The organism is Microbacterium sp. (assembly GCF_047602155.1).
Classification (GTDB): domain Bacteria; phylum Actinomycetota; class Actinomycetes; order Actinomycetales; family Microbacteriaceae; genus Microbacterium.
This window is the reverse complement of the sequence record NZ_JASGHZ010000001.1, coordinates 2168585-2226255: the sequence shown is the minus strand read 5'-3', so window position 1 is coordinate 2226255 and position 57671 is coordinate 2168585. Positions and strand designations below refer to the sequence as shown.

Sequence of the window (57671 nt, the reverse complement as noted above, 5' to 3'; positions counted from 1 at the left end):
CGTCGGTGACCTTGCTGAGCGCGATCTCGGTGATGTCGAGCTCGTGCTTGCCGAGGAGGGTCAGCAGCAGATCGAACGGCCCGTCGAAGTTGCCGAGCGAGACGCGGAAGCCGCCGGCATCCGGTTCTTCTTCAGGCGACGGCGCCACGAGCGACCAGCTCCCGCGCGAGGCGCAGGTAGGCCTGGGCGGCCGCGTGCTCCGGCGCGAACGTCGTGATGGGCACCCCCGACACCGACGCGTCGGGGAACTTCACCGTACGGCCGATGACGGTCTCCAGCACGTCGTCGCCGAACGCCTCGACGACGCGCTCCAGCACCTCGCGGGAGTGCAGCGTGCGCGGGTCGTACATCGTGGCGAGCACGCCGTCGAGCTCGATCGACGGGTTCAGCCGGTCGCGCACCTTGTCGATCGTCTCGATGAGCAGGGCGACGCCGCGCAGGGCGAAGAACTCGCACTCCAGCGGGATCAGCACGCCGTGGCTCGCCGTGAGCGCGTTGACCGTCAAGAGGCCGAGCGAGGGCTGGCAGTCGACGAGGATGACGTCGTACTCCCCCGCGACCTTGCGCAGCACACGCGAGAGGATCGTCTCGCGGGCGACCTCGTTCACGAGGTGCACCTCGGCGGCCGACAGGTCGATGTTCGCCGGGATGACGTCGAGCCCGTCGATCGCGGTGTGCACGATGACCTCGTGCGGGTCGCGCTTGGTGTCCAGCAGCAGGTCGTACACGGTGGGCACGTCGTGGGTCGCGATGCCGAGTCCCGCCGACAGCGCACCCTGCGGGTCGAAGTCGACCGCGAGCACCTTGCGCCCATACTGCGCGAGGGATGCCGCCAGGTTGATCGTCGTCGTCGTCTTGCCGACGCCGCCCTTCTGGTTGCAGAGGGAGATGATGCGGGCGGGGCCGTGGCTGGTCAGGGGGGCCGGGGTCGGGAAGCCGTGATACGGACGACCCGTCGGGCCGATCGGGGTGTCGCCCGAGGCCTTCTTCGTCCCCCGCGTCTTGTCCGCCACCGGTGCTCCTGCTCTCTGACCCGGGCTGTCTCGCCCCGGCTCTCTCACCTGGGCGCCGCACGCACCCGGTTCGATCGATTCTCGCACAGGCGCCGCATCGGCACCCGCCGCCACGCGTCGATCGTCACCGGCCGCGGGCGCAGGGGATGCAGCATCCCCCGCCGTGAGAAACGGATATGTCGCGAGAAACGGATGCCCGGAGCACCATCCGTCCGTTTTTCGCGACATTTCCGTTTTTCGCGACGGCGCAGCGGGCGGGCGGCGGCGGCGGGGCGGCGGAGCGGCCGGGCGGCGGGGCGGCCGGCCGCCGGCCGCCGGGGGTCACCGGGCGCGGGGGTGGGAGGTGAGGTAGACGTCGCGGAGCGCGTCGACGGTGACGTGCGTGTAGATCTGGGTCGTCGCGACGGAGGCGTGGCCCAGCAGCTCCTGCACGACGCGTACGTCGGCGCCACCTTGCAGCAGATGCGTTGCGAACGAGTGCCGGAAGGTGTGCGGGGACACGTGCGCCGACAGCCCGGCGCGCTGCGCGGCGCCCTGGATCACGAGCCACGCGCTCTGCCGCGACAGCGGCGCCCCGCGCGCACCGAGGAACAGCCGCGGCGTCGCCCTCCCGCGCCGCGACAGCTCGGGCCGCGCCCGGGCGAGGTACGCGTCGACGGCGGCACGGGCATACGAGCCGACCGGCACGATCCGCTCCTTCGACCCCTTGCCGCGCACGCGCAACACATCGCCGTGCGCGAGGTCGTCGACGTCGAGCTGCATGACCTCCGACACCCGCGCGCCGGTCGCGTACAGCAACTCCAGCAGTGCCCGGTCGCGCAGGCGGATGATGTCGGTGTCGACGGCGTCGCCGGGCACCGGCCCGGCGGCGTCGAGCAGCGCTTCGATCTGCGCGATCGACAGGGCCTTCGGCAGCCGCTGCGGCGCCTTGGGCGGGCGCAGCCGGTCACTGGGGTCGGCATCGGCGACGCCCTCCCGCACGAGGAAGCGGTGCAGCCCGCGCACCGACGACTGCAGCCGCGCGAGCGACGTCGCCGCCGGCGGCGGCTGGGCCGACGCCCGCTCGGCCGCGAAGGCCGCCACGAGCGCCGGGGTGACGGCATCCGTGTCGGACGCGTCGTGCGCCGCGAGCCACGCGCAGTATCCGGCGAGGTCGCGCCGGTACGCCGCGACGGTGTGCGCCGACAGCCCGCGCTCGATCGTGATGTGCCTCAGGTAGGCGTCGACGGCGCGGTCGAGCTTCACGGGGCGGGCTCTCCCGCCTCCTCGACGGCCTCCCCCGCGGCGCCCGCACCCTCACCCATCCGGCGCGAATCGGCGTCATCCGGCGCGATAGCCCCGATTTGTGACGGATCAGCGGCTCCACCCGCACCCATCCGGCGCGAATCGTGGCCATCCGGCGCATTGGGCGTGATTCGCGACGGATGAAACTCGTGGCCCGCACCCATCCGGCACGAATCGTGGCCATCTGACGCGATGGGCGTGGTTCGCGACGGATGAGCACCGTCGTCGCTCTCGCCGTCTCCGATGGCGCGCGGTCGCCGCGGCCACGGGGCGTCGTCGGGTGCGAGCGTCGCCCAGCCGCGGGCGCGCGACGCGTGGGCGGCGAGCGCCCCGATCACGAGCGACGGGTTCTGCACCCGGCGGGCGAGCACGGCGTCGACGACCTCGTCGAGGGGCGCCCAGCGCACCTCGATGTCGGCCTCCTCGGCATCCCGCGCGAAGGCGGATGCCGTCGGCGCGAGCTCGCGCGCGAGATAGATGCGGATGGCCTCGTCGCTGCCGCCCGGGGTCGTCCAGAACTCCGCCAGCACGTCCCAGCGGCCGGCGGTCAGGTCGGCCTCCTCGGCCAGTTCCCGCTGCGCGGCGGCGAGTGCGTCTTCCTCGGCGATGTCGAGCAGGCCCGCCGGGATCTCCCAGTCACGCATGCGCACGGGATGGCGGTACTGCTTGATCAGCAGCATCCGCTCGTCGTCGTCGAGCGCGAGCACCGCGACGGCGCCGGTGTGGTCCATGTACTCGCGGACGATGGTCTCGTCGTTGTAGTCGAACTCGTCGCGGCGGATGTTCCACACCTTGCCGACGAACGGCGTCGATGTCCCGGTGACCCGGACCTCGAACGCGTCGTCCCGCAACGCCCCCGCGGCATCCGGGCCCGCGCCCGGCTCACTCATCCTCGACCTCGAACAGCTCGCTCGCGCGGTGCCGCTCGAGCGCCGCCGCGACGAGCCCGCGGAACAGCGGGTTGGCCTCGGTCGGCCGCGAGCGCAGCTCGGGGTGCGCCTGCGTCGCGATGTAGTACGGGTGCACCGCGCGCGGCAGCTCGACGTACTCGACGAGGCCCTGGTCGGGCGACAGGCCCGAGAACGAGAGGCCGGCCTCCGCGATCTGATCGCGGTAGCGGTTGTTGACCTCGTAGCGGTGACGGTGGCGCTCCGACGCGCGGGTCGCGCCGTAGACCTCCGCCGCGACCGACCCCTCGACGAGGTCGGCCGGGTACAGGCCGAGGCGCATCGTGCCGCCCAGGTCGCCGCTTTCGAGGATGTCGACCTGCTCGGCCATCGTCGCGATGACGGGGTGGGCCGTGTCGGGGTCGAACTCGCTCGACGACGCGCCCTCGATCCCGGCGACATTGCGCGCGTACTCGATGACCATGCACTGCAGGCCGAGGCAGATGCCGAGCGTCGGGATCCCCTGCTCGCGCGCGAACCTGAGCGCGCCGAGCTTGCCTTCGATGCCCCGGATGCCGAAACCCCCCGGAACGACGATGCCGTCCAGCGCCCCGAGGGCCTTCTCCGCGCCCTCCGGCGTCTCGCACAGGTCGGACGGGATCCACTGGACCGAGACCTTCGTCTCCTGCGCGAATCCGCCGGCCTTGAGCGCCTCGGTGACCGACAGGTACGCATCGGGCAGATCGATGTACTTGCCGACGAGACCGATCGTGACCTCGTGCTTGGGGTTGTGCACGGCCTGCAGCACCTTGCTCCACCGCGACCAATCGACCTCGGCGGCCTTTGTGAGCCCGAGCGCGTCGACGATGTACGCGTCCAGGCCCTGCTCGTGGAGCATCGTGGGGATGTCGTAGATCGACGGGACGTCGACGGCGTTGACGACGGCATCCTCGTCGACGTCGCACATGAGCGCGATCTTGCGCTTGTTCGACTCGGTGACGGGGCGGTCGCTGCGCAGCACGAGCGCATCGGGCTGGATGCCGATCGACCGCAGCGCCGCCACGGAGTGCTGCGTGGGCTTGGTCTTCTGCTCGCCCGAGGCGCCCATGAACGGCACGAGCGAGACGTGCACGAAGAAGACGTTCCCCCGGCCCAGTTCGTGGCGGATCTGGCGGGCCGACTCGATGAACGGCTGCGACTCGATGTCGCCGACCGTGCCGCCGATCTCGGTGATGATGACGTCGGGCTTGGGGCTCTCATCGGCCTGCAGGCGCATGCGGCGCTTGATCTCGTCGGTGATGTGCGGGATGACCTGAACGGTGTCGCCGAGGTATTCTCCGCGGCGTTCGCGCGCGATGACCTGCGAGTAGATCTGGCCCGTGGTGACGTTGGCGGCCTGGCTCAGCTCGATGTCGAGGAAGCGCTCGTAGTGCCCGATGTCGAGGTCGGTCTCGGCGCCGTCGTCGGTGACGAAGACCTCGCCGTGCTGGAACGGGTTCATCGTGCCGGGGTCGACGTTCAGATACGGATCGAGCTTCTGCATCACGACGCGCAGGCCCCGCGCGGTGAGCAGGTTGCCGAGACTCGCGGCGGTGAGACCCTTCCCCAACGACGAAACGACACCGCCCGTCACGAAGATGTGCTTGGTGGTGCCGTTCTGAATGTCCGCGTTCGAAGAAGTGTCCGTCACGGGCTTTCATCCTATCAGGCCGCGCCGAGGGCGAGCAGCTCGCGGGCGTGCTCCAGCGCCGTCGCCGAGTCGGACAGCCCCGACAGCAGGCGCGCCATCTCGGCCTCACGCTCGGCGCCGGCGAGGGCACGCACGCTGGAGGCGGTCACCGACCCGTCCGAGCCCTTCACGACCGACAGGTGGTTGCCGGCGAAGGCTGCGACCTGGGCGAGGTGGGTGACGACGATGACCTGGCTCGTCTCGGCCAGCCGGGCGAGGCGCCGCCCGACCTCGATCGCGGCGGCGCCCCCGATGCCGGCGTCGATCTCGTCGAACACGAACGTCGGCACGCTGTCGACGCCCGCGATGACGACCTCGATCGCGAGCATGACGCGGCTGAGCTCGCCGCCCGAGGCGCTCCGCGCGACCGGACGCGGCTCGGCTCCGGCGTGCGGCGCCAGCAGAATCGCGACGTCGTCGCGCCCCGCGGCGGTCGCGGCCCCCGGTTCCACGGCGACGACGACGCGCGCGTCGGGCAGGGCGAGCGCCCGCAGCTCGTCGGTGACGGCGGCGGACAGGCGGTCGGCGGCCGCCGTGCGCGCCCGGGTGAGCGCGTCGGCCGCGTCGTCGAGGGCGGATGCCGCGGCCTGGGCCTCGGCCTGCAGCCGCTCGACGCGGTCGCCGTCGTCGTCCAGCTCCGCCAGGCGCAGCGCGCCGTCGCTGCGCAGCGCGAGCGCGGCGTCGAGGCTGCCGTGCGTACGCACGAGCGCGCCGATGGCGGCCCGGCGCTCCTCGACGGCGGCCAGTTCGTGCGGACCGGACTCGTCGAGGTCGGCGAGGTAGCCGCTCAGCTCGGTCGCGAGGTCGGCGACGCGGTAGCCGAGGTCGTCGAGCGTCGCGACGTGGGCGGCGAGCGCCTCGTCGGAGCGCGCGACCCGCTCCAGTGCGCGGCGCGCCTCGGCCAGCAGGATGCCGGCATCCGGTCCATCGCCCTCGCCCGACAGCGCCCCGCCACCCGAGAGCGCGCTGTGCGCGAGCGTCGCGGCGTAGCGCAGCTCTTCGGCGTTCGCGAGCCGCTCGGCGCGCTGCGCGAGGTCGACGTCCTCCCCCGGCTGCGGGTCGAGCTGCTCCAGCTCGGCGAGGGCGGCGCGCAGCTGCGCCGCCTCCGCGGCGCGGGCGTCGCGGTGCGCGACGAGGTCGGCGAGTTCGGCCGACAGCGCCTTGGCGTGCGCGAACGCATCGCGGTACGTGGCGAGCGCCCCGTCGATGTCGGCCCCGCCGAACCGGTCGAGGGCGTCGCGCTGCGCGGCGGCCGACCGCAGCCTGAGCTGGTCGGACTGCCCGTGCACGACGACCAGCTGCTCGGCGAGGTCGGCGAGCACGCCCGCCGGCGCCGAGCGTCCGCCGACGCTGGCACGGCTGCGGCCCTCGGCGGTCACCGTGCGCGCGAGGTACAGCTCGCCCCGCCCCGCGCCGATCGGCTCGACCTCTCCGCCGGCGTCGGCGACGCGGTCGGCGACGGCGCCGGCATCCGGCACCACCCACACCCCCTCGGCGACGGCCTGCGCGGCGCCGGAGCGCACGACGCCGGAGTCGGCGCGCGCCCCCAGCAACAGGCCGAGGCCGGTCACGACCATCGTCTTGCCGGCGCCGGTCTCACCCGTGATGGCGGTGAACCCCGGACCGATCTCCAGCGTCGCCTGCGCGATGACGCCGAGATCGCGCAGGGTGATCTGCTCGATCACGCGCCCGACTCCGGTGCGCCGGCATCCATCGTCGAGATCGCGTCGGTCGCGAGCGCCACCGGCCCGCGCCACCCGGCGACCGGCAGCTGGAACTTGCGCACGAGCCGGTCGGTGAACGGCGCCGGATGCAGACGCGCGAGGCGCACCGGCTGCGGCGCGCGGCCGACGACGACGCGGGCGCCGGGCGGCAGGTCGTGCGAGCGGCGACCGTCGCACCACAGGATGCCGGTGCCGTCGGTGCGCGCCAGCACCTCGATCGCGACCGTCGCCTCGGGTCCGACGACGAGCGGCCGGGCGAACAGGGCGTGCGCCGACAGCGGCACGACGGCGATCGCCTCCACGGTGGGCCAGATGACGGGGCCTCCGGCGGAGAAGTTGTACGCCGTCGACCCGGTCGGGGTCGAGACGACGACGCCGTCGCAGCCGAAGCTCGACAGCGGGCGCCCGTCGACCTCGATGACGACCTCCATCATGCGCTCGCGCGAGGCCTTCTCGACGGTGGCTTCGTTCAGCGCCCAGGTGTCGTAGATCGTGGTGCCCGCGGCATCCTTCACGCGGACGGCGAGGGTCATGCGCTCTTCGACCTGGTAGTCGCGGTCGATGACGCGGCGCATCGCATCGTCGATGACGTCGGCCTCGATCTCGGCGAGGAATCCGACGTGACCCATGTTGATGCCGAGGATCGGCGCCGTCCCGTCGCGCACGAGCTCCGCGGCGCGCAGGATCGTGCCGTCGCCGCCCAGGACGATCGCGAGTTCGATCCGGTCGACGGGGACGTCGGCGCCGAGCACGGCGATCGACCCCAGGTCGGCGAGGGCAGCGACCAGGCCCTCCTCGTCGGCGGGCAGGACGGCGCGGGCTCCGGCCGCCGTGAGGTCGGCGATGACGCGCCGCGCGGCGGTGACCGTGTTCTCGCGCCCCGCGTGCGCGACGACGAGGATGTCGCGCTGCGTCGCCTCGCTCATCTCACTCCCGCCAGTCGGTCGATCGTCTGCATCCATTCTGTCGGATTGCCCGGCCGCTCTGGCCCCGCCACGGGGCGCAGCTGCACGAGGAACTCGCTGTTGCCGTGCGTGCCGACGATCGGCGAGGCGATGACGCCGAACGTGCCGAGGTTCGCGTCCCACGCCGCCCAGAGCACGCCGGCGACGGCGTCGGCACGGGCCGCGGGGTCGGTCACGAGCCCCTCACGCACCCCGGTGCGGCCGACCTCGAACTGCGGCTTGACGAGCAGCACGATCTCGGCATCCTGCGCCGCCACCTCCGCGATCGCCGGCAGCACCAGCGTGAGGGAGATGAACGAGAGGTCGCCGACCACGATGTCGGGCGGCGTGTCCACACCGGCGGCGTCGGCGAGGGACGCCGAGGTCATGTACCGCACGTTGAAGCCTTCGACGGCGACCACTCCCCCGTCGACCGCGACCTGCGGCGCGAGCTGGCCGTGGCCGACGTCGACCGCGACGACCTGCGCGGCGCCCCGTTCGCGCAGCACCTGCGTGAAGCCTCCCGTCGACGCACCAAGGTCGAGGCACGCGCGCCCGGCGACATCGAGGCCGAACGCGTCGAGCGCCGCGAGAAGCTTGTACGCGCCGCGGCTGACGTAGTGGTCCACCCCTGCGACGACGATCGCCGCGTCGTCGCCGACCTGCGCCGACGGCTTCACGACCCCGACGCCGTCGACCGTCACGAGGCCGGCCTCGATCTGCCGGGCGGCCTGCGTGCGCGAGCGGGCGAGGCCGCGCGCGGCGATCGCCGCGTCCAGTCGCATGCCGACGCCTACGCCGACGCGTCGCGCGGGCCCGACTCCAGCCGCCGGGTCAGTTCATCGTGCAGCGCGCCGTAGGCAGCGGCGCGCTCGGCGAGCGGCTGCGCCTCGATCACCTCGAGCACAGGGATGACCTCGAGCGCGGACAGCAGGTCGTCGCGGTTCCGGTCGTCGTGCAGCTCGTCCACTGCTCCAGGATAGGCGACGGCGCTCGGCCCGGCGCTGCAGTGGGCGCAACTCAGGCAGAATCGGCGTTTCGGGCCGGATCCGGGGCGCGAGCGCCCGTTCTGCCTGAGTTAGGCGCCCTGCCCGAGGTGCGCGCGGCGCGCTACGGCCGGTGGAAGGGGTCGGCGTAAAGGCGCTCGGGCACGCGGAAGCCGTAGATCGCACGGCCGGTCGCCCAGATCGCGGCACAGCCGGCGCGCACGAGGTCGATGGGGCGCGTGCCCGCCGAGACGATGTGGATGTCGGGGCCGTCGATGCGCACGGCGGCGTCGCGCACCGACGTGACGTCGCCCGCGACGACGGTGTCGGGGTACTCCTCGTGCAGCTCGCGCAGGTCGCCGAGGATGAACGTCGGGCGCGAGTTCGGCGGAGCCGCCAACAGGTGCTTCGGCCGATCGATGCCCGTCAGCACGAGCACCGAGTCGATCCCAGCGGCCTGTGCGCCGGCGATGTCGGTGTCGAGGCGATCGCCGATGAACAGCGGATGCCGCGCCTCGAACCGCGCCACCGCCTCGTCGAAGATCGGGCGCTCGGGCTTGCCGGCCACGACGGCGAGGCGGCCGATCGCGGTGTGCACCGCCGACACCAGGGTGCCGTTGCCCGGCGCGATCCCGCGCGCCTGCGGGATCGTCCAGTCGGTGTTGGTGGCGATCCACGGGATGCCGCCCTCGTCCTCCGGCGTCGCCAGTGCATAGGCGGCCTCGGCCAGCTGCGCCCAGCCGACCTCGGGCGCGAAGCCCTGCAGGACGGCGGCAGGCGCGTCGTCCGCGCTGCGGGTGACGGTGTAGCCCGCCTTCTCCAGCTCGTGCACGAGGCCGTCGCCGCCGACGACGAGGATCGTCGCGGGCGCTGCGACCCGGGCGCGCAGCAGGCGCATCGCTGCCTGCGGGCTCGTCACGATGTCGTCGGGCCGGGTCGCGATCAAACCCAGTTCACGAAGGTGTTCGGCCACCGCCGCGTCGCGGCGCGAGGCGTTGTTGGTGATGTAGCCCAGCCGCCGGCTCTCACCGGCGCGGTTGAGGCTCTCCACCGCGTACGGCAGTGCGCCCGGCCCGGCGTACACCACGCCGTCGAGGTCGGCGAGCACCACGTCCACGTCGTCGAGCGGGGTGCGACCAGCCGCCGCCGCGTCACGGCGCGCGAACAGCGCCATCAGGCGTCCGTCCGCGCGGGCGCCGCATCGCCTTCCGGCGCGTCGTCGTCGAGCACCAGCTCCTCGATCTCGTCGATCTCGAGCACTTCACGGTCGGCGTCGACGGCATCCAGCGCCTGCTCGGCGACCTCGGCGCGGTGCTGCCACTGCGCCGCCTCGTCGGTGCGTCCGAGCTCTTCGAGCACGGCGGCACGCGCCGCGAACAGGCCGGGGCTCCAGCTGAACGCGCGGTCGGGGTCGAGCTCGGGGATGTCGAGCTCCTGCAGCGCGCGCTCCGTCTCGCCGAGGTCGAGTCGGGCTCCCGACATCGCGATGGCGAGCTCGACGCGCACGTCGACCGGCAGGCTCGCGCGGTCGACCGCGCGACCCACCTCGAGGGCACGGTCGGGGCGTCCCACGCCGCGCTCGCTGTCGACGAGCAGCGCGATCTGGTCGTCGCGCCCGGAGATGCGGCGGTACGTGCGCAGTTCGCGCACGGCCAGGGCGAAGTCGCCGAGCGCGTAGGCGGTGATCGCGACCGTCTCGCGGACGATCGCGATGCGCCCCGCACTGCGCGAGGCCGCCAGGGCGTGCTGGTGCGCGAGCTCGGGGTCGTCGTCGATCAGGCGCGCGGCCATCGCGAGGTGGCGGGCGACCTGCTCGGCGTTCTCTTTGCTGAGCGTCTTCAGCTCATTGCGCGCCGCGCCGTTGAGGTCGCGCGGCGTGACGTCGTCGGGGACGACCGGGCCGGCCGGCAGCGCACGGCGATCGGAGCCCTGCGGCGGGCGCGAGGTGCGCGGCGGACGGCCCGCGGCCCCGGCATCCCGCTTCGCATAGGGCGTCTTGCCGTCGCCGTCGCGCTTCGCGTACGGCCGCTTGTCGCCGTCGCGCTTCGCGTAGGGCTTCTTCTCGCCGTCTGCCCTCGCGTACGGCCTCTTCTCGCCATCTCGCTTCGGGTACGGCTTGCTGTCGCCGTCGCGTTTTGGGTACGACTTGCTGTCGCCGTCGCGTTTCGGATACGGCCGCTTGGCCTCGCCGTCGCGCTTCGCGTAGGGCTTTCCTTCGCCGTCGCGCGGAGCGTACGGCTTCTTCTCGCCGTCGCGTTTCGAATAGGGCTTCCTGCCGCCCGGGGTCGACCCGCTCCGGAGGCGTCGCTCCTCAGCCATCGCCGCATCCTCTCCTGCACAGCGCGTGCGCGTTAACGAGAAATGGCCACCCAACTCTGGGTGGCCATTTCACGAAAGAAGTCCGGCGGTGTCCTACTCTCCCACAGGGTCCCCCCTGCAGTACCATCGGCGCTGTGAGGCTTAGCTTCCGGGTTCGGAATGTAACCGGGCGTTTCCCTCACGCTATGGCCGCCGAAACACTATTGATGTTTCAGTCTGCACAACGAATCAACGTTGTGCGGTTCTCGACCGTACATCGAGAACCACTCAGTGGACGCAAGCATCTTGTGATTCAAACAAGAAGTGTTATCAAGTCATCGGCTTATTAGTACCGGTCAGCTTCACGCGTTACCGCGCTTCCACATCCGGCCTATCAACCCAGTAGTCTGGCTGGGAGCCTCTCGCCCGAAGGCATGGAAATCTCATCTTGAGGCCGGCTTCCCGCTTAGATGCTTTCAGCGGTTATCCATCCCGAACGTAGCTAACCAGCGGTGCTCTTGGCAGAACAACTGGCACACCAGAGGTTCGTCCAACCCGGTCCTCTCGTACTAGGGTCAGATCCTCTCAAATTTCCTACGCGCGCAGCGGATAGGGACCGAACTGTCTCACGACGTTCTAAACCCAGCTCGCGTACCGCTTTAATGGGCGAACAGCCCAACCCTTGGGACCTACTCCAGCCCCAGGATGCGACGAGCCGACATCGAGGTGCCAAACCATGCCGTCGATATGGACTCTTGGGCAAGATCAGCCTGTTATCCCCGAGGTACCTTTTATCCGTTGAGCGACAGCGCTTCCACAAGCCACTGCCGGATCACTAGTCCCGACTTTCGTCCCTGCTCGACCTGTCAGTCTCACAGTCAAGCTCCCTTGTGCACTTACACTCGACATCTGATTGCCAACCAGATTGAGGGAACCTTTGGGCGCCTCCGTTACATTTTGGGAGGCAACCGCCCCAGTTAAACTACCCACCAGGCACTGTCCCTGAACCGGATTACGGTTCGAAGTTAGATATCCAGAGTGACCAGAGTGGTATTTCAACAATGACTCCACAAGAACTGGCGTCCCTGCTTCAAAGTCTCCCACCTATCCTACACAAGCCACACCGAACACCAATACCAAGCTGTAGTAAAGGTCACGGGGTCTTTCCGTCCTGCTGCGCGTAACGAGCATCTTTACTCGTAGTGCAATTTCGCCGAGTTCGCGGTTGAGACAGTTGGGAAGTCGTTACGCCATTCGTGCAGGTCGGAACTTACCCGACAAGGAATTTCGCTACCTTAGGATGGTTATAGTTACCACCGCCGTTTACTGGGGCTTAAATTCTGAGCTTCGCTTGCGCTAACCCGTCCTCTTAACCTTCCAGCACCGGGCAGGCGTCAGTCCGTATACATCGTCTTGCGACTTGGCACGGACCTGTGTTTTTAATAAACAGTCGCTACCCACTAGTCTCTGCGGCCTCCAAACGCTTTCGGAGCAAGTCCTAATACGTCGAAGGCCCCCCTTCTCCCGAAGTTACGGGGGCATTTTGCCGAGTTCCTTAACCACGATTCTCTCGATCTCCTTGGTATTCTCTACCTGACCACCTGAGTCGGTTTGGGGTACGGGCGGCTAGAACCTCGCGTCGATGCTTTTCTTGGCAGCATAGGATCACCCACTTTTTATCCGCATCGTGTCTCAGCCTGTATGAGAGACGGATTTGCCTATCTCTCGGCCTACGCACTTGCCCCGGGACAACCATCGCCCGGGTTGGGCTACCTTCCTGCGTCACACCTGTTAATACGCTAACCGCACCAGCATGGGGTCGTGCGCTAGCCCTTAAGCTCTCACCCCGAAGGGATCGATACGAAAGGATTCGGGCACTTAGCACCACTGGATTGATTGGGGCGGTTCTTCGCCGGTACGGGAATATCAACCCGTTGTCCATCGACTACGCCTGTCGGCCTCGCCTTAGGTCCCGACTTACCCAGGGAAGATTAGCTTGACCCTGGAACCCTTGGTCTTTCGGAGGACGTGTTTCTCACACGTCTTTCGCTACTCATGCCTGCATTCTCACTCGTGTAGCCTCCACGGCTGGTTTACACCGCCGCTTCGCTGGCCACACGACGCTCTCCTACCCATCAACACGGCTGGACCACGAAGGCCTACCAATAATGTCAATGCCACAACTTCGGTGGCGTGCTTGAGCCCCGTTACATTGTCGGCGCGGAATCACTTGACCAGTGAGCTATTACGCACTCTTTCAAGGGTGGCTGCTTCTAAGCCAACCTCCTGGTTGTCAGAGCAACTCCACATCCTTTCCCACTTAGCACGCGCTTTGGGACCTTAGTTGGTGGTCTGGGTTGTTTCCCTCTCGACTATGAAGCTTATCCCCCACAGTCTCACTGCTGCGCTCTCACTTACCGGCATTCGGAGTTTGGCTGACGTCAGTAACCTTGTAGGGCCCATCGGCCATCCAGTAGCTCTACCTCCGGCAAGAAACACGCAACGCTGCACCTAAATGCATTTCGGAGAGAACCAGCTATCACGAAGTTTGATTGGCCTTTCACCCCTATCCACAGCTCATCCCCTCAGTTTTCAACCTAAGTGGGTTCGGCCCTCCACAGGTTCTTACACCTGCTTCAGCCTGGCCATGGATAGATCACTTCGCTTCGGGTCTAGGACACGCGACTGAATCGCCCTATTCAGACTCGCTTTCGCTACGGCTACCCCTCTCGGGTTAACCTCGCCACGTATCGCTAACTCGCAGGCTCATTCTTCAAAAGGCACGCTGTCACAGCTGCTAGGGCTGCTCCAACGGTTTGTAAGCAAACGGTTTCAGGTACTATTTCACTCCCCTCCCGGGGTACTTTTCACCTTTCCCTCACGGTACTTGTCCGCTATCGGTCATCTGGGAGTATTTAGGCTTATCAGGTGGTCCTGACAGATTCACACGGGATTTCTCGGGCCCCGTGCTACTTGGGATACTCTTCGCGCCAAGGGAGGCATTTCGACTACGGGGTTGGCACCCTCTATGACCTGGCTTTCAATCCAGTTCGTCTATACCTTCTTGTAACGCCGACTGCTCGGCAGAACAGTCTGAAAAGTCCCACAACCCCGAATACGCAACTCCTGCCGGATATCACACGTACTCGGTTTAGCCTGTTCCGGTTTCGCTCGCCACTACTAACGGAATCGCGGTTGCTTTCTCTTCCTGTGGGTACTGAGATGTTTCACTTCCCCACGTTCCCTCTACCCGCCCTATATATTCAGGCGGGAGTCACTGGGTCGGCACGCCGCCCAGCGGGGTTTCCCCATTCGGAGATCCTCGGATCAAAGTGTGCTTATCGACTCCCCGAGGCTTATCGCAGATTGCTACGTCCTTCTTCGGCTCCAGATGCCAAGGCATCCACCGTTTGCTCTTAAAGACTTGATTACATGAGTTTGAATCGTCAATTGAAATTGACTAATGATCTTTAAGATCATCTAAACGAGATGATTGCTCATCTCGAAGATGCTCGCGTCCACTGTGTAGTTCTCAAAGTACGGGCGGTACCTTCCCCGCTGCCGGCTCCGCCGGCATCAGAAAAGGTCCTGAGGTTGGTTGCGCTTTCGCGCATCCGGTCCCTCAGGACCCAACAGCGTGCATGTGCCGTCTCTCTCCGCCCGAGCGTTCCAGACCCGAAGGCCGTACTGACTCGAGGTTCGATCCTCGGCACCTCGTCAAATGTTCCACCCATGAGCTCCCTGCAGAGACATTCGCTCTGATCAGGGTTCTGGAAGCCCGGAGGCTTCAGATGCTCCTTAGAAAGGAGGTGATCCAGCCGCACCTTCCGGTACGGCTACCTTGTTACGACTTAGTCCTAATTACCGATCCCACCTTCGACGGCTCCCTCCACAAGGGTTGGGCCACCGGCTTCAGGTGTTACCGACTTTCATGACTTGACGGGCGGTGTGTACAAGACCCGGGAACGTATTCACCGCAGCGTTGCTGATCTGCGATTACTAGCGACTCCGACTTCATGAGGTCGAGTTGCAGACCTCAATCCGAACTGGGACCGGCTTTTTGGGATTCGCTCCACCTTACGGTATTGCAGCCCTTTGTACCGGCCATTGTAGCATGCGTGAAGCCCAAGACATAAGGGGCATGATGATTTGACGTCATCCCCACCTTCCTCCGAGTTGACCCCGGCAGTATCCCATGAGTTCCCACCATTACGTGCTGGCAACATAGAACGAGGGTTGCGCTCGTTGCGGGACTTAACCCAACATCTCACGACACGAGCTGACGACAACCATGCACCACCTGTTTACGAGTGTCCAAAGAGTTCTACATTTCTGCAGCGTTCTCGTATATGTCAAGCCTTGGTAAGGTTCTTCGCGTTGCATCGAATTAATCCGCATGCTCCGCCGCTTGTGCGGGTCCCCGTCAATTCCTTTGAGTTTTAGCCTTGCGGCCGTACTCCCCAGGCGGGGAACTTAATGCGTTAGCTGCGTCACGGAATCCGTGGAATGGACCCCACAACTAGTTCCCAACGTTTACGGGGTGGACTACCAGGGTATCTAAGCCTGTTTGCTCCCCACCCTTTCGCTCCTCAGCGTCAGTTACGGCCCAGAGATCTGCCTTCGCCATCGGTGTTCCTCCTGATATCTGCGCATTCCACCGCTACACCAGGAATTCCAATCTCCCCTACCGCACTCTAGTCTGCCCGTACCCACTGCAGGCCCGAGGTTGAGCCTCGGGTTTTCACAGCAGACGCGACAAACCGCCTACGAGCTCTTTACGCCCAATAATTCCGGATAACGCTTGCACCCTACGTATTACCGCGGCTGCTGGCACGTAGTTAGCCGGTGCTTTTTCTGCAGGTACCGTCACTTTCGCTTCTTCCCTGCTAAAAGAGGTTTACAACCCGAAGGCCGTCGTCCCTCACGCGGCGTTGCTGCATCAGGCTTGCGCCCATTGTGCAATATTCCCCACTGCTGCCTCCCGTAGGAGTCTGGGCCGTGTCTCAGTCCCAGTGTGGCCGGTCACCCTCTCAGGCCGGCTACCCGTCGACGCCTTGGTGAGCCGTTACCTCACCAACAAGCTGATAGGCCGCGAGCTCATCCCTGACCGAAATTCTTTCCAGCTGCTGAAGATGCCTTCGCAGCTCGTATCCGGTATTAGACGCCGTTTCCAGCGCTTATCCCAGAGTCAGGGGCAGATTGCTCACGTGTTACTCACCCGTTCGCCACTGATCCAGAGAGCAAGCTCTCCTTCACCGTTCGACTTGCATGTGTTAAGCACGCCGCCAGCGTTCATCCTGAGCCAGGATCAAACTCTCCGTAAAGAAATGTTGCTGCGACCAGCCGGAAATTGACTGGAGCAGCGAGTTTGATCTGACCAAAGTGGATGTCATTGCTGACTTATCCGTTTGCCGACCCGAAGGCCGGACTTTGATCCAAAGGAATCTCACTCAGCCGAAGCTGAGTCGAGGTTTTTTGGCATTTGACAAGTGCACGCTGTTGAGTTCTCAAGGATCGGATGCTCCTGCTGCTCGGCCTCTCGACCTCACCCGCAGGGCAACTTCTCTATCTTAATCCCCCTCGTTTCGTCTGTCAAAATCGGCTGGCCGGGATCTTCAGATCCTCGGAAGCAGTCGATGACCGCGATCCACGAGGTGGATTTCCCATCCTAGACCAGAAGGCCTTGTTCTCTCTACCGAGAGGTTTGGGATGGAGGTGGTTCTCCGCTTGAGGGGGCGAGGCCTTTCAGGCCTTTCGCTCTTCCCTGTGGGGCGAACAGGTAATAACTTACGTGGGTTGCGACGGGTGGGCAAATCGGGCCTGCATCCCGGGCGTGTCGCACTTGCTCTCCGCGGATTTCTGCGGGCAAAGACGCCGATGGCCTCCGCGCAGACGCGGAGGCCATCGGCGTTGCGCGCCGTGCGTCAGGGCACCATCAGCGCCCCGCCGATGCCGGAGACGACCATATAGATGCCGGTGCCGGCGGCAAGCAGCCACACAGCGATGCGGGTGGCGCCGGGCCGGTTGGCAGGCTTGTCTGAACGCGTCACGACGTGTCAGTGTCCGGAACGGCGCTTGTTGTAGACGTCGAAGGCAACCGCCAGCAGCAGCACGAGTCCCTTAACGGCCTGCTGCCACTCGATGCCGATGCCCATGATCGACATGCCGTTGTTGAGCACACCGATGATGAGGCCACCGATGATCGCTCCGCCGATGGTGCCGACACCGCCCTGCACGGCTGCCCCGCCGATGAAAGCCGCCGAGATGGCCTCAAGCTCGAAGCCGTCGCCGGCCTTCGGGCCCGCAAGGTTCAGCCGCGCCGTGAAGATGAGGCCAGCAAGAGCTGCAAGAACCCCCATGTTGACGAAGAGCCAGAAGTCGACACGGCGCGTTTTGATGCCGGACAGCTCAGCGGCGTGGCGATTGCCGCCGATGGCATAGATGTGACGGCCGAACACCGTCCGGCTCATCACGATGCCGTAGATCAGTACCAGCGCCGCCAAGATGATCAGCGTCACCGGGATGCCCTTGTACGACGCCAGCGCCCAGGTGAACCATCCGATGACGAGGGCGACGAGGGCGAGCTTGACGTAGAACCAAGCGACCGGTTCGACCTGCTGGTCGTATTTCAGCCGCCCCGAACGCGTGCGCAGCTGCTGGGCGATGAGCGCGACGATCGCGCCGGCGCCGACCACGAGCGTGAACAGGTCGGGGTCTGATTCGCCGAAGACGCCGGAGAGGAATCCGTTTCCGATCGCACGATATTCCGTCGGGAAGGATCCAATGTTCGCGTTGCCGAGCACCACGAGGGCGAGCCCCCGAAAGATGAGCATTCCCGCGAGGGTCACGATGAAGGCGGGGATGCCGACGTAGGCAACCCAAAATCCCTGCCACGCACCCACCAGCGCACCGATCAGCAGCGAGAGCACGATGGACAACCACCACGGCACGCCCATCTTTACCGCCAGCACACCGGACACAGCCCCGATGAAGGCCGCGACGGACCCGACCGACAGGTCGATGTGCCCGGCGATGATGATCATCACCATGCCGATCGCGAGCACCAGGATGTACCCGTTCTGCACGACGAGGTTGGAGATGTTTTGCGGCCGCAGCAGGATGCCGTCCGTCAGAATCGCGAACAGCGCGACGACAGCGATCAGTGCCAGGAAGATGCCGTTCTTGCCGAGGTCGGACAGGACGTGGCTCAGCCACGAGGCAAAGCGGTTTTCGGGCGGGGTGAGACCTCCCGCGGGAACAGTCGGGGATGCGGTGGTGTCGTTTGACATGTCTGTGATCTCCTGCGCGGGCCCGTCAGCGGGCCTTTTCCATGGTCATGAGCTTGAGGACGCTTTCGGGTGTGGCATCCTCGATCGGCAGTTCTCCGGTGATCCGACCCTCGGAAAGGGCGTACACCCGGTCGGAGATGCCGAGCAGCTCCGGCAGTTCGGAGGAGATCACGATGATCCCCTTCCCTTGGGCTGCCAACCCGTTGATGATCGTGTAGATCTCATACTTCGCCCCGACGTCGATCCCGCGGGTCGGCTCATCCAGAATCAGCACATCCGGGTCGGCGTAGATCCATTTCGACAGCACCACCTTCTGCTGGTTTCCCCCGGACAGCTTGCCGACCGGAACGAGAACGCTGGGCGCCTTGATGTTCATGCTCTTGCGGTAGTCGTTGGCGACGCGATATTCCTCGTTGTCGTCGACGAGTCCGCGCTTCTGCAGGCGCCTGAGCGATGCCATCGAGATGTTCCGCTTGATGTCTTCGATCAGGTTCAGCCCGTACGTCTTGCGATCCTCGGTCGCGTAGGCGAGCCCGGCTCCGATGGCTTCGGCGACGGTGCGGGTCTTGACCTCCTTGCCGCGGAGGTAGACCTTGCCCGAAATGCGCGAGCCGTAACTGTGGCCGAACAGACTCATCGCGAACTCGGTGCGGCCCGCTCCCATCAGGCCGGCGATGCCGACGATCTCGCCGGCGCGGACGCTGATCGACACGCTGTCGACCACGACGCGCGACGGATCCTGGGGGTGATGGGCCGTCCAGTTCTCCACCCGCAACAGCTCTTCGCCGATGTTCGGCTCGTGGTCGGGGTACCGGTGCTCCAGATCGCGACCCACCATGTCCTTGATGATGCGGTCTTCGGTGACCTCGGCCTTCGCGATCGTCTCGATCGTCCGCCCGTCACGGATGACGGTGACGGTGTCGGCGACCTTCTTGATCTCGTTGAGCTTGTGGCTGATGATGATCGATGTGATGCCCTGCTCGCGCAGGCTCAGGATCAACTCCAGCAGGTGATCGGAGTCCTCATCGTTGAGCGCCGCGGTCGGCTCGTCGAGGATCAGCAGTTTCACCTCTTTCGACAGCGCCTTGGCAATCTCGACGAGCTGCTGCTTTCCGACGCCGATCTGATTGACCTTCGTCGTCGGGTTCTCTTTGAGTCCGACCCGCTGCAGCAGCTGCCCGGCTTCGAAGTTCGTCCGGTTCCAGTCGATCAGACCCCCGACGCCCCTGCGCTCATTGTTGAGGAAGATGTTCTCGGCGATCGAGAGGTGGGGGCTCAGGGCGAGTTCCTGATGAATGATGACGATCCCCCGCGCCTCGCTCTCGCGCAGGTTCTTGAACTCGACCACGTCGCCGGCGAAGTGGATGTCGCCCTCGTAGGTGCCGTGCGGATACACACCCGAGAGCACTTTCATGAGCGTCGACTTGCCCGCGCCGTTCTCGCCGCAGATCGCGTGAATCTCTCCGCGTTGCACCGCGAAATTGACGTTTGACAGCGCCTTCACACCGGGAAACGTCTTGGTGATGCCGCGCATCTCCAAGATATGTTCGGCCATCGTGACTCCTTGTTCGAGGGTGTGGCCGGACGCCGCAAGCGGCATCCGGCCACACCTGGTTCCTTCTCAGCCGTTGATTTCGTCCTCGGTCCAGTAGCCACTGTCGACGAGAACCTCGGTGATGTTGTCCTTGACGACGATCTGCGACTCCAGCAGGTACGAGGGGACGACCTTCACACCGTTGTCATAGTCCGTGGTGTTGTTCACCTCGGGCTCCTCGCCCTTCAACAGTGCGATGGCCATGTCCACCGCAACCGCCGCCAGCTGACGCGTGTCCTTGAAGATCGTCGAGAACTGCTCACCCCGGTTGATCGCCTTCACCGAGTCGAGCTCGGCATCCTGACCCGAGATGATCGGCCACTCGTCGCCCACGGTGTAGCCGGCGTCGGTCAGCGCCGAGATGATGCCACGCGAAAGCCCATCGTAGGGCGAGAGCACCGCGTTGACCTTCGAGCCGTCGGAGTAGTTCGCCGTGAGGATGTCCTCCATGCGGCTCTGCGCCACCTCGCCGTCCCAGCGCAGCGTCGCTGCCTGCTGGAAGTCCGTCTGACCGGACTTGACGACGAGAGTTCCCTCGTCGAGATAAGGCTGGAGCGTGTCGATCGCGCCGTTCCAGAAGAAGGTCGCGTTGTTGTCGTCGGGTGAACCGGCAAACAGCTCGATGTTGAACGGGCCAGCCGGAGCGTCGGAGGCGGCGACGCCCTCCAGGTCGGTCAGGCCGAGGCCGGCCAGCAGCGAGGTCGCCTGCTGCACGCCGACCTTGTAGTTGTCGAACGACGCGTAGTAATCGACGTTCTCGCTGTCGCGGATCAGGCGGTCGTAGGCGATGACGGGGATGTCGCTGTCGGCCGCCTGCTGCAGCACCTCCGACAGCGTCGTTCCGTCGATCGAAGCGATGATCAGCGCCTCGGCGCCCTTGGTGATCATGTTCTCGATCTGCGAGACCTGGGTGGGGATGTCGTCCTCGGCGTACTGCAGGTCGACGGTGTAGCCCTCGGCTTCGAGGGCCGCCTTGACGGCGTCACCGTCCTGGATCCAGCGCTCGGAGCTCTTGGTCGGCATCGCGACACCGATCAGGCCGCCGTCGCCCGAGTTCTCACTCGAGCCGCTGTCCGTGCCGCCGGAGCAGGCGGTCAGCAGCAGTGCCGCGGTCGCTACGCCCGCGACGAGAATCTTCTTGAACTTCACTGTGGTTCCTTCCAAATGGACATCGGTGTCTTGGTGGTCTGTGTTCAGTTTTCGTGGTGATCGCTTGCGCGCTGCGAAGGCAGCGTCACAACCGGCGACCGTCGGTGGCACGTGCGCAGACCTGTCGATCACGGTTGCCGCGGGAGCGAATCGCCAGCGCCTCGACGCCCCGTCGCGACGCGATACCCGCAAACATCACCACTGTGACCCCTTCGTCTGTGTAGTCGTCCGCCGCGTTGGCGGGGCTGCGATCGGTCAATGTGACCGTTCACATTGCGTCACTATAGCGAGACTTTCGACCCGCCTGTCAATCGCCACGCATCTCAGGTTGGTAACAACATCACCTGCGGCGCGTGCGGCCTCACACGCCCGGCACCGATGCGGTGGAACCGCGCACGATCAGTTCCGGATGGATCATCCCCGCGGCGCCCTGCTGCCGAGGAGCACCGAGCAGAACCTCGACGCAGCGACGACCCAATTCGGGAAAGTCCTGCCGCACCGTCGTCAGCGGCGGCCACAAGTGCGCCGCCGCCGGAATGTCGTCGAAGCCGACCACGCTCACATCACGCGGGCAATCCACCCCACTTTCACGAATCGCGTGCAGCACACCGAGAGCCATCTCATCGTTCGAGGCGAAAATCGCCGTGAAATCGCGCACCCGTAGCAGCTCTCGACCGGCGTAGTAGCCGAACTCGGCCGTCCAATCTCCGAGGATCGGGGCCGTCGTGGCGACGTCCCAGGCTCCCATTTCGTCGAGGAAGCCACGCATTCGGGCCTCGGCTTCGATCCAGTCCTGGGGGCCCGCCAGGTGGTAGATCGCGCGATGTCCACGCTCCAGCAGGTGACGGGTGGCCATCCGCGCGCCGGCGACCTGATCGACGGCGAGCGCGTGATCGCCGGCGATCTCGACGGACTGCAGCGTGACGTACGGGATATCGAGCCGCTGGGCGGCGATCGCCCGCACCACGCGCACCTGCGGGGCGATGACAATCAACCCCTCGATCGCCTGACCGATCAGATGAGACAGCGTGGCCGGGATCGATTCCGGATCCGCGGGATCGATGTTGGCCGTCGTGACGCCGTAACCGTGTTCGCGCGCGGCCACGCTGATCGCTGCGATCGAGGCGGCCGGGCCGTAGTGGCCGCTGGATTCGGCGAGGATGCCGATCATCTGCGAGCGGCTAGTGACGAGGGCTCGCGCGGCGCGATTGGGGCTGTAAGACAGATCGTGCATCACTCTGCGCACCCGCTCGCGCGTTTCGGGGCGGATGCTGGGATGGTCGTTGAGTACTCGCGACACCGTCTGGTGCGACACGCCGGCGAGCCTGGCGACATCGCGGATGCTGGGGCGACGGCGTGCGCCTGCGTCGTCCATAATCCCCCACCTGTCGATGTGCACGGTCACATCCGCGCCTCCATTATGTCCCTCCGTGTACGCATGCGACATCGGAATGTGACTGTCACACGCACCGACGACACGTCGATGTGACAGCCCCCCACCGTCACATCCGTCGGGGCGGGCGCCCCGCGCGGCGCCCAACGGCGGGCGGCTACGCTGTCGGCATGTCCGACATCGCACGCCACCTTCCGCTGAGCAACGGTCCGCGCCGCGACGAGGCAAGCATCACTTCCGACCGGCGCGAAGACCTCGCGATCGTATGCGAGCGGGCCGCGGCGCTGGCCCGTCCGGGCGATGCCGAAAGGTTCGCGGCGAGCGTGCGTATCGAAGTTCCGCCCAGCGGCAACGACACCGACCGGCTCCTGGCCGCAGCGGCCCTCGTGCGGGCCGGGCGGAAACGGGCCGTCCGCCAACTCGCGGCGGCCGTCCGCGCGCTGATCGACCTCGCCGGCTCCCGTCCGCTGGAGCTTCCCGACGCCCTCACCGGGCGCGTCGCCCTGTATGCCGCGACGCGCACCTCGTTCGATCGGCGCGCCGCTATCGCCGGTCACACGGTGCGTGCCGCCGACGCCGACTGGCAGTTCGGCCACGGCCCCGTGATAGAGGCGGATGCCGCGCAGATCGTCGCGTTCCTGCTCGGCACCTCCGATCTGCCGCCGCGATCGGTCGGCGCCTAGCGCGGCATGGACGCCATCCCTCCGCCGCCCCTGCTCGCGCACCGAACGGCGGCTGCGGCGCACCCCGCCGGGATGACGCGCCCTGTGCCCGGGTGAACGCCGGTTCCGCCTCGGGCGCGATCTCCTTGATCGCCTGAGGCACCGAGGCGACGGCGTGCGCGGCACCCCTCAGCGACCCGAACGGATGCGGCCGATGATGACCGCCAGGCACAGCAGCAGGGTCACGATGCCCCAGCCCCCGCACACCGGCGGCAGCACGGCGTACGCGAGGTGCTGCGCCGTCCAGGTCGCCGTGAGCGGCCCGTGCACGGCGAGCCCGACGAGCCAGGCCGCCGCGAGGGCGGCGGGCAGCGAGAGCCACCACGTCCACCGCATCCACCCCGGCAGCACGCGTTCGACGGATGCCGCGGGCACGCGCCGCGCGAGCCAGACGACGGCGTACACGGCAAGGATGCCGATGCCCACGAGACTCGACGCATGCTGCAGCCACTTGTAGCCGGGCAGCGGCCCCCACTCCTGCGCGAGTGCCGGAACGAGCAGCGTGCCCCACCGGGACTCGTGGGTGAAGGCATCCCACACAATGTGCGTGATCACGCCCAGCAGCAGCGACACGATGACCAGCAGCGCGCGCAGCCCGGCGTCACGGACTCGCAGGTGCAGCACGGACGGCAGGCGATCCCACTCGGGCGGGATTCTGCGGGCGACGGCATCCGGTGCCAACTCACGCACGGCCGGTCGCAGCAGCAGCCACCACACCAGCAGCAGTCCGAGCGCGATGGCCGTCGACAGCACGAGGTTCGTGTGCGTGGCCTGGTAGGTCACCGGGGTCGCGCGCAGGAACAGCGGCAGGTCGGGCGTCATCGCTCCGATGGCGATGGCCGCCGGCACGAGCGGCGTGCGCACGAACGGGAGCGCGACGACGGCGTGGGATGCGGTGAACGGCATGCGTGCGCCGGATCAGGCGACGATGACTCCGGCGAGGGTCTTCTTGCCCCGGCGCAGCACCGACACTCCCCCGGGCAGCGCGCCCGTGACGACCGCGTGCTCGTCGGCGACCTTGACACCGTCGAGCGACACCCCGCCCTGGGCGATCGCGCGGCGCGCGTCGCCCAGGCTCGCGCACAGCCCCGTGTCGACGAGCGCCTGCGCGACGGAGGTGCCGGCATCCATCGTCGCGTTCGGCAGCTCTTCGAGCGCCTGACGCAGCGTTCCCGCGTCGAGCGCCGCCATATCGCCCTGGCCGAACAGGGCCTCGGATGCCGCGATCACGGCACCCGTCGCCTCGGCACCGTGGACGAACGTCGTCACCTCGAGCGCGAGCCGGCGCTGCGCAGCACGGCGGAAGGGCTCCGCCGCGACGAGCGCCGCGTACTCCTCGATCTGCGCACGCGTGAGGAAGGTGAAGATCTTCAGGCGCTCGATGACATCGGCATCGTCGGTGTTGAGCCAGAACTGGTACATCCGGTAGGGGCTGCACATGGCGGCATCCAGCCAGATCGCGTTGCCCTCGCTCTTGCCGAACTTGGTGCCGTCGCTGTTGGTGATCAGCGGCGTGCCGATCGCGTGCACCGAGACGCCCTCGACGCGATGGATGAGGTCGGTGCCGCTCGTAAGGTTGCCCCACTGGTCGGACCCGCCGGTCTGCAGCACGCAGTCGTACTGCCGGAAGAGCTCCAGGTAGTCCAGGCCCTGCAGGATCTGGTAGCTGAACTCGGTGTAGCTGATTCCGGCTTCGGAGCCCAGGCGCGCCGCGACGGCGTCTTTTTTGAGCATCGTGCCGACGCGGTAGTGCTTGCCGATCTCGCGCAGGAAATCGATCGCGCTCAGCGGCGCGGTCCAGTCGAGATTGTTGACCATGCGCGCCGCATTCGCGCCGTCGAAGCTGAGGAACCGCTCGACCTGCGCGCGCAGGTATCCGACCCACTCCGCGACGGTGTCCTTCGTGTTCAGCGTGCGCTCTGCGCTCGGCCGCGGGTCGCCGATGAGCCCCGTCGAGCCGCCGACGAGGCCGAGCGGGCGGTGACCGGCCAGCTGCAACCGGCGCATGAGCAGCAACTGCACGAGGTTGCCCAGGTGCAGGCTCGGCGCGGTCGGGTCGAAGCCGCAGTAGTACGTGATCGGGTCGCCGGACAGCAGCGCGCGCAGCGCCTCTTGGTCGGTGGACACGTGCACCAGGCCGCGCCAGACGATCTCGTCCCACACGTTCTCGAACGTGGGGTCGTTGGCGGGCGCTGCGGCGCTCACGGCGGAATCAGACACGCGCTCCAGGCTATCAGCGGGGTGCGTTCGCCTTGCGCCGCCGTGGCGCCGCGCATGTCGGCGCTGCGTGCGAAACTGGCGGTATGGTGATCGACATTCCCGACGTGCTGCTGACGGCGGTGCTGTCGATCTTCCTGTTCCTCGCGCTGTGCGCGGCGCTCGTGCTGGTGACGGTGGCGCTGCGGCGACCGAGCGCCGCGGTGCTGGGCGTCGCGGGTGGCCTCGTCGTGCTCGCGCTGATCGTGGTGGCGGTGCTCCCGCGCAACGTGCCGTCGCTGTTCGGTGCCGTGCTCGCACTCCTCGGCGCGGCCCTGGCGGTGGCCGGCGGCAACCCCGTCGTGCGATGGGTGCTGTCGGCGGCCGACGGCGGGCGGACCGCCGAGGGGCCGCGTGGCGGCATCCTCGTGGAACTCATGACAAACCGCGGCACGACCGCCGCGGGCCCGCCCGCCCCGCAACAGGAGGAGATCCTGCGCGGCGGCACGACGATCGGCTACCTGGAGCGGCTCGCCGCGGCCCTCGCGATCTTCGCCGGCTTCCCCGCCGCGATCGCGGTGATCGTCGCGCTCAAGGGCATCGGCCGGTTCACCGAGTTGGCCACCCCGGCAGCACGCGAGCGGTTCATCGTCGGCACGCTCGCGAGCCTGCTCTGGGCGTGCGCGGTCGCCGGCGTGGTGTGGCTCGCGATCTGGTAGTTTGTTTAGCTTCAGGGCTTACTTTCTCTGAGTTAAGCATTTAGACTTATCTGGTGTTCGTGCTGACGATAGACCAGAAAGCGAGCCGGGATGGTGCCGACCTCGTTCCGGCCGCGCTGGCGCACCTCGCGCAGGGCTCGGCTGAACGCCTGCTCCTCGCACCCGAGCGCACCGTCGGCGACGAGATCCAGGTCGCGTGCCGCGACGCCGCGACCGCGCTCTCGATCGCGCTGGACTTCTCGCGTCGTCGGCACTGGAGCATCGGCATCGGCGTCGGAGCCGTGGACGCGCCGCTCCCCGACACCATCCGTGCGGCACGCGGCACCGCCTTCATCCGCGCACGGGATGCCGTCGAGCGCGCCAAGCGCACCCCCACACGCCTCGCCATCACAGGGAACCCGGGGCAGCCCGCCGAAGCGCTCGTGCGACTGCTCATCGAACTGCGCGACCGCCGTTCCGAGAAGGGCTGGCAGATCTACGATCTGCTCGAGTCGGGACTCACCCGGCAGCAGGCGGCGGATGCCCTGGGCATCAGCGCCGCCGCCGTCAGCCTGCGCGCCAAAGCAGCGGCTCTGGCCGCCGAGCAGGACGCGCTCCCGGCCCTCGCCGACGCGCTGGCGTCCGCCTAGACTCCGAGCATCTGCGCCGCCGCCTGCGCGCGCGCGATCAGTTCGCCACGCTGCTCGTCGACGCGCACCGGCGCCGTCCCGCCCGCGCCGGTCCGGCTGGCGACCGAACCCTGGATCGTGAGCACGTCGCGCACCGCGGGGGTCAGGTGCGGCGAGACCTGCGCGAGCAGCAGGTCGTCGGCATCCTCCAGTCCGATGCCGCGCTCCTCGCACGCGCGCACAAGCGCACCGGAGATCTCGTGCGCATCGCGGAACGGCACGCCCTGCTTCACGAGCCACTCCGCGACGTCGGTCGCGAGCGAGAACCCGGCGGGCGCGAGTGCCGCCATCCGCGCGGTGTCGAAGCGCATCGTCGCGACCATGCCCGCGAAGGCGGGGAGCACGACCTCGAGCGTGGCGACGGAGTCGAAGACCGGCTCCTTGTCCTCCTGCAGGTCGCGGTTGTACGCGAGCGGCAGAGCCTTGAGCGTCGCGAGCAGACCCGACAGGTTGCCGATGAGGCGCCCCGCCTTGCCGCGGGCGAGTTCGGCGATGTCGGGGTTCTTCTTCTGCGGCATGATGCTCGACCCGGTCGAGTAACCGTCGTCGAGCGTGACGAAGCCGAACTCGCGGGTGTTCCAGATGATGATGTCCTCGGCGAAGCGCGAGATGTCGACGGCGATCATCGCCGCGATGAACGCGAACTCGGCGACGACGTCGCGCGCGCTCGTGCCGTCGAGGGAGTTCTCCGCCGGCCGTGCGAGCCCGAGCCGGTCGGCGACGAGCTGCGGGTCGAGGCCGAGCGTCGCACCGGCGAGCGCTCCCCCGCCGTACGGGCTCACGCGGGCGCGCGCCGACCAGTCACGCAGGCGCTCCAGGTCGCGCACGAGGGGCCAGCCGTGGGCCTGCAGGTGGTGGGCGAGCAGGATCGGCTGGGCGTGCTGCAGGTGGGTGCGGCCCGGCATGATCGCCGTCTCGTGCGCCTCGGCCTGCGCGACGATCGCGTCGACGACGCGCAGCAGGTCGCGCGCGATGACGGCCGCGTGGTCGAGCAGGTACAGCCGCACGAGGGTGGCGATCTGGTCGTTGCGGCTGCGCCCGGCGCGCAGCTTGCCGCCGAGCTCGGGGCCGACCTCGGCGATCAGCGCCGCCTCGAGCGCGCCGTGGACGTCTTCGTCGCCGGGCTGGGCGACGAGCTTCCCCGCGCGGATGCCGGCATCCAGCGCATCCAGCCCCGCATGCATGCGCTGCTCTTCGTCCGCCGTGAGGTAGCCCGCGGCGGCGAGCGCCGCGGCGTGCGCGTGCGAGCCGGCGAGGTCGTACGGCGCGAGCACCCAGTCGAAATGCGTCGACCGGCTGAGGGCGGCCAACTCGGGCGAGGGTCCGGATGCGAAGCGCGCCCCCCAGAGGGCGCCCTCGTTCGTGCCGTGCGTTGCGGATTCCGTCACCGCACCAGCCTACCGACGCCGCCGGCGGGGCCGGTTCGGGCTGCGGCATCCATCCCGGTGCTGTCGCGTCATTCGCCTCGCCGCGTCCTTCATCCGGCGCACATCGCGGCTATTCCGCCGTTTCGGCGTGATGTGCGACGGATGAGAGGGATGCCGCCGTCGCCGCGTCCTTCATCCGGCACAAACCCTGGCCATCCCACCGTTTCGGCGCGATGTGCGACGGACGAGCGCGATGCCACCGTCTCCGATTCCTTCATCCGGCACAAACCCTGGCCATCCCGCCATTTCGACGCGATGTGCGACGGATGAGCGGGAGGCCGCCGTCGCCGCGTCCTTCATCCGGCACATATCACGGCTATTCCGCCGTTTCGACGCGATGTGCGACGGACGAGCGCGATGCCACCGTCGCCGCGTCCTTCATCCGTCGCAAACCCTGGCCATCCCACCGTTTCGACGCGATGTGCGACGGACGAGCGCGATGCCACCGTCGCCGCGTCCTTCATCCGGCACAAACCGTGGCCATCCCACCGTTTCGACGTGATGTGCGACGGATGAGAGGGAGGCCGCAGCCTTCATCCGTCGCATATCACGGCTATTCCACCGTTTCGACGCGATGTGCGACGGATGAGGCTGGGGCTCAAAACCTCCTCCCCAGGTGGCCGATGTCGCCGATCTCTCCACAGATTGCCCTGGCGGCCCCCACACCACCGCGCGAAGGGGGATGGTGGGGGGATGCCGCGACCACCTCACCCCCTCCCCACCACGCTCGGACCGATGTTCTCCGTCGCGCAGGCGCGCGAGGCGGGCGTGGGCGCTTCCCGATTGCTGCAACCGGACCTTCGCCGGCCGTTCCACGGTGTGCGGATGCGGGCCGCGCCGCCGAGCGACACCGGTCCGCGCGACGCGCTCTTCGACGAGAGCCCCGTCGCCGCTGAGGCACGCATCCTGCGCGCCGAGATCCAGCTCTTGGCACGGGCCCTTTCGACGGTGTGGGGCGACGGCTGGTTCCTCTCCCACACGACGGCCGCCGTGCTCTGGGAGTTGCCCCTGCCGATCCGTCTGTTGCGCCGGTGCGTCGAGAACCTCGATGTCGCCGTGCGCGGAGCACGGCGTGCGCCGCGAGGCCGCGGCATCCGTGGTCACCAACTCGCACCCGAACTCGTGAACGTGCGTGGCCGCGACGGCCTGGCGATGGCGAGCCCGGCATCGGTGTGGGCACAGCTGGCACCAGACCTCTCCATCGGGGAACTGATCGAGCTCGGTGACGCGATCGTCTACATCCCGCGTCGTCGTGGGATGGAACGCGGCGACGAGGGCGATGCGCTCGGCACCATCGACCAGCTGACGGCGGCGATGGATGCCGGTCGGCGCACCGGCGCGGCACGGCTGCGGGCGGCGCTGCCGCACATCTGCGTCGGTGCTGCGTCACCCGGCGAGACGCGCATCCGGCTCGGCGTCCTCGCCGCGGGGCTCCCCCGACCGGAACTCGACTATGACGTGGTCGCACGCGACGGCAGCGGCATCGGGTTCACGGAACTGGCTCATCCGAAGTTCCGGCTGCTGCACGAGTACGAGGGCGACCAGCATCGCCTGGACCGGCGCCAGTGGAACCGCGATATCGAGAAGCACGCGGCATGCGTCGCGGAGGGGTGGGACGTGACCCGGCTGACTGCCGCGCACGCGTATCCCACGACGGCGCCCGCGGTCGCGAAGATCCGCGGTGCCCTCGTGCGTGCGGGGTGGCGGCCCTGACGCACGGCCGCGGCACGCGACCGGCATCCACCCCGCGCCGCGGCGGCGCGGCGGCGCGGCGTCGCGTCGCGTCGCGTCGGCCACGAGGCATCCCTCATCCGGCGCAAATCACTGCTACCCCACCACTTCGACGCGGTTTACGACGGATGACGCGGATGCCGCTGCCCTCATCCGACGCGAATCACGGCGACCACGCCACTTCGGCGTGGTTTGCGACGGATGACACCGCCGCCGCGGCGTCGCGTCGCAGCATCGGCCACGAGGCATCCCTCATCCGACGCGAATCACGGCCACCACACCGTTTCGACACGGTTTGCGACGGATGAAGCGGATGCCGCTGCCCTCATCCGACACGAACCACGGCAACCACGCCACTTCGGCGTGGTTTGCGACGGATGACACCGCCGCCGCGGCGTCGCGTCGCAGCATCGGCCACGAGGCATCCCTCATCCGGCGCAAATCACGGCTACCGCACCACTTCGACGCGGTTTACGACGGATGAAGCGGATGCCGCTGCCCTCATCCGACGCGAATCACGGCTGCCGCGCCGTTTCGACGTGGTTTGCGACGGGCGGGGCGGGCAGGGCGGGCGGGCGGGGCGGGCGGGCAGTGCGGGCGGGGCGGGCGGGCAGGCCGGCCGGGAAGCCCGCACCCGCACCCGCACCGACGCTCATTGCTGCCGGAGCAGCCAGACCAGCAGCGCCTTCTGCGCGTGCAGACGGTTCTCGGCCTCGTCCCATACGACCGACTGCGGTCCGTCGATGACGTCGGCGTCGACCTCGTAGCCACGGTCGGCGGGCAGGCAGTGGATGAAGATCGCGTCGGGTTTGGCGAGCCCCATCGTCTCCTGCGTCACCTTGTAGCCGCCGAGGTCGCGCAGGCGTGCGGTCTTCTCCTCTTCCTTGCCCATCGACACCCAGGTGTCGGTGACGACGACGTCGGCGCCGGCCGCCGCCTCGACCGGGTCGGTGTACAGCGTCACGGATCCGCCAGTCGAAGCGGCGATGGCGTCGGCGTCGGCGACGATGTCCTCCCGGGGCGCGTAGGCCTCGGGCGAGGCGACGCGCACGTGCATGCCCGCCGTGACCCCGGCGAGCACGTACGAGTGGCCCATGTTCGACAGCCCGTCGCCGAAGAAGGCGAGCGTCAATCCCTGCAGGGAGCCCTTGTGCTCGCGGATCGTGAGCAGGTCGGCCAGCAGCTGGCACGGGTGGAAGTCGTCGCTCAGCGCGTTGACGACCGGCACGGTCGTGCCGCGCGCCATCTCCTCCAGCCCCGCCTGCGCGTAAGTGCGCCAGACGATGGCCGCGACCTGGCGCTCCAGCACGCGTGCCGTGTCGGACGGGGTCTCCTTGCCGCCGAGCTGACTGTTGGCGGTCGAGATGATCAGCGGCGACCCGCCGAGGTCGGCGATGCCGACCGCGAACGACACGCGCGTGCGGGTGGAGCTCTTGTCGAAGATCACCACGACCGTCTGCGGCCCCTCGAGGGGCTTGAGCTTCCAGCGGTCTTTCTTCAGCTCGATCGCGAGGTCGAGGATCTCGGCCTGCTCGGCCGGGCTCAGGTCGTCGTCGCGCAGCAGGTGGCGGGTCATGCGGAAACCTCCGGGGTGTCGATGGTGGCCGCCACCGTATGCAGGGCGCGGCCGAACAGGTCGGTGAACTCGTCGATCTCGACGTCGCCGATCGTCAGCGGCGGGGCGAGGCGGATGGTGGACGGATTGGCGGCGTTGACGACGAGGCCGAGCTCCTGCGCCGCCGCGACGACGTCGCCCGCGACCGGATGCCGCAGCGCCACGCCGACGAGCAGTCCCTGCCCCCGGCATCCGTCGACCAGCGGCGAGCCGATGCCCGCGATCGCCGCGCGCACCTGGGCGCCGCGCACGACGGCGTTCTCCAGGAGACCGGCCCGCTCGATCTCGGCGAGCACCGCCGACGACACGGCCGTCGCGAGGGCGTTGCCGCCGAAGGTCGAGCCGTGCGTGCCGGGGTAGAACAGCTCGGCCGCCGCGCCGAACGTGATGAGCGCCCCGATCGGGAAGCCGTTGCCGATGCCCTTGGCGACCGTGATCGCGTCGGGGGTGATGCCGGCGTGCTGGAACGCGAACCAGGCGCCGGTGCGCCCCGCGCCGGTCTGGATCTCGTCGATGATCAGCAGCGCCCCGTGGCGGGCGGTCAGCTCGCGCGCCGCCTGCAGGTAGCCGTCCGGCAGGTCGATGACGCCCGCCTCGCCCTTGATGGGCTCGACGAACAGCGCCGCGACCCGGTCGTCGAGCGCCGCCTCCAGCGCCTCGATCGTGGAGTCGAGGAACTCGACGCCCGGCACCATCGGCTCGAACGGCTGCTGCATGTACGGCTTGCCGGTGAGGGCGAGGGTGCCCATCGTGCGGCCGTGGAACGCGTCGTTCAGGGCGAGGATGCGCGGGCGCGCTGCACCCCCGTGCAGGCGCGCGAGCTTGAACGCGGCCTCGTTGGCCTCGGCGCCGGAGTTGCCGAAGTACACCCGGCCCGCCTCCCCCGCGCCGGCGAGCCGCTTCAGACGCGCCGCGAGCTCGAGCTGCGGCGGCGTCGCGAAGTAGTTCGACACGTGCGCGAGGGTGGCCGCCTGGCGGGCGGCCGCCTCGACGAACACCGGATGCGCGTGCCCGAGCGAGATGACCGCGATGCCGCCGAGGAAGTCGAGGTACCGGCGGCCGTCGCCGTCCCACAGGTACGCGCCCTCGCCACGGACGAACAGGGCGAACCGGTCGCCGACGTTGCGGGTGAGGTGGCGGCCGGCATCCGTCTGCCAGAGTGCTGCGTCGGTCATCCTGCCACCACTTCCGTTCCGATTCCCTGTTCCGTGAAGACCTCGACCAGCACCGAGTGCGGCTGACGTCCGTCGATGATCGCGGCCTTGTCCACGCCCCCGTCGACGGCGTCGAGGCACGCCTGCATCTTCGGGATCATGCCCGATTCGAGCCGCGGCAGCATGTCGCGCAGCTCGGATGCCGTCAGGTGCGAGACGAGCGAGTCGCGGTTCGGCCAGTCGGCGTACAGCCCCGGCACGTCGGTGAGCACGACGAGCTTGGTCGCCCCCAGCGCGATCGCGAGCGCCGCGGCGGCGGCATCCGCATTGACGTTGAGCGAATGGCCGGGGTTGTCGGCGTCGGGCGCGATCGACGAGACGACCGGGATGCGCCCGGACGCGAGCTGGTCGAGCACGGGCTGCGGGTCGACCTGCACGACGTCGCCGACGGCGCCCAGGTCGTGTTCGACGCCGTCGACGACGACGCCGCGGCGCCGGCCGGAGAACAGGCCCGCATCCTCCCCCGACAGGCCCGCGGCGAACGGGCCGTAGGCGTTGATGCGCGCGACGAGCTGCGGGTTGACCTGGCCGGTGAGCACCATGCGCACGACGCTCATCGCCTCGGTCGAGGTGACGCGATAGCCGCCCTTGAACTCGCTCGGGATCGACAGGCGGTCGAGCATCTGCGAGATCTGCGGGCCGCCGCCGTGCACGACGACGGGCTTGACGCCGACGAAGCGGAGGTAGGCGATGTCCTGCGCGAACGCGTCTTGGAGCTCTTCGGAGACCATCGCGTTGCCGCCGTACTTGACGACGACGATGCGGCCGCGGAACTCCTGCAGCCACGGCAGCGATTCGATGAGCACGGCGGCCTTCTCGGCCGCCTGCGCGGGGGTGGTGTGCTGGAGCTCGCTCATGACGCCTGGATCCTCATGATGAATATGCGCTGTTCTCGTGGACGTAGTCGTGCGTCAGATCGTTGGTGAGGATCGTCGCCTCGGCGTCGCCGGTCTTCAGGTCGATGAGGATGTGGGTCGCCCGCGGCGTGAGGTCCACCTCGTCGCGCGGCCGGTCGGGGCCGCCCGCCGTGCACACCCGCACGCCGTTGAACGACACGTCGACGTCGTACGGGTCGAACGACGCCCCGGTCGTGCCGATCGCCGCGAGCACGCGCCCCCAGTTGGGGTCACCTCCGAAGATCGCCGCCTTGAACAGGTTGTTGCGCGCCACCGAACGTCCGACCTCGACGGCCTCGTCGTCGCTTGCCGCGTGCACGACCTGGATCGCGATGTCGTGGCTGGCGCCCTCGGCATCGGCCTGCAGCTGCTGGGCGAGGTCGCCGCACACCTCGGTGAGCGCCATCGCGAACTCGTCGAGGTCGGGCGCGATGCCGGAGGCGCCGCTGGCGAGCAGCGTCACCTGGTCGTTGGTCGACATGCAGCCGTCGGAGTCGAGCCGGTCGAAGCTCAACCGGGTGGCGCGCCGCAGCGCGGTGTCGAGGCCTGCCGCATCGACGACGGCATCCGTCGTGATCACGACGAGCATCGTCGCCAGGCCCGGCGCGAGCATGCCCGCGCCCTTGGCCATGCCGCCGATCGTCCAGCCGTCGCGGGCGGCGACGGCGCGCTTGGCCTTCGAGTCGGTCGTCATGATCGCCTCGGATGCCGCCACCCCGCCGTCGGCGGACAGTGCCGCGACGCCCTGCACGACGCCGTCGAGCACCTTGGCGCGGAACTCCTCGCCGCCCTCGCCGATGAGCCCGGTGGAGCAGACGATGACGTCGCCCGCGCTCACGCCCAGCAGCTCGGCCGCCTTCTCGGCGGTCTGGTGCGTCGTCTGGAAGCCGAAGCCGCCGGTGAAGCAGTTCGCGCCGCCGGAGTTCAGCACGACGGCCTCGACCACCCCGTCGCCGATCGCCTGCTGCGACCACAGGATCGGGTTGGCCTTGGCGCGATTGGAGGTGAACACGGCGGCGCCGGCCTTCAACGGCCCGCGGTTGACGACGACGGCCACGTCCCTGTTCCCGGAGGACTTCAGCCCGACGGCGACGCCGGCCGCCTCGAATCCCGCCGCAGCCGTCACTCCCTGGTCACTCTTGCCGGCTGCGTTTCCCGACGCTGCGGCTGCGTTTCCCGACGCTGCGGCTGCGTTTCCCGACGCTGCGCTCATGGCGCGACTCCGTTCACGGTCAGGCCCGTGGCTTCGTCGAAGCCCAGGGCGATGTTCATCGACTGGATGGCGGCGCCCGCCGTGCCCTTGACGAGGTTGTCGACGGCGGTGACGACGACGACGCGGTTCGCCGCGCGGTCGATCGCGAGTCCCATGAGGGCCGTGTTGGCGCCGACGACGTCGGCCGTGCGCGGGAACGACCCCTCCGGCAGCACCCGCACGAACGTCTCGTCGCCGTAGGCGGCGTGCCAGGCGTCGCGGAGGTCGGAGTCGGTCGCGCCGGCGGCGATCGGTGCCGTGCTGGTCGCGAGGATCCCGCGGGCCATCGGCACGATGACGGGGGTGAACGAGACCCGCACGTCGGTGCCCCCGGCATCCGTCAGCGCCTGCTGGATCTCCGGGATGTGCCGATGGATGCCGCCGACGGAATATGGGTTGGCCGACCCGAGGATCTCCGCCGCGAGCAGGTTGGTCTTGAGGCTCTTGCCCGCTCCCGACGGCCCCACCGCGAGCACGCTCACGATGTCCGACGGGTCGATGACGCCCGCCGCGACACCCGGCGCGAGGCTGAGGCTGACGGTGGAGGCGTTGCACCCCGGGGCGGCGATGCGGGTCGCGCCGACGAGGGTGCCGCGCTGCCTGCCGCCCGGGGCGCCGATCACCGGCAGTTCCGGGACGCCGTAGGTCCACGGGTCGTGGAAGGGGCCGCCGTAGAAGGCGTCCCAGGCATCCCGCGAGGCGAGCCGGTGGTCGGCGCCGGCGTCGATGACGAGGGGCGTGTCGGCGAGAGCGTCGGTGTACTGCCCCGACTGGCCGTGCGGCAGTGCGAGGAAGACGATGTCGTGGCCGGCGAGCACCTCGGGCGTCGTGGGCTGCAGGGTCAGGTGCGCGAGCGAGCGCAGGTGCGGCTGATGCACGGCGAGCGACTCGCCCGCGGAAGAGTGGGCCGTGACGGTGCGGATCTCCACCTCGGGGTGGGCGGCGAGCAGCCGCAGGATCTCACCGCCGGCGTAGCCGGAAGCGCCGGAGACGGCGACCGAATAGGTCATTGTTCAACCTTATTGTCTGGGGGTGGCGCCCTTCGACGGGCGCGGGACGAAGCGAGGACGAAGCGGCGACACCGGCGGCTCCACCCGCGAATGCGGGGAGCTCGCGGGGTCGCCTAGAGTCGGCGGCCGGCCAGACGTCGGCGCGCGCGGAACACCGTCGAGACGGTGACCGGGGCCGAGTGCATGCCGCGACGTTATCGCGCCCCCGGCATCCATCGCAAATCGGGCCGCATCGACCCACCGGCATCCGTGGATTCGGAGATCGCACGCAGAATCGGATGTCGGAGGCCGAGCCCTCCGATTCTGCGAAGGTTTTCCGATTCTGCGGGGGATGCCGGACCATTGACACATCCGGTCTTGACGCAAACCACTTTGTAATGCAAAGTAGTTTGCATGAACAACGCCATCGACTCCACGCCCGACCCGCGCGGCATGCTCGACCTGATGAGTCAGACCCGGCGGGCGACGGTGCGCCGCCAGAACCGCCGCTACGCTGGGCTCGTCGCGCTCTGGGCCGTCGCCTGGGCCGTCGGCTTCGGCGCCCTCTGGGCCACCCGCGACGTCGGCGCGCTGACGCTGCTCTCCCCCGCGGCGGGATGGATCGCCTTCGCGGCATCCCTCGTCGTGGCCATCGTCGTATCGTTCATCGTCGGCGTCGCCGCAGCGCACGACGGCGTCCGTGGCCCCTCGCACCTGCAGGGCGCCCTGTACGGCTGCTCGTGGCCGATCGCGATGATCGCCGCCTCCCTGCTCCTGGGCGGACTGCAGCGCAACGGGATGCCGCCGGAGCTCGCGAACCTCGCGTATCCGGGCATCTACATCTTCCTGGTGGGCGTGATCTACCTCGTCAGCGGAGCCCTCTGGCGGGCCGTGCCGATGTACCTCCTCGGCGCCGCGCTCATCCTCACGACGGTCGTCGCGACCTTCGCGGGCACCCCGACGCACTACCTCATCTACGCGACGGTCGCCCCCGCGGCGATGCTCGTCGTGGCCGCCCTCATGCTGTGGGGGCCGCTCCGGGGCGACGGGCAGGGTGCGGCATCATGACCGACCTCGACCCCGTCATCCACACCGCCGCCCGGCTGCGGATCATGACGACGCTCTCCGAGACGCTCGACGACGGCGACGAGATCACGTTCCCGGCGCTGCAGAGACTGCTCGACATGACCGCCGGAAACCTCACGACGCACCTCGGCAAGCTCGAGGCCGCCGGATACGTCGAGATCACCAAGACCATCGCGGGACGCAAGCCCGTGACCTACGTCGCGCTCACCCTGGACGGCCGCGCCGCCTTCCGCACCTACCGGAAACAGCTGCTCACCCTGCTCGGAGAAACCCCATGAAAGCTCTCATCCACACCGACGGCCTCACGAAGCGGTTCGGTGACACCGTCGCCCTCGACGGCGTGACCCTCGACATCCACGCCGGCGAATGCGTGGGCCTGCTCGGCCCGAACGGCGCGGGCAAGACGACGCTGCTCACCCTCGTCGAAGGGCTGCGGATGCCGACCTCCGGCACCGTGCGCCTGTTCGGCGACGACCCGCGCGACCCCGCGGCGCGGACGCGGCTCGGCTCGACGCCGCAGGCGACGGCGCTGCCGGATGCGCTCCGGGTGCGCGAAGTGCTCGACGTCGTCGCCGCGCACTACCCGCGCGCCGCCTCCCGCGACGCGATCGCCGCCGAGTTCGGGCTCGGGCCCTTCCTCGCACGGCAGTGCGGGGCGCTCTCCGGCGGCGAGCAGCGACGCGTCGCGCTCGCGCTCGCCTTCGTCGGCGACCCCGACCTCGTGCTCCTCGACGAGCCCACCACGGGGCTCGACGTCGACGCGCGCCGCGCGCTGTGGGATGCCGTGCGCGCCCGCAACCGCTCCGGCACCGCCGTCGTCGTCACGAGCCATCACCTCGAGGAGATCGAGCAGCTCGCCGAGCGCGTCGTCGTGATCGACCACGGCGTCGTCCGGACCGACGACACCCTCTCGGCGGTCGTCGCGGGGGTCTCCCGGCGGCGCGTGACGCTGCGCGGCGCATCGGCCGACGACGTGCGGGCGCTCGATCCCGCAGCCACCGTCACCGAGGACGGGGGCGCCGTCACGGCCGTCGTCGCCGACTCGGATGCGCTCGTGCGCGCGCTCGTGCAGCATGGCACCCCGTTTACCGACCTCGCCGTCCGCGGCGCCACCCTCGAAGAGGCCTTTCTCACGATCACGAAGGGAGCCGCGTGATGTCGACCCTCGCTCTCGCAGCCGTCCATGCGAAGTACAACCTGATCGAGACGATGCGCGTGCCGATCGCGATCGTCGGCACGATCGTCTTTCCGACGCTGGCGTTCTGCCTGTTCGTCCTGCCGCAGAGCGTCGTGACGCAGAACCCCGAGTACGCCACCGCCGCCATCGCCTCGATGGTCGTGTTCGCGTTCATGTCGGCGTGCCTGTTCAGCATCGGCCTCGACGTCGCCGACCAGCGCTCGAAGCCGTGGTGGCCGTATCTGCGGACCCTCCCCGGCTCCCCCGCGGCACGCATCATCGGGCTCATGGGCACGACGCTCGTGCTGTCGCTCGTCGCGATGGTGCCGCTGCTGGTCGTCGGCGCCCTCTTCACGAAGGCCGCGGTCTCGCTGCCGATCGTGCTCGCCGCGATCGGGGTCGTCGTCGTGACGGCGGTGCCGTCGGCGCTGCTCGGCATCGTGATCGGCACGACGGCGGGCCCCAAGGCCGCGATCGCGATCGCGCAGGTCGCGATGTTCCTCCTCGCGTTCGGCGGCGGACTGTTCCTGCCGCCGCTGCTGTTCCCCGACTGGCTCGACCTCGCGTCGAAGTTCCTCTGGGTGCGCGAAGCGCGCGAACTCGTCGTGGCCACGGCGCTCGGCCAGCCGCTCCCGCTGTGGGCGCTCCTCGGCATCGCGGCGTGGACCGTCGTGCTCGGCGTCCTCGCCGTCTGGTTCTTCACGCGCGACGAAGGACGCCGCTACCGCTGAGTCGGCGGACGACACCGCGCCGCCGGCATCCGCAGAATCGGAGATCGCACGCAGAATCGGATGCCGGCGGCCGAACCGTCCGATTCTGCGAGGGTTTTCCGATTCTGCGAGGATGCCGCCGGCATCCGCACACGGCGGATGTCTCAGCTCGTCGGGAACGCCTTGATGCGCGCGAGCAGGTCGGGGCCGGTACGGTCGAGCACACGGCCGCCGAGGTGCACCCCGAGGGCGATTGCTCCGACCCCCACGGCGAGCGCGACGACGAGCGACAGCCAGCCGAGCAGCTCCACGCCGGTCGACAGAGCCGCCACGGCGAGGCCCAACGCGGGCGCGCCGACGACGAAGCACGCGCCGAGCACCGCGAACACGAGCAGCCCGGTGACGAACGTCTGGCCGGGCACGGTCTTGAACGGGCTGTCGCCCGGTGCCGCCACCGGCGTGACGATCAGCGCCGACGACACCGCGGCGACCCCGTAGCCGGCCAGCAGAAACCCGAGCGCGCCGCCGAGGATCGCGGGCAGCGACGCCAGGTGCCCGCCGATCACCGCGGTGACCACCGCGATCAGCGTCACGAGCGGCACCCCGACGCAGGCGGCGCCCAGCACGCGTCCGAGCCGGTCGGCACGACCCGGGATGCCGGTGGCCAGCACCGACGCGAACGCCGTGCCGTCGTAGGAGATGTCGGTGTAGCAGGCGATGGCCAGCACGAACGCCGCCAGCACCGCCGAGGCGGCGAACATCATGCCCTCGACGCCGCCGGTGATGGCGAACAGCACCGGGAACAGCGGAATGACGAGCAGCTGACGCAGGTACCGGGGGTCGCGGAGCCAGGCCGTCAGCGACCGGGCCCACGTCGCTCCGATCCCGCCGGTGGGCATGCGGCCGAACCAGCCCAGCGATCCCGCCCGCACCGCGCGGACGGCACGGCGCGGCGGATGCGTCGTGGCCGCAGTCAGGGCGCTCGCCCACAGCACCCACAGGAGGGCGAGCGTCGCCGCCGCGATCGCGAACCGCGCCGCCGCGAGAGCCCAGGCACCGGCGGCGACGTCGGCCGGCACCGCCCAGGCCGCGCCGAGCGGCGTCCACGCCACGGCGCCGGCCACCTCCCGCAGCCGGCCGCCGAGGTCCCCGGCCGAGCCGAGCACGGCGATCACGCCGCCGATGAGCGGACCGGACAGGACGACCAGCACGAGCACGAACGTGCCGATCAGCTCGCGCCCGCGTCGATTGCCGCCCAGGCCGCGGGAGACCGTGGCGACCAGCCGCGAGGCGATGACGCACGTGAGCACGGCCAGCGCCACCGCGGGCAGCGCGGCGAGCACGGCCAGCGGCCAGCGCAGCCACAGCACGACCGTCGACAGCGCGGCGAGGGTGGTCGCGATGCCCGGGACGCCGGTGAGACCGGTGGCCGTGAGGACGGTCATGACCCGCGTCGTGGTGAGCGGGAAGGGTGCCAGGCCCGCGGCATCCACCGTCGACTCCGTCCCGGCGACCAGTACCGGTCCGATCACCCAGCCCACGAGCAGCGCCGCGCCGCCCAGCACGGCGACCGTCCGGGCGACCTCCGGCCCCGTCAGCTGCGCGACGCCGATGAGCGCGACGAGCACGGTGCCGAGGATCGTCAGCGCCCACAGCACGCCGACGCAGAAGCCCACGAGCTGCCACGGGTTGCGGGCGAGGGTGTTCCCGAGGATGCGGTAGCGCAGCCTCAGGACTGTCGCAACCACTGCGGCCCCTCCGACACATGCCGCCCGCCGACGAGCGAGAGGAACCGGTCTTGCAGCGTCTGCGCGCCGCGCACCTCGTCGACGGTGCCGGCGGCCAGCACCCGGCCCGCCGCGATGATCGCGACGTGGTCGCACATGCGCTGCACGAGATCCATCGAGTGACTGGAGACGATGATCGACCCGCCCGAGGCGGTGTACGAGCGCAGGACGTCCTCGATGTTCGCCGCCGACACCGGGTCGACCGATTCGAACGGCTCGTCGAGCACGAGCAGGCGCGGCGCGTGCACGAGCGCGCACGCCAGCGCGATCTTCTTGGTCATGCCGGCCGAGTAGTCGGCGACGATGGTGCCCGCGGCATCCTGCAGATCCATGAGCGCGAGCAGGTCGGCGACCCGTGGGGCGATCTCGGGCCGCGGCAGCGAGAACATCATCGCGGTGTAGGTGATGAGCTGCTCCCCCGTCAGCCGGTCGAACAGCCGCACGCCGTCGGCGAGGTTGCCGATCATCGCCTTCGCCGCGGCGGGGTCGGCCCACACGTCGACGCCGTGCACCCACGCGCCGCCCGCGTCGGGGCGCAGCAGCCCCGTCGCCATCGACAGGGTCGTCGTCTTGCCGGCGCCGTTGGGCCCGACCAGGCCGAAGAACGAGCCCGGCGGCACGGTCAGATCGACGCCATCGACGGCCGCACGGCCACCGAAGCGCTTGACGAGGCCCGCGAGCTGCAGGGCGGGCGATGCGGAGGTCACCCTGTCGAGCCTAGCGGCGCGAGGTCCGGCCGCAGATGTCGCGATCCGCCGTTGCACCCGCGGCCGGGGGGCGGTTTGCGACACGTCTGTGCGGCGGGTGACGGGTATGAGGGAGTCGGTGGAGCGGGATCCGAACGCGATGCGGGTGATGAGGCGGATCTTCGCGTTGACGGACTCGATGCGCCCGTTGGAGGGGCCGTGCTCGATCGCGGCGAGGATCCGGTCGCGGTGTTGGCCCGGAGCGGCACGGATCTGGCGGCATCCGGGCGCAAGCGCGCGCATCACCCCGGAACCTGACACATTCGCGTACGGTCAGCACGCCCTCCGCCACCTGCGCGTAGCGCCACACGGATCAGCCCTACTCGCGGATGGCGGCGCCGAAACGCTCCGCCGCGACGGCGACCCCGGCGAGCTTCGCCGCGGTCGCCTCGGCGGCCGTGAGGGTGCGGTCGGGCGCGCGGAAGCGCAGCGCGAACGTCAGGCTCTTCGTCCCCTCCGCCAGGCCCGCTCCGCGGTAGTCGTCGACGAGGCGCAGCGACTCGAGCAGCTCCCCCGCGCCGTCGACGAGCGCGGCGCGGACATCGGCCGCCGGCACGTCGTCGCCCACGACGAGCGAGACGTCCTGCGTCGCCGCCGGGAGGCCCGACAGCGACGCCGCGACATCCGGCCCGGTCGACAGCGACAGCAGCAGGTCGAGGTCGAGTTCGGCGACGTAGACGCGGCCGGGCAGGTCGGCGGCGGCCGACACGGCGGGCAGCACCTCTCCGACGTAGCCGACCTCGGTGTTCCCACCATCGGATCGTGACACCGAGACGATGCCGGTGCGGCCCGGGTGCAGGGCGGCGCGCAGGCCCTGCGCGACGTCGAGGCGCACTCCCGCCGCGACCGCGATGGTCTGCACGGCGGCGAGGGCGTCGGTCAGGTCGTACGCGACCGGGGCGACACCGGGCTGCTTCGCGACGAGGCTGCCCGTCAGCAGCACCGCGACATGGCGCGGCTGCGGCGGGATCGACGCGTTCAGCGCGGCGAGCGTCGCCTCGTCGGGCAGGGCGCCCAGCGGCGGCACGACGTCGGTGCCGTAGACGACGTCGTCCTCGGGTGCGAAGACGGCACCCGTCTCGAAGAGTGCCAGGTCGGCGAAGCCGCGGGACTGATTGCGGTGCGCCACCTGCAGCAGCCCCGGCACGAGCGAGCGGCGCAGGTACGGCGCCTGGCCGTCGATCGGGTTGGCCAAGCGCACACTCGCGGTGTGCGCGCCCCAGGCGGAGCCGTGCAGGTCGTTGTCCTCCGCCGTCGCGAAGGGGAACGAGTGCGTCTCGACGAAGCCGGCGGCGGCCAGCGCGTTCGCGACGCGGCGGCGGCCGCGCTGCGGCGCGGTGAGCCCGCGGCCGGCGCTGCCCGGCGGCGGCGTGGGCACGATCGAGGGGATGCGGTCCAGCCCGTGGATGCGGGCGACCTCCTCGGCGAGGGTCCACTTGTCGGTGAGGTCGGGGCGCCACGACGGCGGGATGACCTCCCAGCCCTCGCCCGTCCCGCTGACCTCGCAGCCGATGGTCTGAAGGGCACCGGTGATCTCGGCATCCGTGTAGTCGACGCCGACGAGAGCCGGCACGAACTCGCGCGGCAGGACGATGGATGCCAGGAACACCTCGCCGTACAGCGCGCCGCCGTACTCGGGGTCGAGGGTGCCGCCGGCGAGCTCCACCATGAGGTCGGCGACCCGGCGTGCCGCGACGAACGGGATGAGCGGGTCGACGCCGCGCTCGAAGCGCCGCGAGGCCTCGCTGGGCAGCTTGTGCCGGCGGGCGGAACGCGCGATCGTGACGGTGTCGAAGGTCGCCGCCTCGATGAGCACGTTGCGCGTGGTGTCGCTCATCTCGGTCGTGCCGCCGCCCATGACGCCGGCCAGGCCGATCGGGCCGGACTCGTCGGTGATGAGTAGGTCTTCGACATGGAGCGTGCGCTCCTTGTCGTCGAGGGTCACCATCGTCTCGCCCGGGTGCGCACGGCGCACCGTGATGCCACCGGCGAGCGTGTCGAGGTCGTACCCGTGCACGGGGTTGCCGAGTTCGAGCATGACGTAGTTCGTGATGTCGATGAGCACGCCCAGCGACCGGATGCCGGCGAGCGTGAGGCGCGCCACCATCCACGGCGGCGTCGGGCGCGAGGGGTCGACGCCGCGCACGACGCGCGCGACGAACTCGCTCGCACCGGCGCGCCCGCGCAGGGGTGCGGCGTCGTCGACGGCGATCGGGAATCCGCTGCCCGGCTGCACATCCTCCCAGGCACGCAGCGCGGGGTCGCGGAAGACGGCGCCGGTGGCGTGCGCATACTCGCGCGCGATGCCGCGGATCGACAGCGCGTAGCCGCGGTCGGGCGTGACGTTCACGTCGACGGCGACGTCGTCGAGCCCGAGCAGCGCGATCGCGTCGGTGCCCGGCTCGGGGTCGAGGCCGAGCTCGGCCAGCCGCAGGATGCCGCTGTGCTCGTCGCCCAGGCCCAGCTCCTTCGCCGAGGCGATCATGCCGTCGGAGACGTGGCCGTAGGTCTTGCGCGCCGCGATCGGGAACGGCCCCGGCAGCACGGCGCCCGGGAGCGTCACCACGACCTTGTCGCCCTCGAAGAAGTTGCCCGCGCCGCACACGATGCCACGGATGCCCCCGTGCGCGCCGCCGACATCGACCTGGCACCAGCGGATCGTCTTGCCGCTCTTCTGCGGTTCTTCGACGAACGAGACCACGCGGCCGACGACGATCGGACCCTCGAGGTCGAAGCCGATCGCCTCCTCCTCCTCGAAACCGACCGAGACGAGCGCCGCGAAGACGTCATCCGGGGTCGCGTCCGTGGGGACGTCGACGTACTCACGCAGCCACGACAGAGGGACGCGCATCAGACCACCATTCCGAACTGCTCGCTGAAACGGACATCGCCCTCGGCCATGTCGCGCATGTCCTGCACGTCGGCGCGGAACATGAGGCACCGCTCGACGCCCATGCCGAACGCGAACCCGCTGTAGACCTCGGGGTCGATCCCCGCCGCGCGCAGCACGTTGGGGTCCACCATGCCGCAGCCGCCCCACTCGATCCAGCGCGCCCCGCCCTTGAACGAGGGATGCCAGAGGTCGAGCTCGGCGCTGGGCTCGGTGAACGGGAAGTAGTTGGTGCGCAGCCGCGTCTTCGCCTCGGGTCCGAACATCTGCCGGGCGAAGTGGTCGAGCGTGCCCTTCAGATGCGCCATCGTGATGCCCTTGTCGACGACGAGGCCCTCGATCTGGCTGAACACCGGCAGGTGCGTCGCATCGAACTCGTCGGTGCGGTAGGTGCGCCCCGGGCACAGCACGTAGATCCCGCGACCGTCGTCGACGAGTGCTCCGCGACGCTCGAGCATCGAACGCACCTGCACGGGGCTCGTGTGGGTGCGCATCACGAGGTGTCGCGCCGGCGGATCGACGTAGAAGGTGTCCTGCTCCTGGCGGGCCGGGTGGTCCACGTCGAAGTTCAGCGCGTCGAAGTTGAACCACTCGTGCTCCAGCTCGGGGCCTTCCGCGATCTCCCAGCCCATGCCGACGAACAGGTCGGCGATCTCCTCCTGCAGCAGCGAGATCGGATGCCGGGCGCCCGTGCGCACCCGCGGCGCGAGCGCCGTGATGTCGACGCGCTCGGCCTCCAGGCGCGCCGCGCCCTCGGCGGCGGCGAGCTCCTCCTCGCGGGCGGCGAGGGCCTGCGTGACGCGCGCCCGCGCCTGGCCGACAAGCTTGCCGAACTCGGCCTTGCGCTCGTTCGGCACGTGCCGCAGCTGCGCGTTCAGGCGCGCGAGCGCGGACGCCTCGCCGCTGTGCGCGGCGCGTGCGGCCTTGAGGTCGGCGATCGAGGAGGCCGCGGCACCGGCCGACAGGGCGGCTGCAACGGCGGCATCCACCGCATCCGGGGTGATTTCGAGGTCGTCAGACACAAGAGACGAGTCTACCGGCGGCCCGCGCCGCCGCGCGGCCGGCTCGCGCCCGCGCGAGCGGAGCGGTCAGGTCGCAGCGCGCTGGGCGAACGCCGTCTCGTAGAGGCAGACGCTGGCCGCGGTGGCGAGATTCAACGACTCGGCGCGCCCGTAGATGGGCAGGCGCAGGGCGAGATCGGCGTGCGCCAGCGCGGCCTCGTCGAGGCCGCGCGCCTCGTTGCCGAACAGCCACGCCGTCGGCTCACGCAACACGGCGCGCCGCGCGAGGAAGTCGTCGCCGCCGACGTCGGCGGCGACGATGCGCAGGCCCTCGGCGCGGGCGCGGTCGGCGACGACCGCGAGGTCGGCGCCGACCGCGACCGGCACGTGGAACAGCGATCCCGTCGTCGCGCGCACGACCTTGGGGTTGTACGGGTCGACGGTGCGGCCGGTGAGGACGACGGCATCGGCTCCGGCGGCATCCGCGGCACGGATGATCGTGCCGAGGTTGCCGGGGTCGCGCACCTCCTCGCAGATCGCGATGAGCCGCGGCGACGCGGCGAACACGTCCCGCAGCGCCGTCGGCGACTGGCGCGCGACGGCGACGATGCCCTGCGGGGTGACGGTGTCGGCCATCGCGTCGAGCACCGGCTCGGTCGTGAAGACGACCTCGACGCCGGCATCCTGCGCGGCCTCGCGCACGTCCTGGTGACGCTCCATCGCGGTCGGCGTCGCGAACAGCTCGACGAGCGTGTCGGGGCGGAAGGCGAGCGCCTCGCGCGCCGCCTGCGGCCCCTCCAGCAGGAACAGCCCGGTCTCCTGCCGGGCGCTGCGTTTGGTCAGCTTTGCAACCGCGCGCACGCGGGGGGAACGCGGGTTCTCGAGCACGCTCCGACTCTACTGGGAGTGGCGACGGATGCGCCGACACGGGGACGCGAAAGGGCGCCCTCCCGGAGGAGGACGCCCTTTCGGATGACGGGTTACGCGCGGGGCGCGTTGACGTCGGCGGGCAGCGCGGCCTTGGCCGTCGCGACGAGGCTCGCGAACGTCTTGGGCTCGTTCACGGCGAGCTCCGCCAGCATCCGACGGTCGACCTGCACGCCCGCCAGTCCGAGCCCCTGGATGAAGCGGTTGTAGGTGAGGCCGTTGGCGCGGCTCGCGGCGTTGATGCGCTGGATCCACAGGCGGCGGAAGTCGCCCTTGCGCTTGCGACGGTCACGGTACGCGTAGACGAGCGAGTGGGTAACCTGCTCCTTCGCCTTGCGGTACAGGCGCGAACGCTGACCGCGGTATCCGGATGCGCGCTCGAGGATGACGCGACGCTTCTTCTGGGCGTTGACGGCCCGCTTGACTCTAGCCATTTTCTTGTATTCCTAACGTGCGTCGGCGCTCAGCGGCCGAGGAGCTTCTTGGCGACCTTGGCGTCACCCGGGGCGAGCACCTGCTCCTGCGAGAGGCGGCGGGTGCGACGGGTGGGCTTGCCCTCGAAGTTGTGGCGGAGGTTCGCCTGCTGCTTCATGATCTTTCCGCTACCGGTGACCTTGAAGCGCTTCTTGGCACCCGAGTGGGTCTTCTGCTTCGGCATGTCTTCATCCTTCGTTGTGTTTCCCGCGGAGCGGGAGCTGTGGGGTCTACTCCGCCGCGGCGGTCTCGGCGGAAGCGTTCGCGTGGGCGCCGCGCGCCTGGCGGGCCGCCTCCTTGTTCGCAGCGCGCTGGGCGTTCTGCTCGGTCTTGACCTCGGACTTGTTCTTGTGCGGCGCGATCACCATCACCATGTTGCGGCCGTCGATCGTGGGGTTGGACTCCACGGTGCCGAACTCGGCGACATCCTCCGCGAACTTGCGCAGCAGACGCACGCCCTGCTCGGGACGCGACTGCTCGCGACCGCGGAAGAGGATCATGGCCTTGACCTTGTCGCCCGACTGCAGGAAGCCCTCGGCGCGCTTGAGCTTGGTCGTGTAGTCGTGAGCTTCGATCTTCAGGCGGAAGCGGACCTCCTTGAGGACCGTGTTGGCCTGGTTGCGGCGCGCTTCCTTGGCCTTCTGGGCGGCTTCGTACTTGTACTTGCCGTAGTCCATGATCTTGACCACGGGCGGCTTCGAGTTGGGCGCGACCTCGACGAGGTCGAGATCTGCCTCCTGCGCGAGGCGCAGGGCGACCTCGATGCGGACGACGCCGACCTGCTCACCCGCGGGTCCGACGAGGCGGACCTCGGGAACGCGGATGCGGTCATTGGTGCGGGGATCGCTGATGCGGAACTCCTTAGTCGTACGGGGGTGGCCACCGCGGCACAGGACTGTGCCTCGGGCGGAAGAGCCTCGCATCCACCCCGCACGACGCGCACGTCGGCTTCGTTCCTGCACCCGGCATCCACTGCGTGGACTACCCCTGCGACGGGGCGGAGTGCGTGACCCGGTAGCCTGGAGCGGCAAGCGCGGGTGGGATGTGATCCTCTTTCGATCCGGAGCAGAACACTCCGGTGCCCGTTCACTCTAGCAGAGAGCAGCCCGTGGCCACGATTCCCGCCTCCCCCGACCCTTCGCACGCCCACGACGAGACCGAGGATGCCGGGCGCCTCGCGCGCTGGGAGGAGCAGGAGCGCGCCGCGGCCGCGGCCACCCGCGACATCGCCGACGTGCCGGCGGTCGAGGTCATCACGACCGCGGCGGTGCACCTCATGAGCGCCGCCGCCGTCAAGGTGGGGCTGGCGGACGACCCGCAGCAGCAGCTCGATCTCGACGAGGCGCGCAAGCTCATCAACGCCCTCGCCGGGCTCATCACGGCCGGCGCCCCGGAGATCAGCGACATGCACGCCCGGTCGCTGCGCGACGGGCTGCGGTCGCTGCAGCTCGCGTTCCGCGAGGCGTCGGTCATCCCCGACCCGATCGGCCAGGCCCCGGCGAGAAGTGGACCGGCCCCGTCACCTGACCTCCCCCGTCGCCGGGCGCTCCGACGCAGCGCCCCGGCCCCGCGCTCAGGCGCGGATGAGCTTGACGGTCAGCGAGTCCACGAGCACGGCGATGCGGTCGTCCGCGGCCCAGCGGGCGGCGAGGCGCTGCAGGATCGCGTCGAGCTCGAGCTGATCGAGCCCGTCGACGAGATGCAGGCGCACGACGAGCTCGGGCCCGCGCAGCCGGGCGCCGGGGTCACCGGAGGCGACCGACAGATCGAGCACGCCGAGCTCCGACCCGATCGACTCCTGCAGCCCCGCGAACACCTCCGGCGAGAGGTGCGCCGGTTCCCACGGCTGGCCCTGACCGATCGCCCACACGGCCGGGCGGCGCAGCACGAACTCCGTCTCGGATGCCGGATCGATGACGATGAGGTCGGTGTCGTCGGCCGCCGCCGACAGCGCCGTGCGGATGCCGCCGGCCGGCACCGGCCGTGCCCGCGGATCCCACGCCGCCATCGCGGCCACCGAGGTGAACACCGGCAGCACGCGCCGCCCGTCGGGGGCGGCGACCGTCACGATCGACAGCTCCTGCGTCTTGTCGACCGCGAGCCCCGACGGCGCGACGCCGACGACGCCTGCCTCCGCGACGAGCGGGATCAGCAACCGCGCCCGGCGGTACGCCTCGACGACGGCGACCTCGTCGCCGCGGCGGGCGTGGAACGCCACCAGCGCGGCCAGCAGCGCCGGGTCGGCGGAGCCGTCATCGCCCGCGTGCGGATTGGGCTCGAAGCTGCGCCCCGCCCACGGCACGCCGGCCGAGTCGGCCTGCGGGCCGCACGCGTGCACGGCGCCCCCGGTGTCCGCAGCGCCGGCATCCGTCATACCGCCGGCATCCACGCCGGCGTCCGCGGCGCCTTCGGCACCCGCAGCGCCACCGGCGTCCGCGGCGTCAGCCGCCGGCGACATCCAGCGCCTCGGCGAGCGTGAACGCGCCCGCGTACAGGGCCTTGCCGACGATCGCACCCTCGACGCCGAGGGGCACGAGCTCGCGCAGCGCCGCGATGTCGTCGAGGTTCGAGATGCCGCCCGACGCGACGACCGGCTTGACGGTGCGCGCCGTGACCTGGCGCAGCAGGTCGAGGTTCGGCCCCTTCAGCGTGCCGTCCTTCGTGACGTCGGTGACGACGTAACGGCTGCAGCCGGCATCCTCCAGTCGCTGCAGCACCGTCCACAGGTCGCCGCCCTCGCGCGTCCAGCCACGCGCGGCGAGCGTCGTGCCGCGCACGTCGAGGCCGACCGCGATCGCGTCGCCGTACCGGCCGATGACGTCGGCGGCCCACTCCGGGTTCTCCAGCGCGGCGGTGCCGAGGTTGATGCGCGCGGCGCCCGATTCGAGGGCCGCCTCCAGCGTCGCATCGTCGCGGATGCCGCCGGACAGCTCGACCTGCACGCCGCGCAGCTGCTTGATGACCTTGCGGAGGAGGTGCGCATTGCTGCCACGCCCGAACGCGGCGTCGAGGTCGACGAGGTGAATCCAGCTCGCGCCGTCGCGCGCCCACGCGAGGGCCGCCTCGACGGGGTCGCCGTAGCTCGTCTCGGTGCCGGCCTCGCCCTGGGTGAGGCGGACGGCCTTGCCGTCGGCGACGTCGACGGCGGGCAGCAGGATCAGTTCGGGGGTCGACGCGAAATCGTTCATGGCTCCAGGGTGGGTCGGCGGGCCCTCGCGGGCACAAACAGAGAGACTACTCCGCCTGCGGCAGGGTCGAAATCCAGTTGCCCAGCAGACGAATGCCGGCGGCCCCGCTCTTCTCCGGGTGGAACTGCGTCGCCGACAGCGGGCCGTTCTCGACGGCCGCGAGGAACGGCTCGCCGTAATCGCACCACGTCAGCACCGGCTCGCGGAACGGGCGGATGACCTCGAGCGACCAGTGCTGCGCCGCGTAGGAGTGCACGAAGTAGAAGCGCTCGTCCGCGATGCCGGCGAACAGCCGCGAGCCCTCTCCCGCGCGCACCGTGTTCCATCCCATGTGCGGGAGGACCGGCGCGTCGAGCTCGGTGACGGCGCCCGGCCACTGGCCGAGACCCTCGGTGTCGTCGCCGCGCTCGACACCGTGTGCGAACAGCACCTGCATGCCGACGCAGATGCCGAGCACCGGCAGACCGCCGGCGAGCCGCCGCTCGATGGCCTCGTCGCTGCGGCTGGCGCGCAGGGCGTCCATGACGGCGCGGAACGCGCCGACGCCGGGCACGACGAGGCCCGCGGCATCCTGGATCAGCCCGCGGTCGGAGGTCAGCCGCGCATCGGCGCCGGCCGCGACGAGCGCCTTGACCGCCGAATGGACGTTGCCCGACCCGTAGTCGAGCACCGCGACGACCGGATCGGTCACAGGGCGCCCTTCGTGCTCGGGATGCCGTCGACCTGCGCGTCGAACGCCTTGGCCTGACGGAACGCGCGGGCGAACGCCTTGTACTCGGCCTCGGCGATGTGGTGCGGGTCGCGGCCGCCGAGCACCGTCACATGCACGGTGAGCCCGGCGTGAAAGGCGATCGCCTCGAACGTGTGCCGCACGAGCGACCCGGTGAAGTGGCCGCCGATGAGGTGCAGCTCGAAGCCGGCCGGCTCGCCGGTGTGCACGAGGTACGGCCGCCCGCTGATGTCGACGACCGCCTGCGCGAGCGCCTCGTCGAGCGGGACGAGCGCGTCGCCGTAGCGGGAGATGCCGGCCTTGTCGCCGAGCGCCTGGCGGATGGCCTGACCCAGCACGATCGCGACGTCCTCGACGGTGTGGTGCGCGTCGATGTCGGTGTCGCCCGAGGCGCGCACCGTCAGGTCGGTGAGCGAATGCTTCGCGAACGCGGTGAGCAGGTGGTCGAAGAACGGCACCGTCGTGTCGATGTGGCTGCGGCCGGTGCCGTCGAGGTCGAGTTCGAGTTCGACGGTGGATTCGCTCGTCGCGCGGCGGATGGCGGCCGTGCGGGGCGCGGGGGTGCTCATGCCCTGAGTCTACCGAGCGCCGCCGATGCTGATCGGCGCGGGCCTACCGCGCCCCGCCGTCGCCGAGCGACGCAAGGGCATCCAGGAACGCCGTCGACTCCTCGGCCGTGCCGGCCGTCACCCGCAGGCTGTGCGCGATGCCGACGTCGCGGATCAGCACCCCCCGGTCGTACAGCGCCTGCCACGTCGCTCGCGGGTCTTCGACGCCGGAGAACAGCACGAAATTCGTCCAGCTCTCGAAGGGCGTGTAGCCCAGCGCGTCGAGCGTGGCCGAGATCCGGTCGCGCTGCGCGACGATCTCGTCGACCATCGCGAGCATCGCCGGCGCATGCCGCAGCGCCGCGACGGCGGCGGCCTGCGTGAGGGCGCTGAGGTGGTACGGCAGTCGCACGAGGCGCAGGGCGTCGACGATCGCGGGATCGGCGGCGAGGTAGCCGACGCGGGCGCCGGCGAACGCGAAGGCCTTGCTCATCGTGCGCGACACCACGAGCCGCTCGCGCCCCGGGAGCAGGGTCAGCGCCGACCGCGAGTCGCGCGGCGCGAACTCCTGGTACGCCTCGTCGACGATCACGATGCCGTCGGTCGCCGCGTACACGGCCTCGACGACCTCGAGCCCCAGCGGCGTTCCGGTCGGGTTGTTCGGCGCGCAGAGGAACACCACGTCGGGCCGGGCACGCTCGATCTGCTCGGCGGCGTCCTGCGCCGTGAGGGTGTAGTCGACGCCACGGATGCCGGAGACGTACTCGGCGCCGGTCGCCCGGGTCAGCAGCGGGTACATGGAATACGTCGGTGCGAAGCCGAACGCGGTGCGACCCGGACCGGCGAAGGCCTGCAGCAGATGCTGCAGCACCTCGTTGGAACCGTTGGCCGCCCAGATCTGGTCGGGAGTCAGTCCGTGGCCGAGGTACCCGGCGAATCCCTCGCGGAGTGCGGTGAATTCGCGGTCGGGGTAGCGGTTGACGTCGCGCAGGGCGCGGGCGATGCCATCCAGGATGTCGTCGGCGACCTGCTCCGGAACGGGATGCGTGTTCTCGTTCACGTTCAGGGCGACGGGCAGGGGTGCCTGCGGGGCTCCGTACGGCTGGAGCCCGCGCAGGTCGGGTCTGAGGGGAAGGTCTTCGAGACGAGCGCTCACGGAGCCCATCGTAGACGGCACGCCTACTTGCCCGTCGCGTACTCCAGCGGGATGGCGATCGTCTGCCCGGCATCCAGCGCACCGGAAGACAGCGCGTTCAGGCGCGCGATGGCGTCGACGACGTCGCGCGGATCGGCGCCGGGCGCGACCGTCTCGGCGATCGACCACAGCGTGTCGCCGGGCATGACCGTCACCTGCTCGAACGTGCCGGCCGGGGCGCCGCTCTCGTTCGCCGCGAGGGCCCCGCCGCTGAACCCGATCGCGATGCTCAACGCGACCACGGCGGGCAGCGAAGCCAGCACGGCGATCACCCGGCGACCGCGCGCGGTCAGACGCAGCCGCGGCGCCGGGGCGGCCGGCATCCGGATGGCGGTGCGAGCCATGCGGGCCGTGCGAGCCGTGCAAACCGAAGGGCCGAAGGTGTCGATCGTGGTCATGGGTTCCTCCTCAGGACGCGGCGCCTCGGGATGTCGAGAGATTCGCATCCGGTTCTCGGCCGGGAGGACCGGATGCGAATCTCTCTTCCGAAGCTATCTTCGATGTATGGTGATTGTCAAGAGCATCCGGATCGGAATCGAATCGAACGCGACACGCGAGCGCCTGATCGATTCATGACCCGAGACCGGATACGGTTTCGATAGGAAGACCCCATCACCAACCTCCGACATTCGAAGGCACCGCCTTCCGGAGGCACCCGCGAAGGAGCGCGCGACATGGCCGAAAGACCTCAGACCCGCAGGCGCCGCAGCCTCAGCGAGAAGCAGCTGGCGATCCTCGAGGTGATCCAGACCTCGATCGCCCGGTACGGCTATCCGCCGAGCATGCGCGAGATCGGCGACGCGGTGGGGCTGAAGTCGCTCTCCAGCGTCACGCACCAGCTCAACCAGCTCGAGCTCAGCGGATATCTGCGCCGTGATGCGGGCAAGACGCGCGCCATGGAGGTCCTCATCGACCTGCCGGGACTGGCGACCGAGAACCCCGCCGATCACGGCGCCTCGGTGGGCGACGCCGCCCTCGTGCCGCTCGTCGGCCGCATCGCCGCCGGTGTGCCCATCACCGCCGATCAGCAGGTGGAGGAGATCTTCCCGCTCCCCCGCCAGCTCGTCGGCAAGGGCGACCTGTTCATGCTGAAGGTCTCGGGCGAGTCGATGATCGACGCCGCCATCTGCGACGGCGACTGGGTCGTGGTGCGCTCTCAGCCGACCGCCGACAACGGCGACATCGTCGCCGCGATGCTCGACGGCGAGGCCACCGTCAAGACGTTCCGCCAACGCGACGGCCACACGTGGCTGCTCCCCCGCAACTCGGCGTTCGAGCCGATCGTCGGCGACGACGCCGTCGTGCTGGGCAAGGTCGTGGCGGTGCTGCGCGCCGTCTGACCCCCCGCGAAACCTCGCAAATGTCGCGCGACACGCCGCGATCGGCCCCAGAAACGGGACATCTTTGAGGTCTCGCGAAACCTCCGAGATGTCCGCGGCGACTTGCCGCCATCGAAGCAGCCCGGCATCCGACACAATGACGGTATGAACGACCCCGTACTCGACGACGTCCTCGCGCGGGAAGAACGCGTCCGCGAGCTCGAGGCCGAGAATGCGCGCCTGGCCGGGCCGGCTCCGGCGGCATCCGGCCCCGCAGGCTCTCGCTGGCGTGCCGTGCTGTCGGCGGTGTGCATCGTGCTGGCGTCGATCTTCGTCCCGGTATCGATCGTCGGCGCGTGGGCCCAGGTGCAGCTCGTCGACGAGGACTCCTTCGTGAATACGCTCGCGCCGCTCGTGGACGACCTGGCGGTGCAGGATCTCGTGATCGAGGAGACGATGGGCGCCATCACGGCGCAGATCGACTTCGCCCGGTTGACCGACGACGTCTTCGACGGCATCAATCAGCTCGGCCTGTCGCCGCGTGCGGCGGCGGCGCTGAACCTGCTGCGCCAGCCGGCCGCCCAGGGTCTGGAGAACCTCGTCAGCCAGACGGTCACCGATCTCGTGCGTTCCGACGCGTTCTCCGGCGTCTGGGCGACGACCGTCCGCGGCGCCCATCGCGCCCTGACCGTGGCTTCCACCTCCGACGGCGGCGGGGTGGTCGTCATGACGAAGGATGGCCTCGGCATCCAGCTCGGGACGATCGTGGCGCAGGTCAAGCAGGATCTCGTCGACCGCGGCATCGGGGTCGCGTCCCTGATTCCCGCGGTCGACCGCGTCGTCATCATCGGCTCCGGTGCAGCGCTCTCGATCGTCCGCACGTCCTACGCCATCGCGACGATCGCCGGCTGGTGGCTGCCCGTCGTGACGCTCGCGCTGTTCGCGCTCGGCATCGCGATCGCACGGCGGCGCAGCGTCGCCGTGCTCGGCACCGGGCTGGGCCTCGCAATCGGCGCGGCGTCGCTGGCGGCGGGCCTCGGCGCGGGGGCCGCGGCGGTCGGCGGCGCGGCGGGGCGGCTCGACCTCTCCGCCACGGCGCTCGACGTGATCTACCAGCGCATCGTGGCCGACATGACGCAGACGGCGTGGGTGATGGTGCTGCTGGGCGTCATCGTCGCGATCGCCGGCTGGTCGATGGGCCGCTCCACGGCGGCGCGCCGCACGCGCGCGGCGACCGAGGCCGTCAACTCCTCCGCCCGCCGAGCGATCGCCGCATGGGGCGTGGACACCGGAGGTCTGGGCCGGTGGCTCGCCCGGAACCGCGTTCTCGTCCGGGTCGTCATCGCCGCCGTCGGCGTGCTGTGGCTGTTCGCCCTGCGCCCGCTGAGCGCCGGCGACGTCGCGCTCGTGCTCGTCGTCGCGCTGCTCGTGGGATGGGCCTTCGAACTGCTGCAGGCGCAGGACGCGACCGCGAGCGCCGCCGACCCCACCGAGTCGCCCACGGCACCGCCCCGCAAGCGCTGACACCCGCCCCCGCGAAACCTCACAAATGTCCCGCGACACGCCGCGGCCGGCCCGCCGAGCCGGACATTCGTGAGGTTTCGCGAAACCTCAGAGATGTCTGCGACACGCCGGGAAAGCCGCGAAAAGGCGGACATTTGCGAGGTTTCGCGGGGGGAGGGACGGGGCGGAGTGAGGGGTCAGGCGGTGAGGCGCTCCCGCACGCGGTTCGTCGCCTCGACGAGGTGGCGCAGCGAGGCCACGGTCTCGTCGTAGCCGCGCGTCTTCAGCCCGCAGTCCGGGTTCACCCAGACCTGGCGCAGCGGCAGCGTGCCGGCGGCCCGATCGAGCAGCTCGGTCACCTCGTCGACCGACGGCACGCGGGGCGAGTGGATGTCGTAGACACCCGGGCCGACGCCGTGCGAGAAGCCCGAGGTCGCGATGTCGTCGATGACCTCGCCGCGGCTGCGCGCGGCCTCGATCGAGGTGACGTCGGCATCCAGCGCCGCGATGGCGTCGATGACGACGCCGAACTCCGAGTAGCACAGGTGCGTGTGCACCTGTGTCGCGGCGGCGGCGCCGGCCGTCGCGAGCCGGAACGACCCCACCGACCAGTCCAGATATGCCGGCTGATCGGCGAGCTTCAGCGGCAGCAGCTCACGCAGCGCGGGCTCGTCCACCTGGATGATCCGGATGCCGGCATCCTCCAGATCGGCGATCTCGTCGCGCAGGGCGAGCGCGACCTGGTTCGCCGTCTCGCGCAGCGGCTGGTCGTCGCGCACGAACGACCACGCGAGGATCGTGACGGGGCCGGTCAGCATCCCCTTCATGAGGTGGTCCGTGAGGGACTGGGCGTACGTCGACCAGGCCACCGTGATGGGCGCCGGCCGCGACACGTCGCCCCACAGGATCGAGGGGCGCGTCGCGCGCGAACCGTACGACTGCACCCAGCCGTGCTGCGTCACGGCGAAGCCGTCGAGGTGCTCGGCGAAGTACTGCACCATGTCGTTGCGCTCCGCCTCTCCGTGCACGAGCACGTCGAGGCCGAGATCCTCCTGCAGGTCGACGACGCGGGCGATCTCTTCGCGCAGGAACCCCTCGTACTCGTCGGTCGTGAGCTCGCCGCGCCCGTGGCGGGCCCGCGCGCGGCGGATGTCGCCGGTCTGCGGGAACGATCCGATCGTGGTCGTCGGCAGCACGGGAAGACCGAGCGCCTCCTGCGCCGCGACGCGGACGCCGTAGTCACCGCGGTCGAAGTCGGCGGCGGTCAGCGCCGCCTCCCGCGCCCGCACGGCGCCGTCGCGCACTCCCGGCGCGGCGAGGCGATCGGCCAGGGCCGCCGAGGCCGCGGCCAGGTCGGCGTCGATCGCCGCGCGACCGGCGACGAGTCCGCGGGCGAGAGTGGCCACCTGCTCGACCTTCTGGTCGGCGAAGGCGAGCCACGACACGAGGCGCCCGTCGAGCGCGGTCTCTTCGGCGACGTCGTGCGGCACGTGCTGCAGCGACGTCGAGGTGCCCGCCGCGACGGCCGCGGCGCCGAGCCCGCGCAGCGCGTCGAGCTGCGCCCAGGCGCGCTCGAGGTCGCCGCGCCAGATGTTGCGGCCGTCGATGACGCCACCGACGACGGTCTTGCCCTCCAGCCCCGCGGCCGCGGGCGGCACCTGACCGCGGTGCAGGTCGAGCGCGAGCGCCTCGACGGGCGCGGCGGCCAGCACGTGCCACGCCTGCGGCGAGAGCTGCGCGTAGCCGGCGGCGACGAGGATCGCGGGGCGATCGGTCGCGCCGCCGAGCACGGCGTAGGCGCGCTCGGCCGCCGCAGCCAGCGTCGCGGCATCCAGGCTCTCGCTCACGAGGGCCGGCTCGTCCAGCTGCACCCACTCGGCACCCGCGGCGCGCAGCGCGGCCAGCAGGTCGACGTACACCGGCAGCAGGTCGTCGAGACGGCTGAGCGGGTCGAAGCCCTGCGGCGCTTCGTCGGTCGCCTTGGCGAGCGCGAGCAGCGTCACGGGCCCCACGACGACCGGGCGCACCGTGAAGCCGTCGGCCTTCGCCTCGGCGACCTGCCGGGCGAAGCGGTCGCTCGACAGGGCGAACACCGTCTCGGGGCCGATCTCGGGCACGAGGTAGTGGTAGTTCGTGTCGAACCACTTCGTCATCTCCAGCGGGGCGCGCTCGCCCTCGCCGCGCGCGGCGGTGAAATATGCCGCCAGCGGAATGGAACCGTCCGCGGCGCGCAGGTCGGCGAAGCGGGCCGGGAGAGCGCCCACGACGAGCGCCGTGTCGAGCACCTGGTCGTAGAACGAGAACGACTCGGGAATCGACGAGTCGTCACGCCCGAGCCCCAGGCTCGCCAGGCGCTCGCGGGTCTCGCGGCGCAAGCGGGCCGCTTCGGCCTCGAGGCCGGCTTCGTCGAGGCTGCCGGCCCAGTGCTGTTCGACGGCGCGCTTGAGCTCGCGCCGGCGGCCGATGCGCGGGTAGCCGAGGATCGTTCCGGCAGGGAAGTCGGTGGTCATGTGGTGATCTCCTCTCGGGTCGACGTCTCGACGCCGGCCGCAGCCAGCACGTCGAGCACCGTCGCGTGATTGTTGAAGGCGTAAAGATGGATGCCGGGGGCTCCCCCCGCCACGACGGCGCGGGCGAGGTCGGCCGCATGGGCGATGCCGACGGCGCGGGC

At 69.6% G+C, this 57671-nt stretch carries 50 protein-coding genes, 3 rRNA genes and 3 pseudogenes (2 of these 56 running past the window's edge); 12 read left to right on the top strand and 44 right to left on the bottom strand.

Annotated features, from left to right (window positions below; translation table 11 throughout):
• The 19 genes and pseudogenes from QM720_RS10060 to QM720_RS09970 form a co-directional block, all read right to left on the bottom strand.
• Positions 1–148, bottom strand: the beginning of a protein-coding gene (locus QM720_RS10060) for a segregation and condensation protein A (protein WP_415126119.1). It extends 665 nt beyond the left edge of the window; the window shows 148 of its 813 coding nt (coding positions 1–148); the start codon lies at positions 146–148; its stop codon lies beyond the left edge, outside the window.
• The gene (locus QM720_RS10055) at positions 132–1013 is read right to left on the bottom strand and encodes a ParA family protein (protein WP_415126117.1); all 882 of its coding nucleotides are present in this window, start codon (positions 1011–1013) and stop codon (positions 132–134) included. Before QM720_RS10055 ends, QM720_RS10060 begins: the two co-directional genes overlap by 17 nt.
• Before the next feature lie 321 nt (positions 1014–1334).
• Positions 1335–2258, bottom strand: coding sequence for a site-specific tyrosine recombinase XerD (gene xerD, locus QM720_RS10050; RefSeq protein ID WP_415126115.1), 924 nt, complete (start codon positions 2256–2258; stop codon positions 1335–1337).
• A gap of 278 nt (positions 2259–2536) precedes the next feature.
• Positions 2537–3187: pseudogene (locus tag QM720_RS10045) on the bottom strand (NUDIX domain-containing protein); the annotation flags it as partial.
• A complete protein-coding gene (locus tag QM720_RS10040) occupies positions 3180–4874 on the bottom strand; it encodes a CTP synthase (RefSeq protein ID WP_415126113.1) in 1695 nt (564 codons plus the stop codon). The gene QM720_RS10040 and the pseudogene QM720_RS10045, both read right to left, overlap by 8 nt.
• A gap of 14 nt (positions 4875–4888) precedes the next feature.
• The gene (recN, locus tag QM720_RS10035; RefSeq protein ID WP_415126111.1) at positions 4889–6598 is read right to left on the bottom strand and encodes a DNA repair protein RecN; all 1710 of its coding nucleotides are present in this window, start codon (positions 6596–6598) and stop codon (positions 4889–4891) included.
• Positions 6595–7563, bottom strand: coding sequence for an NAD kinase (locus QM720_RS10030; protein ID WP_415126109.1), 969 nt, complete (start codon positions 7561–7563; stop codon positions 6595–6597). Before QM720_RS10030 ends, recN begins: the two co-directional genes overlap by 4 nt.
• Positions 7560–8366, bottom strand: coding sequence for a TlyA family RNA methyltransferase (locus tag QM720_RS10025; RefSeq protein WP_415126107.1), 807 nt, complete (start codon positions 8364–8366; stop codon positions 7560–7562). Before QM720_RS10025 ends, QM720_RS10030 begins: the two co-directional genes overlap by 4 nt.
• Positions 8367–8374: 8 nt before the next feature.
• Positions 8375–8551, bottom strand: coding sequence for a hypothetical protein (locus QM720_RS10020; protein WP_415126105.1), 177 nt, complete (start codon positions 8549–8551; stop codon positions 8375–8377).
• 140 nt (positions 8552–8691) lie between these two features.
• On the bottom strand, positions 8692–9741 hold the full coding sequence (locus QM720_RS10015) for an HAD-IIA family hydrolase (RefSeq protein WP_415126103.1): 1050 nt from the start codon (positions 9739–9741) through the stop codon (positions 8692–8694).
• Positions 9741–10886, bottom strand: coding sequence for a hypothetical protein (locus QM720_RS10010; protein ID WP_415126101.1), 1146 nt, complete (start codon positions 10884–10886; stop codon positions 9741–9743). Before QM720_RS10010 ends, QM720_RS10015 begins: the two co-directional genes overlap by 1 nt.
• Before the next feature lie 80 nt (positions 10887–10966).
• Positions 10967–11083, bottom strand: a 5S ribosomal RNA gene (rrf, locus tag QM720_RS10005).
• 108 nt (positions 11084–11191) lie between these two features.
• Positions 11192–14295: ribosomal RNA gene (locus tag QM720_RS10000) — 23S ribosomal RNA — on the bottom strand.
• 372 nt (positions 14296–14667) lie between these two features.
• A 16S ribosomal RNA gene (locus QM720_RS09995) occupies positions 14668–16189 on the bottom strand.
• The 16S, 23S and 5S rRNA genes sit together here, the layout of an rRNA operon.
• A gap of 600 nt (positions 16190–16789) precedes the next feature.
• On the bottom strand, positions 16790–16915 hold the full coding sequence (locus tag QM720_RS09990) for a hypothetical protein (RefSeq protein WP_415126099.1): 126 nt from the start codon (positions 16913–16915) through the stop codon (positions 16790–16792).
• A gap of 6 nt (positions 16916–16921) precedes the next feature.
• Positions 16922–18154 carry a multiple monosaccharide ABC transporter permease gene (gene mmsB, locus QM720_RS09985; RefSeq protein WP_415126097.1) on the bottom strand — a complete coding sequence of 411 codons (1233 nt, stop codon included), beginning with the start codon at positions 18152–18154 and terminating at the stop codon, positions 16922–16924.
• A 25-nt stretch (positions 18155–18179) separates the two neighbouring features.
• Positions 18180–19709 carry a multiple monosaccharide ABC transporter ATP-binding protein gene (mmsA, locus tag QM720_RS09980; protein ID WP_415126095.1) on the bottom strand — a complete coding sequence of 510 codons (1530 nt, stop codon included), beginning with the start codon at positions 19707–19709 and terminating at the stop codon, positions 18180–18182.
• Positions 19710–19775: 66 nt separating this feature from the next.
• Positions 19776–20897 carry a multiple monosaccharide ABC transporter substrate-binding protein gene (chvE, locus tag QM720_RS09975; RefSeq protein WP_415126093.1) on the bottom strand — a complete coding sequence of 374 codons (1122 nt, stop codon included), beginning with the start codon at positions 20895–20897 and terminating at the stop codon, positions 19776–19778.
• A gap of 361 nt (positions 20898–21258) precedes the next feature.
• A complete protein-coding gene (locus QM720_RS09970; RefSeq protein ID WP_415127890.1) occupies positions 21259–22272 on the bottom strand; it encodes a LacI family DNA-binding transcriptional regulator in 1014 nt (337 codons plus the stop codon).
• Positions 22273–22460: 188 nt separating this feature from the next.
• Here QM720_RS09970 and QM720_RS09965 point away from each other — a divergent pair, with 188 nt between their 5' ends.
• The gene (locus tag QM720_RS09965) at positions 22461–22973 is read left to right on the top strand and encodes a hypothetical protein (RefSeq protein WP_415126091.1); all 513 of its coding nucleotides are present in this window, start codon (positions 22461–22463) and stop codon (positions 22971–22973) included.
• Between the two features lie 168 nt (positions 22974–23141).
• Here the strand turns inward: QM720_RS09965 and QM720_RS09960 are convergent, their stop codons facing one another.
• Both QM720_RS09960 and tyrS read right to left on the bottom strand, forming a co-directional pair.
• The gene (locus QM720_RS09960; protein WP_415126089.1) at positions 23142–23918 is read right to left on the bottom strand and encodes a DUF4184 family protein; all 777 of its coding nucleotides are present in this window, start codon (positions 23916–23918) and stop codon (positions 23142–23144) included.
• A gap of 12 nt (positions 23919–23930) precedes the next feature.
• A complete protein-coding gene (gene tyrS / locus QM720_RS09955; RefSeq protein ID WP_415126087.1) occupies positions 23931–25232 on the bottom strand; it encodes a tyrosine--tRNA ligase in 1302 nt (433 codons plus the stop codon).
• An 83-nt stretch (positions 25233–25315) separates the two neighbouring features.
• Between tyrS and QM720_RS09950 the strand changes: the two genes are divergently transcribed.
• Together QM720_RS09950 and QM720_RS09945 are read left to right on the top strand one after the other, a co-directional pair.
• The gene (locus QM720_RS09950) at positions 25316–25927 is read left to right on the top strand and encodes a hypothetical protein (RefSeq protein WP_415126085.1); all 612 of its coding nucleotides are present in this window, start codon (positions 25316–25318) and stop codon (positions 25925–25927) included.
• A 53-nt stretch (positions 25928–25980) separates the two neighbouring features.
• A complete protein-coding gene (locus tag QM720_RS09945; protein WP_415126083.1) occupies positions 25981–26556 on the top strand; it encodes a DNA-binding protein in 576 nt (191 codons plus the stop codon).
• Here the strand turns inward: QM720_RS09945 and argH are convergent.
• The gene (gene argH, locus QM720_RS09940) at positions 26553–27983 is read right to left on the bottom strand and encodes an argininosuccinate lyase (RefSeq protein WP_415126081.1); all 1431 of its coding nucleotides are present in this window, start codon (positions 27981–27983) and stop codon (positions 26553–26555) included. The genes QM720_RS09945 and argH overlap by 4 nt on opposite strands.
• A gap of 774 nt (positions 27984–28757) precedes the next feature.
• On the opposite strand from argH, the gene QM720_RS09935 reads away from it, so the two are divergent.
• Both QM720_RS09935 and QM720_RS09930 read left to right on the top strand, forming a co-directional pair.
• Complete coding sequence (locus tag QM720_RS09935; protein ID WP_415126079.1) at positions 28758–29735, top strand: hypothetical protein; 978 nt, start codon at positions 28758–28760, stop codon at positions 29733–29735.
• Positions 29736–30066: 331 nt separating this feature from the next.
• Positions 30067–30237: a hypothetical protein gene (locus tag QM720_RS09930; RefSeq protein ID WP_415126077.1), complete on the top strand. Its 171-nt coding sequence runs from the start codon at positions 30067–30069 to the stop codon at positions 30235–30237.
• A gap of 168 nt (positions 30238–30405) precedes the next feature.
• On the opposite strand, the gene argF is transcribed toward QM720_RS09930, so the two are convergent.
• From argF to argC, 5 genes are all read right to left on the bottom strand, one after another.
• The gene (argF, locus tag QM720_RS09925) at positions 30406–31329 is read right to left on the bottom strand and encodes an ornithine carbamoyltransferase (RefSeq protein ID WP_415126075.1); all 924 of its coding nucleotides are present in this window, start codon (positions 31327–31329) and stop codon (positions 30406–30408) included.
• Complete coding sequence (locus tag QM720_RS09920; protein ID WP_415126073.1) at positions 31326–32543, bottom strand: acetylornithine transaminase; 1218 nt, start codon at positions 32541–32543, stop codon at positions 31326–31328. Before QM720_RS09920 ends, argF begins: the two co-directional genes overlap by 4 nt.
• A complete protein-coding gene (argB, locus tag QM720_RS09915) occupies positions 32540–33439 on the bottom strand; it encodes an acetylglutamate kinase (protein ID WP_415126071.1) in 900 nt (299 codons plus the stop codon). The genes QM720_RS09920 and argB overlap by 4 nt, the downstream gene beginning before the upstream one ends.
• Positions 33440–33452: 13 nt before the next feature.
• Positions 33453–34604, bottom strand: coding sequence for a bifunctional glutamate N-acetyltransferase/amino-acid acetyltransferase ArgJ (gene argJ, locus QM720_RS09910; protein WP_415126069.1), 1152 nt, complete (start codon positions 34602–34604; stop codon positions 33453–33455).
• Between the two features lie 83 nt (positions 34605–34687).
• Positions 34688–35740 carry an N-acetyl-gamma-glutamyl-phosphate reductase gene (gene argC / locus QM720_RS09905; protein ID WP_415126067.1) on the bottom strand — a complete coding sequence of 351 codons (1053 nt, stop codon included), beginning with the start codon at positions 35738–35740 and terminating at the stop codon, positions 34688–34690.
• A 393-nt stretch (positions 35741–36133) separates the two neighbouring features.
• On the opposite strand from argC, the gene QM720_RS09900 reads away from it, so the two are divergent.
• From QM720_RS09900 to QM720_RS09885, 4 genes are read left to right on the top strand one after another with little or no spacing between them, the layout of a single operon-like run.
• Positions 36134–36787 (top strand): hypothetical protein, encoded by a 654-nt coding sequence (locus QM720_RS09900; protein WP_415126065.1) that lies wholly within the window; start codon positions 36134–36136, stop codon positions 36785–36787.
• Complete coding sequence (locus tag QM720_RS09895; protein ID WP_415126063.1) at positions 36784–37083, top strand: transcriptional regulator; 300 nt, start codon at positions 36784–36786, stop codon at positions 37081–37083. Before QM720_RS09900 ends, QM720_RS09895 begins: the two co-directional genes overlap by 4 nt.
• Positions 37080–37961 (top strand): ABC transporter ATP-binding protein, encoded by an 882-nt coding sequence (locus QM720_RS09890; RefSeq protein WP_415126061.1) that lies wholly within the window; start codon positions 37080–37082, stop codon positions 37959–37961. The genes QM720_RS09895 and QM720_RS09890 overlap by 4 nt, the downstream gene beginning before the upstream one ends.
• The gene (locus QM720_RS09885; RefSeq protein WP_415126059.1) at positions 37961–38713 is read left to right on the top strand and encodes an ABC transporter permease; all 753 of its coding nucleotides are present in this window, start codon (positions 37961–37963) and stop codon (positions 38711–38713) included. The genes QM720_RS09890 and QM720_RS09885 overlap by 1 nt, the downstream gene beginning before the upstream one ends.
• A gap of 143 nt (positions 38714–38856) precedes the next feature.
• Here the strand turns inward: QM720_RS09885 and QM720_RS09880 are convergent, their stop codons facing one another.
• The 9 genes and pseudogenes from QM720_RS09880 to infC form a co-directional block, all read right to left on the bottom strand.
• Positions 38857–40440: a hypothetical protein gene (locus tag QM720_RS09880; protein WP_415126057.1), complete on the bottom strand. Its 1584-nt coding sequence runs from the start codon at positions 40438–40440 to the stop codon at positions 38857–38859.
• Positions 40422–41186, bottom strand: coding sequence for an ABC transporter ATP-binding protein (locus tag QM720_RS09875; RefSeq protein ID WP_415127888.1), 765 nt, complete (start codon positions 41184–41186; stop codon positions 40422–40424). Before QM720_RS09875 ends, QM720_RS09880 begins: the two co-directional genes overlap by 19 nt.
• 168 nt (positions 41187–41354) lie before the next feature.
• Positions 41355–41468: pseudogene (locus tag QM720_RS09870) on the bottom strand (hypothetical protein); the annotation flags it as partial.
• 76 nt (positions 41469–41544) lie between these two features.
• On the bottom strand, positions 41545–44076 hold the full coding sequence (pheT, locus tag QM720_RS09865; protein ID WP_415126055.1) for a phenylalanine--tRNA ligase subunit beta: 2532 nt from the start codon (positions 44074–44076) through the stop codon (positions 41545–41547).
• Positions 44076–45137, bottom strand: coding sequence for a phenylalanine--tRNA ligase subunit alpha (gene pheS, locus QM720_RS09860; RefSeq protein ID WP_415126053.1), 1062 nt, complete (start codon positions 45135–45137; stop codon positions 44076–44078). The genes pheT and pheS overlap by 1 nt, the downstream gene beginning before the upstream one ends.
• Positions 45138–45203: 66 nt before the next feature.
• Positions 45204–46004 carry a TrmH family RNA methyltransferase gene (locus tag QM720_RS09855; RefSeq protein ID WP_415126051.1) on the bottom strand — a complete coding sequence of 267 codons (801 nt, stop codon included), beginning with the start codon at positions 46002–46004 and terminating at the stop codon, positions 45204–45206.
• A gap of 92 nt (positions 46005–46096) precedes the next feature.
• The gene (gene rplT, locus QM720_RS09850) at positions 46097–46477 is read right to left on the bottom strand and encodes a 50S ribosomal protein L20 (protein ID WP_415126049.1); all 381 of its coding nucleotides are present in this window, start codon (positions 46475–46477) and stop codon (positions 46097–46099) included.
• Positions 46478–46506: 29 nt separating this feature from the next.
• Complete coding sequence (rpmI, locus tag QM720_RS09845; RefSeq protein WP_415126047.1) at positions 46507–46701, bottom strand: 50S ribosomal protein L35; 195 nt, start codon at positions 46699–46701, stop codon at positions 46507–46509.
• Between the two features lie 46 nt (positions 46702–46747).
• Entirely contained in the window at positions 46748–47440 is a 693-nt protein-coding gene (gene infC, locus QM720_RS09840) for a translation initiation factor IF-3 (RefSeq protein ID WP_415126045.1), read from the bottom strand.
• 185 nt (positions 47441–47625) lie between these two features.
• Between infC and QM720_RS09835 the strand changes: the two are divergent.
• Positions 47626–48044 (top strand): annotated as a pseudogene (locus tag QM720_RS09835) (DUF1844 domain-containing protein).
• A gap of 46 nt (positions 48045–48090) precedes the next feature.
• On the opposite strand, the gene QM720_RS09830 reads toward QM720_RS09835, so the two are convergent.
• From QM720_RS09830 to QM720_RS09805, 6 genes are all read right to left on the bottom strand, one after another.
• Complete coding sequence (locus QM720_RS09830) at positions 48091–48891, bottom strand: SseB family protein (RefSeq protein ID WP_415127886.1); 801 nt, start codon at positions 48889–48891, stop codon at positions 48091–48093.
• Between the two features lie 67 nt (positions 48892–48958).
• A complete protein-coding gene (gene priA / locus QM720_RS09825; protein WP_415126043.1) occupies positions 48959–49705 on the bottom strand; it encodes a bifunctional 1-(5-phosphoribosyl)-5-((5-phosphoribosylamino)methylideneamino)imidazole-4-carboxamide isomerase/phosphoribosylanthranilate isomerase PriA in 747 nt (248 codons plus the stop codon).
• Between the two features lie 46 nt (positions 49706–49751).
• Complete coding sequence (gene hisH, locus QM720_RS09820; RefSeq protein WP_415126042.1) at positions 49752–50396, bottom strand: imidazole glycerol phosphate synthase subunit HisH; 645 nt, start codon at positions 50394–50396, stop codon at positions 49752–49754.
• Positions 50393–51004 (bottom strand): imidazoleglycerol-phosphate dehydratase HisB, encoded by a 612-nt coding sequence (gene hisB / locus QM720_RS09815; protein ID WP_415126041.1) that lies wholly within the window; start codon positions 51002–51004, stop codon positions 50393–50395. Before hisB ends, hisH begins: the two co-directional genes overlap by 4 nt.
• A 43-nt stretch (positions 51005–51047) precedes the next feature.
• The gene (locus QM720_RS09810) at positions 51048–52148 is read right to left on the bottom strand and encodes a histidinol-phosphate transaminase (protein WP_415126039.1); all 1101 of its coding nucleotides are present in this window, start codon (positions 52146–52148) and stop codon (positions 51048–51050) included.
• A 14-nt stretch (positions 52149–52162) separates the two neighbouring features.
• A complete protein-coding gene (locus tag QM720_RS09805) occupies positions 52163–52576 on the bottom strand; it encodes a LysM peptidoglycan-binding domain-containing protein (RefSeq protein WP_415126038.1) in 414 nt (137 codons plus the stop codon).
• Positions 52577–52852: 276 nt separating this feature from the next.
• Between QM720_RS09805 and lexA the strand changes: the two genes are divergently transcribed.
• Complete coding sequence (gene lexA, locus QM720_RS09800; protein WP_415126036.1) at positions 52853–53518, top strand: transcriptional repressor LexA; 666 nt, start codon at positions 52853–52855, stop codon at positions 53516–53518.
• Between the two features lie 144 nt (positions 53519–53662).
• On the top strand, positions 53663–55021 hold the full coding sequence (locus QM720_RS09795; RefSeq protein WP_415126034.1) for a hypothetical protein: 1359 nt from the start codon (positions 53663–53665) through the stop codon (positions 55019–55021).
• Between the two features lie 176 nt (positions 55022–55197).
• Here the strand turns inward: QM720_RS09795 and metE are convergent, their stop codons facing one another.
• The gene (metE, locus tag QM720_RS09790; RefSeq protein WP_415126032.1) at positions 55198–57510 is read right to left on the bottom strand and encodes a 5-methyltetrahydropteroyltriglutamate--homocysteine S-methyltransferase; all 2313 of its coding nucleotides are present in this window, start codon (positions 57508–57510) and stop codon (positions 55198–55200) included.
• Positions 57507–57671, bottom strand: the 3' end of a protein-coding gene (locus tag QM720_RS09785; RefSeq protein ID WP_415126030.1) for a methylenetetrahydrofolate reductase. It continues 774 nt past the right edge of the window; only the last 165 of its 939 coding nucleotides appear in the window; its start codon lies beyond the right edge, outside the window; its stop codon occupies positions 57507–57509. The genes metE and QM720_RS09785 overlap by 4 nt, the downstream gene beginning before the upstream one ends.

Coding starts and splice junctions, on each gene's coding strand:
- QM720_RS10030 (WP_415126109.1), bottom strand. CDS start 7,563: ATGAGCGAGGCGACGCAGCGCGACATCCTCGTCGTCGCGCACGCGGGG.
- QM720_RS10025 (WP_415126107.1), bottom strand. CDS start 8,366: ATGCGACTGGACGCGGCGATCGCCGCGCGCGGCCTCGCCCGCTCGCGC.
- QM720_RS10015 (WP_415126103.1), bottom strand. CDS start 9,741: ATGGCGCTGTTCGCGCGCCGTGACGCGGCGGCGGCTGGTCGCACCCCG.
- QM720_RS10010 (WP_415126101.1), bottom strand. CDS start 10,886: ATGGCTGAGGAGCGACGCCTCCGGAGCGGGTCGACCCCGGGCGGCAGG.
- mmsB (WP_415126097.1), bottom strand. CDS start 18,154: ATGTCAAACGACACCACCGCATCCCCGACTGTTCCCGCGGGAGGTCTC.
- mmsA (WP_415126095.1), bottom strand. CDS start 19,709: ATGGCCGAACATATCTTGGAGATGCGCGGCATCACCAAGACGTTTCCC.
- QM720_RS09970 (WP_415127890.1), bottom strand. CDS start 22,272: ATGGACGACGCAGGCGCACGCCGTCGCCCCAGCATCCGCGATGTCGCC.
- QM720_RS09965 (WP_415126091.1), top strand. CDS start 22,461: ATGTCCGACATCGCACGCCACCTTCCGCTGAGCAACGGTCCGCGCCGC.
- QM720_RS09960 (WP_415126089.1), bottom strand. CDS start 23,918: ATGCCGTTCACCGCATCCCACGCCGTCGTCGCGCTCCCGTTCGTGCGC.
- QM720_RS09950 (WP_415126085.1), top strand. CDS start 25,316: ATGGTGATCGACATTCCCGACGTGCTGCTGACGGCGGTGCTGTCGATC.
- QM720_RS09935 (WP_415126079.1), top strand. CDS start 28,758: ATGTTCTCCGTCGCGCAGGCGCGCGAGGCGGGCGTGGGCGCTTCCCGA.
- QM720_RS09930 (WP_415126077.1), top strand. CDS start 30,067: ATGCCGCTGCCCTCATCCGACACGAACCACGGCAACCACGCCACTTCG.
- argF (WP_415126075.1), bottom strand. CDS start 31,329: ATGACCCGCCACCTGCTGCGCGACGACGACCTGAGCCCGGCCGAGCAG.
- QM720_RS09920 (WP_415126073.1), bottom strand. CDS start 32,543: ATGACCGACGCAGCACTCTGGCAGACGGATGCCGGCCGCCACCTCACC.
- argB (WP_415126071.1), bottom strand. CDS start 33,439: ATGAGCGAGCTCCAGCACACCACCCCCGCGCAGGCGGCCGAGAAGGCC.
- argC (WP_415126067.1), bottom strand. CDS start 35,740: ATGACCTATTCGGTCGCCGTCTCCGGCGCTTCCGGCTACGCCGGCGGT.
- QM720_RS09900 (WP_415126065.1), top strand. CDS start 36,134: ATGAACAACGCCATCGACTCCACGCCCGACCCGCGCGGCATGCTCGAC.
- QM720_RS09895 (WP_415126063.1), top strand. CDS start 36,784: ATGACCGACCTCGACCCCGTCATCCACACCGCCGCCCGGCTGCGGATC.
- QM720_RS09890 (WP_415126061.1), top strand. CDS start 37,080: ATGAAAGCTCTCATCCACACCGACGGCCTCACGAAGCGGTTCGGTGAC.
- QM720_RS09885 (WP_415126059.1), top strand. CDS start 37,961: ATGTCGACCCTCGCTCTCGCAGCCGTCCATGCGAAGTACAACCTGATC.
- pheT (WP_415126055.1), bottom strand. CDS start 44,076: ATGCGCGTCCCTCTGTCGTGGCTGCGTGAGTACGTCGACGTCCCCACG.
- rplT (WP_415126049.1), bottom strand. CDS start 46,477: ATGGCTAGAGTCAAGCGGGCCGTCAACGCCCAGAAGAAGCGTCGCGTC.
- rpmI (WP_415126047.1), bottom strand. CDS start 46,701: ATGCCGAAGCAGAAGACCCACTCGGGTGCCAAGAAGCGCTTCAAGGTC.
- infC (WP_415126045.1), bottom strand. CDS start 47,440: ATGCGAGGCTCTTCCGCCCGAGGCACAGTCCTGTGCCGCGGTGGCCAC.
- QM720_RS09830 (WP_415127886.1), bottom strand. CDS start 48,891: ATGACGGATGCCGGCGCTGCGGACACCGGGGGCGCCGTGCACGCGTGC.
- priA (WP_415126043.1), bottom strand. CDS start 49,705: ATGAACGATTTCGCGTCGACCCCCGAACTGATCCTGCTGCCCGCCGTC.
- hisB (WP_415126041.1), bottom strand. CDS start 51,004: ATGAGCACCCCCGCGCCCCGCACGGCCGCCATCCGCCGCGCGACGAGC.
- QM720_RS09810 (WP_415126039.1), bottom strand. CDS start 52,148: ATGGGCTCCGTGAGCGCTCGTCTCGAAGACCTTCCCCTCAGACCCGAC.
- QM720_RS09805 (WP_415126038.1), bottom strand. CDS start 52,576: ATGACCACGATCGACACCTTCGGCCCTTCGGTTTGCACGGCTCGCACG.
- lexA (WP_415126036.1), top strand. CDS start 52,853: ATGGCCGAAAGACCTCAGACCCGCAGGCGCCGCAGCCTCAGCGAGAAG.
- QM720_RS09795 (WP_415126034.1), top strand. CDS start 53,663: ATGAACGACCCCGTACTCGACGACGTCCTCGCGCGGGAAGAACGCGTC.
- metE (WP_415126032.1), bottom strand. CDS start 57,510: ATGACCACCGACTTCCCTGCCGGAACGATCCTCGGCTACCCGCGCATC.